General features: G+C 61.1%; 52 protein-coding genes and 1 pseudogene (2 of these 53 only partly in view). 22 read left to right on the top strand and 31 right to left on the bottom strand.

The features are described 5' to 3' along the window. Both BKX96_RS06110 and BKX96_RS06105 read right to left on the bottom strand, forming a co-directional pair. On the bottom strand, positions 1-329 hold the 5' portion of the coding sequence (locus tag BKX96_RS06110) for an aldehyde dehydrogenase family protein (protein ID WP_077183041.1). 1,162 nt of this gene lie to the left of the window's left edge; 329 of the gene's 1,491 nt are visible here — the first part of the coding sequence; it begins with the start codon at positions 327-329; the stop codon falls past the left edge of the window. 9 nt (positions 330-338) lie between these two features. After that, entirely contained in the window at positions 339-731 is a 393-nt protein-coding gene (locus BKX96_RS06105) for a c-type cytochrome (protein ID WP_046816395.1), read from the bottom strand. A gap of 258 nt (positions 732-989) precedes the next feature. Here BKX96_RS06105 and BKX96_RS06100 point away from each other — a divergent pair, with 258 nt between their 5' ends. The 7 genes and pseudogenes from BKX96_RS06100 (at position 990) to BKX96_RS06075 (ending at position 9,358) form a co-directional block, all read left to right on the top strand. Further along, positions 990-1,706 carry a glycosyltransferase family 25 protein gene (locus tag BKX96_RS06100; protein WP_046816394.1) on the top strand — a complete coding sequence of 239 codons (717 nt, stop codon included), beginning with the start codon at positions 990-992 and terminating at the stop codon, positions 1,704-1,706. A 174-nt stretch (positions 1,707-1,880) separates the two neighbouring features. Next, positions 1,881-3,203, top strand: a complete 1,323-nt coding sequence (locus tag BKX96_RS06095) for an alginate export family protein (RefSeq protein WP_077183040.1) — start codon at positions 1,881-1,883, stop codon at positions 3,201-3,203. 53 nt (positions 3,204-3,256) lie between these two features. Next, a pseudogene (locus tag BKX96_RS33485) lies at positions 3,257-4,528 on the top strand (HAMP domain-containing protein); the annotation flags it as partial. Between the two features lie 24 nt (positions 4,529-4,552). Beyond that, positions 4,553-5,383, top strand: a complete 831-nt coding sequence (locus BKX96_RS33480) for a methyl-accepting chemotaxis protein (protein WP_410454521.1) — start codon at positions 4,553-4,555, stop codon at positions 5,381-5,383. A 364-nt stretch (positions 5,384-5,747) separates the two neighbouring features. Then, positions 5,748-7,061, top strand: a complete 1,314-nt coding sequence (locus BKX96_RS06085) for an amino acid permease (protein WP_077183038.1) — start codon at positions 5,748-5,750, stop codon at positions 7,059-7,061. Continuing rightward, a complete protein-coding gene (locus BKX96_RS06080) occupies positions 7,054-8,334 on the top strand; it encodes an aspartate aminotransferase family protein (RefSeq protein WP_077183037.1) in 1,281 nt (426 codons plus the stop codon). The genes BKX96_RS06085 and BKX96_RS06080 overlap by 8 nt, the downstream gene beginning before the upstream one ends. Positions 8,335-8,344: 10 nt before the next feature. Next, the gene (locus BKX96_RS06075; RefSeq protein ID WP_077183036.1) at positions 8,345-9,358 is read left to right on the top strand and encodes a phosphotransferase enzyme family protein; all 1,014 of its coding nucleotides are present in this window, start codon (positions 8,345-8,347) and stop codon (positions 9,356-9,358) included. A gap of 220 nt (positions 9,359-9,578) precedes the next feature. Here the strand turns inward: BKX96_RS06075 and hpaC are convergent, their stop codons facing one another. Further along, the gene (hpaC, locus tag BKX96_RS06070) at positions 9,579-10,088 is read right to left on the bottom strand and encodes a 4-hydroxyphenylacetate 3-monooxygenase, reductase component (protein WP_046816388.1); all 510 of its coding nucleotides are present in this window, start codon (positions 10,086-10,088) and stop codon (positions 9,579-9,581) included. Positions 10,089-10,347: 259 nt separating this feature from the next. Here hpaC and BKX96_RS06065 point away from each other — a divergent pair, with 259 nt between their 5' ends. After that, the gene (locus BKX96_RS06065; protein ID WP_077183035.1) at positions 10,348-10,977 is read left to right on the top strand and encodes a response regulator transcription factor; all 630 of its coding nucleotides are present in this window, start codon (positions 10,348-10,350) and stop codon (positions 10,975-10,977) included. A gap of 123 nt (positions 10,978-11,100) precedes the next feature. Here the strand turns inward: BKX96_RS06065 and feaR are convergent, their stop codons facing one another. From feaR to BKX96_RS06020, 9 genes are all read right to left on the bottom strand, one after another. Further along, positions 11,101-12,021, bottom strand: coding sequence for a transcriptional regulator FeaR (feaR, locus tag BKX96_RS06060; protein WP_046816386.1), 921 nt, complete (start codon positions 12,019-12,021; stop codon positions 11,101-11,103). A 152-nt stretch (positions 12,022-12,173) separates the two neighbouring features. Further along, on the bottom strand, positions 12,174-13,124 hold the full coding sequence (locus BKX96_RS06055; protein ID WP_046816385.1) for a PDR/VanB family oxidoreductase: 951 nt from the start codon (positions 13,122-13,124) through the stop codon (positions 12,174-12,176). A gap of 144 nt (positions 13,125-13,268) precedes the next feature. Continuing rightward, positions 13,269-14,009, bottom strand: coding sequence for an SDR family NAD(P)-dependent oxidoreductase (locus tag BKX96_RS06050; RefSeq protein ID WP_077183034.1), 741 nt, complete (start codon positions 14,007-14,009; stop codon positions 13,269-13,271). 10 nt (positions 14,010-14,019) lie between these two features. Continuing rightward, positions 14,020-14,517 (bottom strand): aromatic-ring-hydroxylating dioxygenase subunit beta, encoded by a 498-nt coding sequence (locus BKX96_RS06045; protein WP_046816383.1) that lies wholly within the window; start codon positions 14,515-14,517, stop codon positions 14,020-14,022. After that, a complete protein-coding gene (locus tag BKX96_RS06040; protein ID WP_077183033.1) occupies positions 14,514-15,797 on the bottom strand; it encodes an aromatic ring-hydroxylating oxygenase subunit alpha in 1,284 nt (427 codons plus the stop codon). Before BKX96_RS06040 ends, BKX96_RS06045 begins: the two co-directional genes overlap by 4 nt. A gap of 23 nt (positions 15,798-15,820) precedes the next feature. Then, on the bottom strand, positions 15,821-16,945 hold the full coding sequence (locus BKX96_RS06035; protein WP_046816381.1) for an amidase: 1,125 nt from the start codon (positions 16,943-16,945) through the stop codon (positions 15,821-15,823). Further along, positions 16,942-17,412 (bottom strand): nuclear transport factor 2 family protein, encoded by a 471-nt coding sequence (locus tag BKX96_RS06030; protein WP_046816380.1) that lies wholly within the window; start codon positions 17,410-17,412, stop codon positions 16,942-16,944. Before BKX96_RS06030 ends, BKX96_RS06035 begins: the two co-directional genes overlap by 4 nt. Before the next feature lie 3 nt (positions 17,413-17,415). Beyond that, positions 17,416-17,787 carry a hypothetical protein gene (locus tag BKX96_RS06025; protein ID WP_077183032.1) on the bottom strand — a complete coding sequence of 124 codons (372 nt, stop codon included), beginning with the start codon at positions 17,785-17,787 and terminating at the stop codon, positions 17,416-17,418. Between the two features lie 28 nt (positions 17,788-17,815). After that, positions 17,816-18,979 carry an acyl-CoA dehydrogenase family protein gene (locus BKX96_RS06020; RefSeq protein ID WP_077183031.1) on the bottom strand — a complete coding sequence of 388 codons (1,164 nt, stop codon included), beginning with the start codon at positions 18,977-18,979 and terminating at the stop codon, positions 17,816-17,818. A gap of 330 nt (positions 18,980-19,309) precedes the next feature. Between BKX96_RS06020 and BKX96_RS06015 the strand changes: the two genes are divergently transcribed. From BKX96_RS06015 to BKX96_RS05985, 7 genes are all read left to right on the top strand, one after another. Further along, positions 19,310-20,791 carry a sensor histidine kinase gene (locus BKX96_RS06015; RefSeq protein ID WP_077183030.1) on the top strand — a complete coding sequence of 494 codons (1,482 nt, stop codon included), beginning with the start codon at positions 19,310-19,312 and terminating at the stop codon, positions 20,789-20,791. A 190-nt stretch (positions 20,792-20,981) separates the two neighbouring features. Next, positions 20,982-22,130: an amine dehydrogenase large subunit gene (locus BKX96_RS06010; RefSeq protein WP_077183029.1), complete on the top strand. Its 1,149-nt coding sequence runs from the start codon at positions 20,982-20,984 to the stop codon at positions 22,128-22,130. Positions 22,131-22,144: 14 nt separating this feature from the next. Beyond that, positions 22,145-22,684 (top strand): MauE/DoxX family redox-associated membrane protein, encoded by a 540-nt coding sequence (locus BKX96_RS06005; protein WP_077183028.1) that lies wholly within the window; start codon positions 22,145-22,147, stop codon positions 22,682-22,684. Between the two features lie 5 nt (positions 22,685-22,689). After that, positions 22,690-23,340 carry a methylamine dehydrogenase accessory protein MauD gene (gene mauD / locus BKX96_RS06000; protein ID WP_077183027.1) on the top strand — a complete coding sequence of 217 codons (651 nt, stop codon included), beginning with the start codon at positions 22,690-22,692 and terminating at the stop codon, positions 23,338-23,340. An 18-nt stretch (positions 23,341-23,358) separates the two neighbouring features. Next, the gene (locus BKX96_RS05995) at positions 23,359-23,880 is read left to right on the top strand and encodes a methylamine dehydrogenase light chain (RefSeq protein WP_027620621.1); all 522 of its coding nucleotides are present in this window, start codon (positions 23,359-23,361) and stop codon (positions 23,878-23,880) included. 93 nt (positions 23,881-23,973) lie between these two features. Beyond that, positions 23,974-24,495, top strand: coding sequence for a cytochrome C (locus tag BKX96_RS05990; protein WP_077183026.1), 522 nt, complete (start codon positions 23,974-23,976; stop codon positions 24,493-24,495). 336 nt (positions 24,496-24,831) lie between these two features. Further along, positions 24,832-26,256 carry an undecaprenyl-phosphate glucose phosphotransferase gene (locus BKX96_RS05985; RefSeq protein WP_046816372.1) on the top strand — a complete coding sequence of 475 codons (1,425 nt, stop codon included), beginning with the start codon at positions 24,832-24,834 and terminating at the stop codon, positions 26,254-26,256. Between the two features lie 87 nt (positions 26,257-26,343). Here the strand turns inward: BKX96_RS05985 and BKX96_RS05980 are convergent, their stop codons facing one another. The 12 genes from BKX96_RS05980 to BKX96_RS05920 form a co-directional block, all read right to left on the bottom strand. Further along, entirely contained in the window at positions 26,344-27,456 is a 1,113-nt protein-coding gene (locus BKX96_RS05980; RefSeq protein ID WP_077183025.1) for a glycosyltransferase 61 family protein, read from the bottom strand. Between the two features lie 63 nt (positions 27,457-27,519). Further along, positions 27,520-28,662 (bottom strand): hypothetical protein, encoded by a 1,143-nt coding sequence (locus BKX96_RS05975; protein WP_077183024.1) that lies wholly within the window; start codon positions 28,660-28,662, stop codon positions 27,520-27,522. Between the two features lie 239 nt (positions 28,663-28,901). Continuing rightward, positions 28,902-29,645, bottom strand: a complete 744-nt coding sequence (locus BKX96_RS05970) for a WecB/TagA/CpsF family glycosyltransferase (protein WP_077183023.1) — start codon at positions 29,643-29,645, stop codon at positions 28,902-28,904. Beyond that, positions 29,645-30,832: a glycosyltransferase family 2 protein gene (locus tag BKX96_RS05965; RefSeq protein WP_077183022.1), complete on the bottom strand. Its 1,188-nt coding sequence runs from the start codon at positions 30,830-30,832 to the stop codon at positions 29,645-29,647. The genes BKX96_RS05970 and BKX96_RS05965 overlap by 1 nt, the downstream gene beginning before the upstream one ends. Further along, on the bottom strand, positions 30,829-32,031 hold the full coding sequence (locus BKX96_RS05960) for a glycosyltransferase family 4 protein (RefSeq protein WP_046816367.1): 1,203 nt from the start codon (positions 32,029-32,031) through the stop codon (positions 30,829-30,831). The genes BKX96_RS05965 and BKX96_RS05960 overlap by 4 nt, the downstream gene beginning before the upstream one ends. Positions 32,032-32,100: 69 nt before the next feature. Continuing rightward, positions 32,101-33,024 (bottom strand): DUF535 family protein, encoded by a 924-nt coding sequence (locus BKX96_RS05955; protein WP_046816366.1) that lies wholly within the window; start codon positions 33,022-33,024, stop codon positions 32,101-32,103. Between the two features lie 7 nt (positions 33,025-33,031). Further along, positions 33,032-34,018: a glycosyltransferase family 2 protein gene (locus BKX96_RS05950; RefSeq protein WP_046816365.1), complete on the bottom strand. Its 987-nt coding sequence runs from the start codon at positions 34,016-34,018 to the stop codon at positions 33,032-33,034. Further along, complete coding sequence (locus BKX96_RS05945; RefSeq protein ID WP_077183021.1) at positions 34,015-34,539, bottom strand: serine O-acetyltransferase; 525 nt, start codon at positions 34,537-34,539, stop codon at positions 34,015-34,017. Before BKX96_RS05945 ends, BKX96_RS05950 begins: the two co-directional genes overlap by 4 nt. 8 nt (positions 34,540-34,547) lie before the next feature. After that, positions 34,548-35,504 carry a glycosyltransferase family 2 protein gene (locus BKX96_RS05940; protein ID WP_077183020.1) on the bottom strand — a complete coding sequence of 319 codons (957 nt, stop codon included), beginning with the start codon at positions 35,502-35,504 and terminating at the stop codon, positions 34,548-34,550. Next, positions 35,497-36,114: an acyltransferase gene (locus BKX96_RS05935; RefSeq protein WP_046816362.1), complete on the bottom strand. Its 618-nt coding sequence runs from the start codon at positions 36,112-36,114 to the stop codon at positions 35,497-35,499. The genes BKX96_RS05940 and BKX96_RS05935 overlap by 8 nt, the downstream gene beginning before the upstream one ends. Before the next feature lie 96 nt (positions 36,115-36,210). Next, on the bottom strand, positions 36,211-37,692 hold the full coding sequence (locus tag BKX96_RS05930; protein ID WP_077183019.1) for an FAD-dependent oxidoreductase: 1,482 nt from the start codon (positions 37,690-37,692) through the stop codon (positions 36,211-36,213). 270 nt (positions 37,693-37,962) lie between these two features. Continuing rightward, on the bottom strand, positions 37,963-39,345 hold the full coding sequence (locus tag BKX96_RS05920) for an oligosaccharide flippase family protein (RefSeq protein WP_077183017.1): 1,383 nt from the start codon (positions 39,343-39,345) through the stop codon (positions 37,963-37,965). A gap of 105 nt (positions 39,346-39,450) precedes the next feature. On the opposite strand from BKX96_RS05920, the gene BKX96_RS05915 reads away from it, so the two are divergent. The 3 genes from BKX96_RS05915 to galE all read left to right on the top strand — a co-directional run bounded on the left by BKX96_RS05915 (position 39,451) and on the right by galE (position 44,661). Beyond that, positions 39,451-40,977, top strand: coding sequence for an O-antigen ligase family protein (locus tag BKX96_RS05915; protein ID WP_077183016.1), 1,527 nt, complete (start codon positions 39,451-39,453; stop codon positions 40,975-40,977). Positions 40,978-40,982: 5 nt separating this feature from the next. Next, positions 40,983-43,613 (top strand): glycoside hydrolase family 5 protein, encoded by a 2,631-nt coding sequence (locus tag BKX96_RS05910; RefSeq protein ID WP_077183015.1) that lies wholly within the window; start codon positions 40,983-40,985, stop codon positions 43,611-43,613. Between the two features lie 70 nt (positions 43,614-43,683). Next, positions 43,684-44,661 (top strand): UDP-glucose 4-epimerase GalE, encoded by a 978-nt coding sequence (galE, locus tag BKX96_RS05905; protein ID WP_046816357.1) that lies wholly within the window; start codon positions 43,684-43,686, stop codon positions 44,659-44,661. A 1,335-nt stretch (positions 44,662-45,996) separates the two neighbouring features. Here galE and BKX96_RS05895 read toward each other — a convergent pair. From BKX96_RS05895 to BKX96_RS05865, 7 genes are all read right to left on the bottom strand, one after another. Further along, positions 45,997-46,785: a CpsD/CapB family tyrosine-protein kinase gene (locus BKX96_RS05895; protein WP_046816345.1), complete on the bottom strand. Its 789-nt coding sequence runs from the start codon at positions 46,783-46,785 to the stop codon at positions 45,997-45,999. A gap of 11 nt (positions 46,786-46,796) precedes the next feature. Further along, positions 46,797-48,359 carry a GumC family protein gene (locus tag BKX96_RS05890; RefSeq protein WP_077183014.1) on the bottom strand — a complete coding sequence of 521 codons (1,563 nt, stop codon included), beginning with the start codon at positions 48,357-48,359 and terminating at the stop codon, positions 46,797-46,799. A gap of 20 nt (positions 48,360-48,379) precedes the next feature. Then, entirely contained in the window at positions 48,380-49,501 is a 1,122-nt protein-coding gene (locus tag BKX96_RS05885; RefSeq protein ID WP_162837828.1) for a hypothetical protein, read from the bottom strand. A 26-nt stretch (positions 49,502-49,527) separates the two neighbouring features. After that, entirely contained in the window at positions 49,528-50,085 is a 558-nt protein-coding gene (locus BKX96_RS05880; RefSeq protein WP_046816342.1) for a polysaccharide biosynthesis/export family protein, read from the bottom strand. A 109-nt stretch (positions 50,086-50,194) separates the two neighbouring features. Beyond that, positions 50,195-50,674: a hypothetical protein gene (locus BKX96_RS05875; RefSeq protein ID WP_077183013.1), complete on the bottom strand. Its 480-nt coding sequence runs from the start codon at positions 50,672-50,674 to the stop codon at positions 50,195-50,197. A gap of 353 nt (positions 50,675-51,027) precedes the next feature. After that, positions 51,028-51,546 carry a G/U mismatch-specific DNA glycosylase gene (gene mug, locus BKX96_RS05870; RefSeq protein WP_077183012.1) on the bottom strand — a complete coding sequence of 173 codons (519 nt, stop codon included), beginning with the start codon at positions 51,544-51,546 and terminating at the stop codon, positions 51,028-51,030. Further along, entirely contained in the window at positions 51,539-52,165 is a 627-nt protein-coding gene (locus tag BKX96_RS05865; protein WP_077183011.1) for a TetR/AcrR family transcriptional regulator, read from the bottom strand. The genes mug and BKX96_RS05865 overlap by 8 nt, the downstream gene beginning before the upstream one ends. 250 nt (positions 52,166-52,415) lie before the next feature. On the opposite strand from BKX96_RS05865, the gene BKX96_RS05860 reads away from it, so the two are divergent. The 4 genes in view from BKX96_RS05860 to BKX96_RS05845 are tightly spaced (at most 31 nt apart) and all read left to right on the top strand, a layout consistent with a single transcriptional unit that may run on beyond the window. After that, on the top strand, positions 52,416-53,534 hold the full coding sequence (locus BKX96_RS05860; RefSeq protein ID WP_077183010.1) for an HlyD family secretion protein: 1,119 nt from the start codon (positions 52,416-52,418) through the stop codon (positions 53,532-53,534). After that, positions 53,534-55,033, top strand: a complete 1,500-nt coding sequence (locus tag BKX96_RS05855) for a DHA2 family efflux MFS transporter permease subunit (protein WP_077183009.1) — start codon at positions 53,534-53,536, stop codon at positions 55,031-55,033. The genes BKX96_RS05860 and BKX96_RS05855 overlap by 1 nt, the downstream gene beginning before the upstream one ends. 20 nt (positions 55,034-55,053) lie before the next feature. Beyond that, on the top strand, positions 55,054-56,514 hold the full coding sequence (locus BKX96_RS05850) for an efflux transporter outer membrane subunit (RefSeq protein WP_077183008.1): 1,461 nt from the start codon (positions 55,054-55,056) through the stop codon (positions 56,512-56,514). 31 nt (positions 56,515-56,545) lie between these two features. Next, positions 56,546-57,015 carry the 5' end (the start) of an aldo/keto reductase gene (locus BKX96_RS05845; RefSeq protein ID WP_077183007.1) on the top strand. 481 nt of this gene lie beyond the right edge of the window, so the window shows 470 of its 951 coding nt (coding positions 1-470); the start codon lies at positions 56,546-56,548; the stop codon falls past the right edge of the window.

Below are 57,015 nucleotides of genomic sequence, written 5' to 3'. Positions count from 1 at the left end.
ATCGACTTGCCCTGGCTCAGGGTTTCCAGCTGCGCCAGCTCTTCGGCATGCGCCTCCACCAGGCGGGTGAAGTTCAGCAGGATGCGCTCACGGTCCGCTGGGCGCAGGCCCGACCACACACCGGACTTGAAGGCCTTATGCGATGACTGCACGGCGCGCTCGACGACTTCCAGGGGTGCGTCGAGGGTTTCGCACAGGGTTTGCCCGGTGGCCGGGTTGACCACGGCAATGCCCGGGCCTTCGGCGAACACCCACTGGCCATCGATGAAGCAGCCGTGTTGGCGATCGAGGAATGCAGCCACCTGAGGCAGGATTTCAACGTTGCTCATGAATCACCTTCAATTCTGTTGTTCTTTGAGGAAGCACACGACCGCCTGGCGATCGTCTGCCGACGCCATGCCCATGTAAGGCATGTAGGTGCCAGGCACATAGGCCTGGGGTTGGGTGATGAGTTGCGCGATGTTCTCGGCCTGCCAGTCGATGTTCTTGTTGCGCATGGCCTGCGAGTAATTGAAGCCTTCCAACGAACCGGACTTGCGCCCGACCACACCCGCAAGGTTCGGCCCCATCATGCCGGTCGTGCCCTTGGTCACCGCATGGCAGACCCCGCATTCATTGGCGAACAGTTCGGCGCCCCGGCTCTTGACCGGAGCGCAATCGGCCGCCAGGGCGGCCTGGGCCAGGGTGAAGGTCAGCAAAGCAGCGAGGGGCAAACGCAGGGTGGCGAACATGAGAAACGACCTTGAAAATCCACGCGCTCGCCAAACAGGCGAACGCCAACACTGAAAGTGCCGAGGCGACGGGGCTTCGGCAGGTTGAGGGGGATTGTCGGTGGTCTGCGACTCGCAGGTTTTGCCCTGCGTGCCAGTTGTGTTGGCGGTTCTGCCAAACTGGCGCATGGGCGCGATCGGCGATAGCAAAGCCTCTTCCAGAGTTCTGCCTATACTGCAACCCAGCCGCCCTGATCACCTGCGCTGAGGAACTGCTGGATGAATGTGACCGACTATTTTGATCGAGCAAGGATCATCAATATTTCGTCGAGAAAGGATCGCCGGGTAGAAACCGTAGAAGAATTCGCGCGCAACGGTTTTCCCTTCGATCATGACAAAGTCAGTTTTTTCCAGGCGGTGACGCCCACCGAGGACGATGGCTTCCCGAGCGTCGGCGCCCGGGGCTGCTTCATGAGTCACCTGGGGATCCTGGAAGAGGCGATACGCCTGGATGTGAAGAACATCCTGATCCTGGAGGATGACATCCAGTTTTCCAGGCGCATTTCCCAATACGGCAAACAGGCCATCGAGTCCCTGCAGGGCATGGAGTGGGACATCGCCTACTTTGGCCATCCGTTTGAAGGCGACTCCAGCTCGCCCTCCTGGAAAGCGGTCGACCAACCCATACACCTGTCCCATTTTTATGCGGTCAACGGTAAATGCATCACCCGGTTGAGGGATTTCCTGCTGCAGATTCTCGAGCGCCCGCCGGGGCATCCTGACGGCGGTCCGATGCACTATGACGCCGCCCTCAATACGCTCATTCATTCGAACAAAGACGTCCAGGCCTACTACTTCACCTGGAACCTGGGCTATCAAAGACCCTCGCGCACCGACCTGCACGCACTGTCGCTCTTCGACAGGACGCCTGTCCTGCGCGACGTCATGGGTATGCTGCGCAAGTTGAAGGCGAGGAACCTGAGACGAATTCGCTAAATCGAAAAACGCCGCTCCCGATCAGTGCACGGACCTGTGCACTGTCACCCCGCCCTGCAATCTGGCAAGCACAACCAACTCTTTGGCACCGTGGCAACAAGGCGCAAAAAATCCCGGCATTAGTATCTGGAGGGACGCAAACCTGCGCTCAAGAACAAGAACGGATGCCACACCATGCTCAAGTCCCCCTTGCTTCGCCTCTCGACCCTGGCGCTGATGATAAGCGCTGGCCAGGCGAGCGCCTACGAACTCTACGCCACTGACGACAGTCATCTGAACGCCACCCTGGAAGCGGTATTCGGGGTTTTCCACAGCCAGGAAAACTACGCCCTGTCGGGTCGTCTCGACGAAGGTTCGTCGTCGTGGCGCGAAGGCTACATCAAGTACGGCCTGAGCTTCGACCAGGGCCTGGCGGGTGTCGGCACAGCTTACGGCGCGGCGAACATGCTCAGCTCCGGTACCTGGGGCGACGGAGATGCCGCGGGCTTCACCGACGGGTCGGAACGCACCACCAAGTTCGAGGACGCCTACCTCGGCTGGCGCTCCAGCGAACTGTTCCCGGCGCTGGGGGCTGACGGCATCGACCTGTCTTTCGGCCGCCAGAACATCGTAGTCGGCGACGGTTTCCTGATAGACGGCGATGCGCTGAACCTGGGCAAAGGCCTGGCCGACGGCGAGTTCAACCGCGGTGGCGCCTACTGGCTGGCCGCGCGCAAGGCTTTCGATGAAACCGCGGTGCTGCGCATCGGCGGCACGGAAGGCTGGCGCAGTGACCTGATGTGGCTCAAATCCAACAACCGCGCCCAAGCCATGACCGAAATGTACGTCGGCACCCTGGAGCACGTGTCCGAGGCCGGCACCGTCGGCCTGACCTACATCGACACCACGGACGTCGACGAGCAGTACGCCTCCCCCGCGCAACTCGAGCGCGACGGCATGAAGACCTACAGCCTGCGCGCCACCGGCAACGCCGGGGTCAAGGACCTGTTCCTCTCCGGCGAATACGCCAAGCAGGACAAACCCCATACGGCCACCGAGGACGCCTGGTACCTGGAAGCCGGCTGGACCTTTTCCGACGCCGCCTGGACGCCGTATGCCGGCTACCGCTACAGCCGTTTCTCGGAAGGCTACGACACGCTGTTCTACGGTTTCAGCCGCGGCTTCGGCACCTGGTTCCAGGGTGAAGTGGCGGGCAACTATGCCGGCCCGTTCAACAGCAACTCACGCATCCAGCAACTCAAGTTCACCGTCACGCCGCTGGAGAACCTGACCGTCGGCGCGATGTACTTCAACTTCGACACCATCGACCGCAACCTGGGCAACACCGATGGCCACGAAGTCGACCTGTACGCCGAATGGCACCTCAACGATCACCTCACGGTGATGCCGCTGATCGGTGTCTTCCAGCCGGACAAGAGCGCCGACCAGGGCGGTACGCAGCTGGGCAACAACGACCAGAACCTCTACAGCCAGGTGATATTCGCCACGACTTTCTAAGTCATGCCGGGGCAGTGGCGCATCCGCTGCCCCCGTGGAAAAAGGCTTTTCCCATGCACAGAAAATTTCTCACGATCCAGAGCAAGATCACCCTGCTCGCCGGCCTCTGCCTGGTGTTGGTCGTAGGCTTGCTGATGGGCCTGTCGCTCTACCAGACGCACCAAAGCAGCCAGCAAGTGGCCCGGGCCAGCAGCGACATGCTCGCCGATGCGGCCAAGGAACACATGCAGGCGCTGGGTAAAGTGCAAGCCATGCAAGTGCAGCGCACCTTCATGCAGACCCACGAATTCGGCCAGGGATTGTCGCGATACCTGCTGTACCTCAGGCAACTCCAACAACAGGGCACTCTGACCCGTCCACAACTGCGCCACGAGCTGAGCACCCAGCTGCAGCAGGCCCTGATCGACAAGCCCGACCTGCTCGGGCTTTACGTCATTTTCGAACCCGACGCGCTGGACGGTGCCGACGCCGGTTTCGCCGCCAAGCCGGACCTGGGCAGCAACGAAACCGGGCGCTTCTCCCTGTACTGGGTGCAGAGCAAACCCGGCGAGCTGCAAGCGGTGATCGGCGACGAAGGCCTGCTGGCCAACACTGAACCGGGCCCCAGCGGCGCACCCTACAACGCCTTCTATACCTGCGCCCGCGACACCCGCCAGGCCTGCGTGCTGGAGCCCTACTTCGACGAGGCTTCGGGCAGTCGCAAACTGGTGACCAGCGTCGCCTTCCCGCTGCTGGAGAACGGCAAAGTCATCGCCGTGGTCGGACTCGACATCAACCTCGCCGCGTTGCAAAAGAACAGCGAAGCCAGTGCGCTGCAGCTGTTCGACGGTCAGGGCCAGATCAGCATCGTCAGCCCCCGTGGGGTGATCTCCGCCAGCAGCCAGGACGCCGATCGCCTCGGGCACCCCATGGACAACGCCCAGGTGATGGACGCCCTGCGCCAGGGCCAGCCAAAGGTGTTCGTCGATCCGCAGCAGATCAAGGTCCTCGAACCGCTGCCACCGATTGCCGGCGCCGCACCCTGGGGTGTGCTGGTGGGCGTGCCGCAAGCGGTGTTGCTGGCACCGGTCGCCAGCCTGCAACAGCAACTCGATGCCCAAGGCATGCAAAGCACCGCGCTGGAACTGCTGCTCGGTGGCGGCTCGGCCCTGCTCGGCCTGCTGTTGATCGGCTACGCGGCTCGGCGCATCACCCGGCCGCTGCAAGTGCTGACCCGGGTCATGGAAGACATCTCCCTCGGCGAAGGCGACCTGACGCGGCGCCTGCAAGTGCAATCGCGGGATGAAATCGGTCAACTGGCGACGGCGTTCAACCGTTTTGTCGAGCGCATTCACCAGTCGATCCGCGAAGTGTCGTCGGCGGCCCTTGGCGTCAATGAAGGTGCCCGCCGTGTGCTGGACGCCTCCCATTCATCACTGAGCAATTTCGACGATCAAGCCAGCCGCACCAACAGCGTCGCCGCCGCGATCAACCAGTTGGGCGCCGCCGCCCAGGAGATTGCGCATAACGCTTGCGATGCCTCGCAACAGGCTTCTTGCGCCAGGCAACAGGCCGAAGACGGTCGCCAGGTGGTGCAGCGTACGATCGAGGTGATGAACGAGCTGTCGGGCAAGATCAGCGCGTCGTGCAGCAACATCGAAGTGCTCAACGACAAGACCGTGAACATCGGGCAGATCCTCGAAGTGATCAAGGGCATCTCCCAGCAGACCAACCTGCTGGCGCTCAACGCTGCCATCGAGGCGGCGCGTGCCGGTGAAGCCGGCCGCGGCTTTGCCGTGGTCGCCGACGAAGTGCGCAGCCTGGCGGGGCGCACCCAGGCCTCGGCGCTGCAGATCCAGCAAATGATCGAGGAGCTGCAAGTGGGCGCCCGCGACTCGGTCACCACCATGACCGAAAGCCAGCAGCACAGCGAAGAAAGCGTCACCATCGCCAACCTCGCCGGCACCCGCTTGAGCAGCGTCACCCAACGCATCGGCGAGATCGACAACGTCAACCAGTCCGTCGCCGCCGCCACCGAAGAACAGACCGCCGTGGTCGAAGCCTTGAACGTCGACATCACCCGGATCAACACGCTGAACCAGCAAGGGGTGGAGAATCTGCAGGCGACGTTGCGCGCTTGTACGGAGTTGGAGCAGCAGGCGGCGCGGTTGAATCAGTTGGTCGGGAGTTTTCGGATCTGAGACAGCTGTTGCCTGATCTACCGCCTTCGCGAGCAAGCCCGCTCCCACAATGGGATCTTGGCCATACACATATCTTGTGTTCACTGGAGATCCCCCGTGGGAGCGGGCTTGCTCGCGAAGAGGCGATCAAATCCAACATCCATGACAACTGACACTGCGCTTTCGCGGGCAAGCCCGCTCCCACAGGGATCTGCTGCGGACACAAAAGCCTCATCCAATCTGGCACCCACAACCAATCACCTGGCATGCGCACAAACATGCCGCGTCGCACCCCACGCGTAGTATCGAAGCGCGTAAAGCAACGCTGAACCCCTCCATTGCTCACTAAAACAAAAAATCGGCCCTCGGGTCGCGGGAGACGTTTGTGCTCAAGAAAAGTGCGTTGGGCTGGCCAAAGATTGCCGGCCTTGGAATTGCGTTGGTGGTGGCCGGTCAGTTTTCCGGCTGGAACTTTGGCCTGGCGGCCGGTGGCTGGCTGAACATGCTGGTGGCCACCTTGTTGATGGCGCTGCTGTGCGGCGGGCTGGCGTTGTGTGTGGCAGAACTGTCCACCGCGTTGCCCAGCGCCGGCGGTGTGTTCGTGTATGCGCAAAGTGCGTTCGGGCCGTTCGTGGGTTACCTGGTCGGGGTGGCTTGTGCGCTGGCCTTGACCATCGGCACCGGCGCGGCGGCGACGTTCATTTGCGCCTACACCGAGTCGATTTTCGGGCTTGGCGGCTGGCCGGTGAAGATCGCCCTGTTCGCGGTGATCATCGGCATTCACCTGCGCGGCGTGGGTGAGGCCATGGGCTTGACGTTCATTGCCGGGGTGATCGCCGTCGTCGCCTTGCTGACCTTCGGCGTGGCCATGGCGCCCCATGTCGAGCTGGCCAACCTGCTGGCGTTGCCGGCCAATGTCTCTACCCCGCTCAGCCTCGGCGGCGTCTTCGCCTGCGTACCGTTCGCGATCTGGCTGTTCATCACCGTCGAGCAGACCGGTTCGGCGGCGGAAGAAGCTGATAACCCCGGCCGGACGATGCCACGGGGCATTCTCGCCGCCATCGGCACCCTGTTGGTCACCGCACTGGTGGTGCTGGTGTGCGCACCGGGCGCTGGCGGTGTCGAGTTGGTGGGCTCGGCGGGCGATCCGCTGTACGCGGCGATGTCCAGCAACAGTGCGTTCGGCACGGACTCGTGGCTGGCCAAGGTGATTGGCTGCGGCGGTGTGTTCGGTTTGATCGCCACCTTCTTCTCTCTGGTTTATGCGGCCTCCCGGCAACTGTTCGCGATGGCGCGCGACGGCCTGTTCCCGCAGTGGCTGGGCAAAACCGGCAAGCGCGGCACGCCCTGGCCGGCGCTGCTGCTGATCGGCGCCATCGGCCTGCCGCTATCGGAAGTCGATCCGGCCACCGTGATGCTCGCCGTGGTCCTGCTGCTCAACGTCTGCTACCTGTTCATTTTCGGCGCGTACCTGCGCATCAAACGCAGCCAGACGAACCTGCCACGCCCGTTCACCCTGGCCGGTGGCAAGGTCGTGGCCTGGCTGGGCCTGGCGCTGACGCTGGTGGTGATCGCCGCCTGCTTCCAGCTCGACCTGCTGATGCTGATCGCCCTCGCGGTGACCTTCGCCCTGTGCATTTTCAACTTCCTGCTGCGCACCCGTCGCAGCCCTGCCATCGAGGTTCCAGACCATGCCTGACCAGACCCTTTTGCAACGCCGTCACCGCGTACTCGGCAGCGCCTCGCCGCTGTTCTACGACAAGCCCCTGCACCTGGTGCGTGGCGAAGGCGTCTGGCTGTTCGACGTCGAGGGTCGCCGTTACCTGGACGTGTACAACAATGTGCCCTGCGTCGGCCACTGCAACCCCCACGTCACCGACGCCATGCACCGCCAGGCCACCACGCTGAACATCCACACCCGCTACCTCGATGAGCAGGTGGTGCGTTATGCCGAGCGCTTGACCGCGACCTTCGGCCAACCGCTGGACACTGCGATGTTCACCTGCACCGGCACCGAGGCCAACGAACTGGCGCTGCGCCTGGCGCGCTACGCCAGCGGCGGCACCGGCATCATCGTCAGTGACTACAACTACCACGGTAACTCGGCGTCGCTGGCCGAAGTCACCACCGCCCTGCCCTCACCGGAACCCTTCGCCGCCCACGCCCGCGCCGTGCCGATTCCGTGCCTGTACCGCGCGCCGGCCGGCACCACGCAAACGCAAATGGCCGAGCAATACGCGGCCAACATCGCGGCGGCCATCGCCTCACTGCAGGCCCAGGGTATTCGCCCGGCCGCGTTGCTGATCGACACCCTGTTCGCCAACGAAGGCTTGCCCAGGGTTCCGGCCAGTTTCGTCGCCAAGGCCGCCGAGTTGATCCGCGCGGCTGGTGGCCTGTTGATCGCCGATGAAGTGCAATCGGGTTTCGGCCGTACCGGCGATCACCTCTGGGGGCACCAGGCCCACGGCGTCGTGCCGGACATCGTCACCCTCGGCAAACCCATGGGCAACGGCTACCCGCTGGCCGGGTTGATCACCCACAAGGCGCTGGTGGAATCGTTCGGGCGCAACGCCATGTACTTCAACACCTTCGGTGGCTCGCCCGTAGCGGCGGCGGTCGGCATGGCGGTGCTGGACGAGATTGAACAAAAGCAACTACTGCAAAACGCACAAAGCGTCGGCGCTTATGTGCAGCAGCGTTTGCAGGTACTGGCAGGCAAACACTCGATCATTGGCGATGTACGCGGCAAGGGCCTGTTCTTCGCCATGGAACTGGTACGCGACCACGCCAGCAAGGAACCCGCCGGGCTGGAAGCGCGCAAGGTGGTCAACGACATGCGCGAGAACGGCGTGCTGATCAGCAAGATCGGCGCCGGCGACAACATTCTCAAACTGCGCCCGCCACTGGTGTTCAGCCGCGAAAACGCCGATCTGTTCGTCGACACCCTGGACCACGCCCTGAGCGCAATTTGAGGCCTTTGTCATGACTGAATTCCATACCCTGAACCATGATCAACAAGTCGCCCGCCTGCACGACCTGGCGCGCCACGCCCTGCAGCACTGGGAGGGCGAGTTCGGCGACATCGAACTGGTGAAATACCGCGAGAATGCGGTGTTCTCCGCCCGCCGTCACGACGGCCAGCGCGTAGCCCTGCGTATCCATCGCAACGGTTATCACTGCGAAGCGGCGCTGCGCTCCGAGCTGCAATGGATGGAAGCGCTGGAAAGCGCCGGGATTACCGTGCCGCAAATCATCCGCGCACAGAATGAAAGCCATCTGATCGAAGTCAGCCATGCCGAGATCGGCCAGCGCCATGTCGACATGCTCGCCTGGTTGCCGGGGGCTACTGCCGGCACCTCGGAGGCTGGGGTGCAGGCCGATACCGAGATCGACTTTTTGTTTGCCGAGGCCGGCAAGATGGCGGCGCGCATCCATCTGCATTCGGCGGACTGGCAGCAGCCGGACGAGTTTGTCCGGCATGCCTGGGACGAGGAAGGCCTGATCGGGGCGAATCCGTTCTGGGGGCGGTTCTGGGAGCTGCAACCGCTGAGCGTAGAGCAACGAGAGCTGCTGCAACAGGCCCGGCGCTCGGCCCGCCGGGACTTGCGTCAATACGGCCGGCACTTGGGCAATTTCGGCATGATCCACGCCGACCTGGTCCCGGAAAACCTGCTGGTCGAAGGCCCGCGCCTGCGCCTGATCGACTTCGACGATGCCGGATTTGGCTGGCATATGTTCGAACTCGCCACCGCCCTGTACTTCTGCCTGGATGACCCGCGCTATGAGCAGATCAAGGCGGCGCTCCTGGAGGGTTACCACGCGGTCAAGCCGCTGACCGAGGCAGATCGCCAGACCCTGGCGCTGTTCCTGATGCTGCGCGGCACCACGTACCTGGGCTGGATTCACACCCGCCAGGGCACGCCGACGGCGATTGAAATGGCGCCTATGTTGATTGAGCGGGCCTGCAGGCTGGCTCGGGAATATCTGCAGGCCTGATCCACCGTTTTCGCCAGCAGGCTGGCTCCCACAGGATTTGCGCCGGACACACTACCTGTGTTCACAGGAGATCCCTGTAGGAGCGGGCTTGCCCGCGAAGGGGCCATCACTTCCAACATTTATGTTGACTGACACACCGCTTTCGCGGGCACGCCACGCTCCTGCAGGTTTGTGTCGCTCACAAATGGTGTGATCGACACAGACCCTAACGCGGTCTCGATCAAGCCGCGCTGGCATGCTCAAGGCGATGGAACAAGCGGTTGAAATACACCAGGCTGTCCCGCGGTTCACGCACGCCGACATTATCCAGCTCGACGAACATCACCGAGTGCGAACCCACTTCCTTGCACTCGCTGATCCGCCCCTGCAGTTGCACCAGGGCGTCGCGCAGCACCGGCACGTCCGCGGCGCCGTCGTCCCACAGGTCCCAGGCAAAACGTTCGGCCATGGGCACCTGGGTCATGCCGGCGAAGTGGCGGGCCAGTTCTTCCTGTTCGCCACACAGCACGTTGACGCACAGGCGACCGTTGGTGCGGAATACGTCGTGGGTGGCGCTGTTGCGGTTGACGCACACCAACACGGTGGGTGGCGAGTCGGTCACCGAACACACGGCGCTGGCGGTGATGCCGCAGCGCCCGCCCGGGCCATTGGTGGTGATGATGTTCACCGCCGCAGGCAGCTGCGCCATGGCGTTGCGAAAGTCGATTTGCTGCTGGCTCAGGTCGGCCATGTCGATGCCCCTTCCTTCAGGAGGACCGCGAGGAAAGCGGCCCGTAGGTGATGGAGCAAGACTAAGGCTGCGCGCGCGCTGCAACCATTCTGACGATCCCCATGGCGAGGTTGGGTTTCCGCTAGTCGACTAGGTGGTTTCTTTATCGCAAGGGCCGGCGACAGTGGGTATCCTGCTTACAGGCTGTAAAAACAACAGCCGATGCGTGCCGCGCGTTCGCGTGCGAAAACAATAATTAGAATTTTCGTGGCAGCCCCTGATGCAAACCCGCAAACCGATTGTTTACATCGTTGACGATGACAAGGACCTGCGCACCTCGCTGGCCTGGTTGCTGGAGTCGGTCAGCGTGCAGGCGCAGTGCTTCGCCGGCGCTGATGAGTTCCTCAGCCAGTACGACCCCCAGCAGCCCGCCTGCCTGGTGCTGGATGTGCGCATGCCGGAAACCAGCGGTTTCCAGCTGCAGGAGATCCTCAACCAGCGCGGCAGCACCTTGCCGACCATTTTCGTCTCGGCCCACGGCGACATTCCGATGTCGGTCACGGCGATGAAGAACGGCGCCCTGGACTTCGTCGAGAAGCCCTACAACCCGCAGCAGATGATCGATCGCATCCAGGCGGCGCTCAAGACCGCCGTGCACGCCCAGGCCGACCAGCAGCAGCGCCAGAACCTGCAGGGCAAGCTGGCGCTGCTGACCAGCCGCGAGCGCGAAGTGTTGATGTTGGTGATCGATGGCAAGGCCAGCAAGGTGATCGCCCGGGAGCTCAACATCAGCGTGAAGACCGTTGACGTGCACCGCACCAAGATCAAGGAAAAGATGGGCGTGAGCAGCATTGCCATGCTGGTGCGCGAAGTGCTGCATTTGCCGATGGATGAGCCGGCGCGGCATTGATCTACGAACACACACAGCACACTGTAGGAGCCGGCTTGCCGGCGAAGGCGTCAGGTCAGTCACCGAAGGTGTTGAATGACAGAGCGCTTTCGCTGGCAAGCCAGCGCCTACAGGGGATCGGTGTCAGTGCTGGCTGTAGCGCTTGCGATAAGCGCCCGGTGACACGCCAAAGCGCGATTTGAACGCCGACGAGAAGTAGCTCGAATCCGAGAAACCCCAGGCATAACACAGTGCCGAAAGCTTCTGCTCGACGTCGCTGCGGCGCAGGTTTTGCGCGCAGAAATCCAGGCGCCGGTGCTTGATGTATTGCGCCACCACCAGGCCGCGCTTGGAGAACATCCGGTACAGGCCGCGCACGGAAACACCCACCTCACGGGCGATCAGTTCGGGACAGAGTTCCTCGTCGCTCAGGTGCGCGTCGATGAAGGCGATGATCTTGCGAAACTGCCGCTCATGGGGATCGACAGCACTGTCACGGGCGCTGATACCCGGTAGCAACAGGCTGGCCAGGGCGTCGAGCACCGCTTCGCTTTCCTGCATGTCCAGCCCTTCCTGCTGGCGAGTCTCCAGGACCAGCTTGTTGGCCATCGCCGCCAGGGGGTTGTTGGCACCGATGCGCGTGGCGCAGTTGACCGCATTGAAGTGCGAACCACGCTCCACCACCTGACGCGGCAAAATCAGCGACAGTTGCCGGCAATCGTCGTTGTAGATCATGTCGCTCGGGCGGCTGGCGTCGATCAGGGCGATGTCGCCACAGCCCAGTTGCGCGCGGTTGTCGCCCTGCTCCAGGTGCGAACTGCCGCGCAGCTGGAACACCGCGTAGTAGTGGCCGTCGCTGCTGGTGCTGACGTCCTTGCTGGTGCGATACAGATGCACGTGCGCCATGTCGACCACACTGAGGTTGATCGCACCGCTGCGAAATTCCGTCAACTGGCCGTAGAAGTCGGTGTCCAGCGCCCTGGCGTCGAAACGCCCGCAGGCCTGGTTCACCTGGCTCAACCAACTTTCGAACGCCTCATTGCGCACCGTCGATGCTGTAGTCATGTCCGCAAAGCCTCAGGTTTTTTGTTGTTATTTCTCGACCGCTTCGTCGAGCGGTTCGGTCGTACGGTTAATTCTTTAGCCCTCACCTCCCTCGATGGCCGCCGGGCGCCATTCAACAGGCTCCGGCGTCAGCTTTCCAGTGAAGAAAGCGCTTAGATGTCCAATACCAGACGAGCGGAAAGTGCCCGGGAAACGCAGGCGCAGATCTGCTTGTTGGAGGCCTTTTCCTTGTTCGAAAGGCAGTTGTCGCGGTGCTCTGGCACGCCGTCGAGCACCTCGACGATGCAGGTGCCGCAGATGCCTTCGCGGCACTCGGTGTCGATGTCGCAACCGTGGGCCTGGAGTACGTCGACCAGGCTGGTGTTGGCCGGCACTTGCAGCACCACGCCGGAACTGGCCAGTTCGACTTCGAAGGTACCCGCCGGGGCGCTGTTGGCGGCCGGGTCGGCGGCGAAGTGTTCCAGGTGTATGGCGTCGTCGGAACGGGTGCGCGAGGCCACTTCCACCACTTTGTTCATGAAGGGTGCCGGGCCGCAGGTGTAGACGTGGGCCGCAGGATTGGCGCGTTCCAGGCAGGCGCTCAATGCGCTGTCCAGGTCCGCCGGTTCCACGCCGTAGTGGAACTCCACATGCTCGGCGAAATTCGTCGCCAGCAACTGGGTAAACGCCGCGTACTGCGCCGAACGGGCGAAATAATGCAGGCGATAGGGCTGGTCGCTCTGCGCCAGTCGATAGGCCATGCTCAGCAGCGGCGTGACGCCGATACCCGCGGCGAACAGCACATGTTCGCGGGCACTTTCATCGAGACGGAACAGGTTGCGTGGCGCCCCCATTTCCAGCTCCATGCCCTCTTCCACCTGCTCGTGCAGCGCCAATGAGCCCCCGCGCGACTGCGCTTCTTTCTTCACCGCCACCAGATAGGCGCGGCGATCCTCTGGCGGGCTGCACAGCGAATACTGGCGGGTCACTCCGGTCGGCCCGGTGAGGTCGACGTGGGCACCCGGTTCATAGGTGTCGAGCGGCTGGCCGTCACTGCGCACGAGGCGAAAGGAGCGGATATCCAGCGCTTCGTCGACGATCCTTTCGATCTTCACCTTCATCATTGCATCACCTGACTATTTTTTTGTTTAACACAGCATTTGCAGGAGCTGGCTTGCCGGCGATGGCGGCCTTCAGCCTTGCATCGCCTATGTTGATGCCTTCGCCGGCAAGCCGGCTCCTACAGGGGTTCTTTTGCGAGCATGAGATCAGCGCATGAACAGGCCGCCGTTGACGTCCAGGCACGCGCCATTTACGGACGTTGCGTTGTCGGCGATCAACAACAACACGCTGTCGGCGATGAACGCCGGGTCGCCGAGGGTGCCGGCCGGGATCATTTTCAGGATCTGCTCCAGTCGCTCCGGGGCCACGGTTTCGCGCACCACTGGCAAGTCCAGGGGACCTGGCGAGATGCTGTTGACCGTTACCCCTTGTGGCGCCAGTTCACGGGCAAAGACCTTGGTCAGCGTCGCCACGCCGCCCTTGGCCGCCGCGTAATGCGCACCGGTGGCGGTGCCGCCGTTCTGCCCGGCCAGGGAGGCGATGTTGACGATGCGGCCAAAACCCCGCTCGGCGAAATGCGCGCCGAACACCTGGCAGGCCACGAAGGTGCCGCGCAGGTTGATCGCCATCGACTCGTCGAACTCTTCGGACGTGATGTCCATCAGCGCCGCGACTTTCGACACCCCGGCATTGTTCACCAGGATGTCGGTGCCACCCCAGTGCGCGACGAGCAGGTCGCGGGCACGCTGGAAGTCAGCCTTGCTGCGCACGTCCAGCTCGATGGCCACGGCCGTGGCGCCGCTGCCATCCAGTTCGGCGGCCAGTTGCCGCACGCCATCGAGACGCACATCGGCCAGGCCGACGCGATAACCGGCGGCGTGCAGACGGCGGGCGATGCACTCGCCCAGTCCGCGGGAGGCACCCGTTACGAGGGCTACTCGACTCATGATGTTGCCCTCACAAAAGGAAGCCGAGCGCGCTCAGGCTGTCGGTGGAGTTGATCAGGCGCACCACTTTGCGCTCCAGGCTCGGCACGCCATCGGTGAAGCGGATACGGTGGTTCAGGTCGGCCACGAAGGGCGTGTGCACGCCACGCTTGTAGGCGTACAGCAACTGCGCCGAGTTGACTTCGACGATGTCGCCAGCCGCTTCCACCAGGCGGAAACGCGAGACCGTGCGAATGGTTTTCGCCGCGTCCACCGCCGATGGCGAGTAGCCGGCGGTCAGGCGTTCGATGCGCAGGTCACGCATGCGTGCGTCGTCGTAGGCGTAGTTCAGCGTTGCTTCGAAATCTTCGGTGTCCGGGTCGATCGGCACGATGTACTTGCCGCTTTCGCTCCACAGGGTCGCCCACTCGGCGTAATTCTTGTGGTCGAGCAGTTCGGCTTCGCGCCAGATGAACTCGATGGCCTGGGCCAAGGGACCGGTAAAACCGTGCATGTCGTGATTGCTCATTGGCTCATCATCCTTTTCCACATGTCGTAGGCACCGCGCATACCGCCTTCGTCGGTGGCGTGGCTGACCTTGTCGCCGTTTTCAGCGATGATTTCGCGGTTCAGGCCGCGATTGACCAGGATCGGCGCGTCGACGCCGGCGTACGAGCCGCGCTGCACGCGGTCCCACGCTTCGGCGTCGTCGGGGCTGCCGAAACCGAACGGGCCCTGGAAGTGTTCGTGAATGCGCATGCGTTCGCGGTTGGCGATTTCCGGGCCGCCGTCCATGCCGAGGGCAACGTGACGGATCTCGGTTTCAGTGACCGACACCGGGCGCAGCACACGGAAGAACGACATCGACATCGCCACGTTGGGGAACAGGTTCAGGTTGAAACCGGCGCCGTGCAGCGAGCGCACGATGCGGCGGACCTGATCGGCCGGCATCGTCTTCGCCAGTTCTTCGGTGACGTGGGCAAACCGTTCTTGCAGTTGCTCAGTGCCGTCGTCGTGATCCAGATCGACATGCTCCGGCACCATCACCATCACGCTGTGACCGTTGCCCAGGGAGTGGGTGACGGCTTGTTCGTCGGTCATGAACGAGAGCATTTCCGAGGTTTCTTCATCCACCGACGACATGAACGACTTGTGCACGATCGGGAAGTGGTAGCCGTCGGTGGTGTTTTCCAGCTGGATCTTCCAGTTGCCCTTGAAGCTGAACTTGTGTTCGCCCTGGGTCTTGATCGGGTAGCCGGCGCCCTGCTTCATGAACAGGTCCATCCAGTGCCTGGCGCCACCGAGGAAATCTTCCAGCGGTTCGATCTCGTCGTTGTAGCTGGCGAAGACCATGCCGGCGTAGCTTTCCACGCGCAGGCTGGTCAGCGGCAGTTCGGACTTTTCCAGGATGCCTTCATAGCCGTCCGGATACGGCAGCGCGCGCAGCTTGCCGTCCAGGCCATAGGACCAGCTGTGGTACGGGCAGGTAAAACCGGTGGCATTGCCCTTGTGCTTCTCGCACACGGTGGCGCCACGGTGACGGCAACGGTTTTCCAGCACGTTGATGTTGTTCTTCTTGTCGCGCACGACAATCACCGGGCGACGGCCGATGGTGGCGGTCTTGAAATCGCCGCTGTTGCGCACTTCGCTTTCGTGGGCAACCCACACCCAGGTGCGGTAGAAAATCTTCTCGAGCTCGGCTTCGAACAGCGCCGGGTCGTTGTACAGCGAGACGTCGACGCGGTCATGCTGGACCAGGTCTTCGGGGCTTTTCGACGTTGCGATCAGCCGGTATTCATGAGTGCTCATGCGGTTCTCCTCATGGCTTCTTTTTATGATTGATTGGTTGAGGCTTGCAGCTGCGCACCTAAGGCGCAGACCAGTTCGTCCTGACCTTTGCGACCGACGATCTGCAGACCGACTTTCAGCCCGCCGCAATCGAGTTCCACCGGCACGCTCAGCGCCGGGTGACCGCTGAGATTGAAAGGCCTTACCAGCGGAGTCATGCCGGCCACGGCCTTGCTGCCGCTACGCGCCTCGCTCAGCGTCGGTGGAAGGCTTGGCAGCGTTGGCAGCAGCAATACGGCGAAGTCTTCCAGCGCCGCGTCCACTTGTTGAGTGAACGCTGTGCGCACGGCTTCGGCCCGGGCCAGCTCTTCGCGGGTGGTGCGGCTGGCCGCCAGCAGGCGTGTTTCCACATCGGCGCCAATCAGGCCCTTGCCGGTCAGGTGGCCGAACGCCGCCCAGTTTTCGAAATTGATCACGGTCAGGCCGGCGGCAAAGGCTGCCTCGAATTCGCTCAGGTGCACGTTGCCACGTCGCCATCCGGCGCGGTCAGCGGCGGCTCCCAGGCTGGCTTGCAGGTGCGGGTCGCAGCTCACTTCAACGAACGCGACTCTGGAACCGGCGCCCGGCAGGCCCTGCACTTCAAAGCCCGGGCAAATCACCTGCATGGCAGCGATCAGGTCGTCCATGGATCTGGCGAACGGCCCGACGCAATCGAGGCTGGATTCCAGCGGATGGGCGCCAACGCGACTGACACGGCCGTAAGTCGGCTTGAGCCCGGCGATGCCGCAGCAGGCCGCCGGCACCCGCACAGATCCACCGGTGTCGGTGCCGATGGCGATGTCCGCAAGGCCCGCCGCGACCGCCGAAGCCGAACCGCTGGAGGAACCACCGGGCACACGGTCCGGTGCTTGCGGATTGATCGGCGTGCCGGTCCAGTCGTTGATGCCGGTGACGCCGAAAGCCAGCTCATGCAGGTTGGTCTTGCCGACGATCTGCCACCCGGCATTGAGAATCGCGTCCACCACTTCAGCGTTTTTAGTTGCTGCAGGAGCATCGGCAAAGGCGCGGCTGCCCGAACGGGTCGGATGGCCGGCGATGTCGATGGAGTCCTTGATGGCCACGCGCTTGCCGCTGCCACCGAGGAGGAATTCACTGATGAACGTACTCATGCATTGAGCTCCGTGTTGAACAGCCGTTGCGTACGGAAATGCGCGATCAGCCAGGTGCCGTCGACACAGCGAAAATCGATGTTCAGGCGCGTGCCGAACAACTCGCTGCGGCCATCGGCGTAGGTGGAAATCTGCTGCATGATCCACTGCCCTTGCGCCGTGCTGCCGTCGACCTGGATCGACTCGCTGGTGAGGTAATGCAGGTTCAGGCGGAAGTGGTCCGATGGCGGCAGGTAACCACCGACAAAGGCTGCCACCGCTTCACGTCCACGGTGTTGGCCAAACGTCTGTGCGGTGGTACTGCCAACGCCTTCCCATATCGCATCGACGGTGAACAGCCGGGCCAACTCACTGACTTCAACCAGCGCCCGCGGCACATCGCACAGGTCCATGTAGCGCGCCATCAAGCGACGCACAGCACTTTCCCCTTCGAGCGTCGCCAGACGCTGCAGCAAGGCCTCGTTCATGGCTTACACCCGGGCCGCATCAGGGATGGTCAGCGGGCGACCGATGCGCGCTTCGATCCTGGCATAGCGCCACAGGCTGTATTGGCCGACCGGCGTGGTGCGGAACAGGTTGCAGGCGTCGATCACCGACTGGTGGCAGTCGACGTCGGCCATGATGTACACGGTCCAGGGCGAAGTGGTCGAGGGGCCGACCATCAAGCGGTCGTCGTCCATGGCGCCGAGCACGGTGATGCCGGGCATCGCGCCGAGGTCGCCCATCATCTGGCTGAAGCCTTTCCACACGCTCAGGCCTTCGCCGGTGGGCAGGTCGAAAAAGTTCTGGGTGATGCCGATGCAGAAGACGACGCGCAACGGTTCTTGAGTGGTCTGGGTCATGAGTGTCGATCCTTTTGAAATAGAGAATTCAGATGTAGCCCGGGAACGGCGGTACGCCGAGGAACACCGAGCCGGCGCCGTCGTACAGCCCTTCGCTGAGGAAGGCGTGCTGGGTCACCACCATCGAGTCACGCAGGTAGCGCTGCAGCGGATGGCGCAGGTAAATGGCGGTGGTACCGGCCAGGCTGTAGGCGCTCTGCACCACGGCGGCACCGGCCTGGGACACGTGGATCGCGGACAGGCGCAGCAGGCTCGTTTGTTCCGGCGTGACCGGGTTGCCGGCCAGGATCGAGTTCCACACCTGTTCGGTGGCGTTGTAGAAGAACCCGCGGGCAGCGGCGAGCTTCGCTTCAGCCTTGGCAATCTCGATACGCACATAAGCGCGGTCGGCCATTTTCGGCGCACCCGTGATACCTCCCCCGCCGGCCATGCGGCTGACTTCGTCGATGGCAGCGCGGGCCAGACCGAGGTTGACCACCGCCAGCACTTGCGCGGCGTAGGCAATCGACGGGTAGCGGAACAGCGGCTCATCGATGGTTGCCGCCCCGCCGCGAATAAACGTCCAGCGCTCGTCGATGCGCTTGTTGGTGACGCGCAGGTCGTGGCTGCCGGTGCCCTTGAGGCCCACCACGTCCCAGTTTTCGACGATCTCGACCTGGTCCGGACGGAACACCGCTGTGCGCGGCTTGCCGCCGGCGGCACCAATGCCCACGCCCAGCAGGTCGGCGCCTTTGCAGCCGCTGGCAAATTTCCAGGTGCCGTTGACTTGATAGCCACCTTCGACCACCTCGGCGGGTTGCAGCGGAAACAGGCCGCCGGCGAAGACAAGGTCAGGGCTTTGCGAATAAAGTTCGGCCAGGGTTTCTGCCGGCAACGCGGCGAGATAGACACCGGCGCTGCCGAAGCTGGCAACCCAGCCGGCAGAGCCGTCGGCTTCGGAGATGCGCTCGATCATCTGCAGAAACTTTGCCGGGGCCAGGGCATCGCCGCCGTAGCATTTCGGCGTGGCGGCACGGTAGATGCCCACCTGCTTGAAGCGCTCGATCATGTCCCGCGGCACATGGGAGCCGGCGTCGAATTCGTTGCGGCGTTGGCGTACTTCTTCCAGTACCTGCGCAAAGGCCGGGCTGTCGACGACATTCTCGTCAACATCGATCGATGCGTCTTGTTGCGCGACCGCTGAACGCAGCATGGGCTTTCTCCGTTTTGCTTTTTGTGTAGGAGCAAGCTTGCTCGCGATGGACGACCCGACACCGTGGGCCATCGGACAGCCCGCGTCATCGTTGACGTTTTGCGCGAGCAAGCTCGCTCCTACAGGTAAAGGGTGTTGGTCACCCTTGCATTTCGGTCCAGTGTAAAAACCGCATGCCGGCGCAACTATTGGTGCGTGCAGCCCCCCGACTAAAGAAATCCCCTAGCGCCACGCCGGTTACCTCTGAGCGCATCCCCATGCGTGAGCAGGTATAAAAAGCCATACTTGCGATTCCACCGGTCGCAACCTTCTGCCGCCAAGGGCCGTGCGATGTACTTGCCAAAACCGAATGATTTTTTTGCGCTGATCGAAGCCATGCCGCTGTGCATCATTCTTCACGATGCGCAGACCAAGGAAATTCTCTGGGCTAACGCCGCCGCCCTGGCGGCGCTGGGTTTCACCCTGGAGGAATTGACGCCACTCAAGGCCCCGGACATGACCCGCGATGCGCCCAAGTACCGGCGCTCGGTGGGCCTGCGCTGGCTGGAAGGTGCCGCGCGCACCGGCCAGCGCGCCATCGAGTGGTGCTATCGCTCCAAGCAAGGCGTCGAGATTCTTTCCGAGGCGGTGGCGACCCTGGTGCATCTGGATGGGCGCGATGTGCTGATGGTGCAGTTTCGCGACATCTCCAAGGAGGACAAGGTCAAGCGTGACCTCAAGCGTTTCGAAAGCCGGCTCAAGGCCTTCATGCAGGATTTGGCCGAAGGCGTGGCGGTGCTGGGCCCCGAGGGTGACATCCGGTTTATCAGCGACTCCGGCGCGCACTTGCTCGGCAATGAAGTGCACCCACTGATGGGCAAGAACTTCCTGGCCGGGTGCGACGACGCTTCGCGCCAGCGCCTGCTGCAACGGTTCGCCCATGAATCCCCGGAGCACGCGCCGTTCAACGTGCATTACAAAGTGCAGCGACGGGACGGCGAATGGCGCTGGCATGACGCAACGTGCCGCTATATAGAGATCGAGGATGACCTGGTCGGCCATCTGCTGCTGTTTCGCGACGTCACCGAGCAGGTGCAAGCCGAAGAAGCCCGACGGGTCAGCGAGCAGAAACTCGAATACCTGGCGCGCTACAACGCCATGGGCGAGATGGCCGTGGCCATCGCCCATGAACTGAGCCAGCCGCTGGCCGCCACGCGCAATTTCATCGAAGGCGCGGTGATTCGCCTGGGCAATGCCGCCGACGCCGATCAAGGCGTCGCCTGGGGTCTGCACAATGCCGTGCGGCAGATCGAGCACGCCTCGGTGATCATCAAGAGCGTGCGCGATTACGTGGTGAAACTGGAGCAGAGCGAAGAGCTGGTCGACCTCAACGAGCTGCTGCGCGAAACCCGCTACTTCATCAGCCTGAGGGCCGACCCGAGCCTGGTGCGCGTGGAGGTCGTGACCTCGTCCGAGCCGCTGCGGGTGAGCTGCGAGAAGGTGTTGATCGGCCAGGTGATCCTCAACCTGGCTTTCAATGCGATCGAAGAAATGGCCGACCTGCCAATCGAACGCCGATTGTTGCGCATTCATGCCAGCGCCCAGGACGGCGTGGCGCTGGTACGCATCGAAGACAGAGGCCGCGGCATCCAGGCCCAGGCGCAGGAGAAGCTGTTCGATGGCTTCTTCTCCTCCAAGGTCAGCGGCAATGGCATCGGCCTGGCGCTGTGCAAGAACATCATCGGCCGTCATCGGGGCGATATCTGGGCGCAAAACCTGGAGCCTTGTGGTGCCGTGTTCAGTTTTTCCCTTCCCCTCGCAATTCCCGCCTGACACCCCCTTCTCCTGCTCGTTCCTACGCTCTGCGTAGGAACGAGCGATCCTCCCCCACGACTGGCACAGATACACAAACACTTGGCAGGCAGGGCAATTCCCCCGATCGCCGGGCGAGGCACTATTCGATGGTCAGAATCTGCCCACTCACCCGCGATCCGCGTTACCAACAATTCAGGAAGTTCCCCTTATGCGAACAAACAGGATCTCCGTACAGTCAGCGCTAGGCCTGAGCCTGCTTGTACTCGGTTTGAACAGTGCCCGTGCGGACCTGCCGGCCGACACCATCGGCCAGACCACCCTGGCCTTCCCCGCCGAGCCGCACCGTGCGTTCGTGGTCGATGTCGAGTTCGAGAGCTTCGTCGCCGGGCGTATCACCGTGGTCGATCCCGACCAGAAACGCGTGCTCGGCATGGTGCCGACCGGCTTTGCCGCCCCTTCGACCCTGAGCCACGACGGCAAGCTGATCTACAGTGCCGACATCTGGTACTCGCGTGGTACCCGCGGCACCCGCACCGACGTCCTGACCGCCTGGGACAGCTCGACCCTGTCGCCGGCCTGGGAAGTGCTGATCCCGAACAAGCGCGCCGAATCGCTGACCCAGCGCTACGGCCTGAAGACCAGCGGCGACGACCGTTTCGTCTACGTCTACAACTTCACCCCGTCGACCTCGGTAACCGTGGTCGACACCCAGAGCAAGGCCGTCGCCAGCGAAATCTCGATCCCTGGCTGCGTGCTCAATTACCCGGTGGGCAAACGTCGTTTCGCCTCGCTGTGCGGCGACGGCAGCCTGCAGGTGGTGACCCTCAACGACCAGGGCCAGGAAACTGCGCGCAACCGCACGCCGTTCTTCGACCCGAATGCGCAGAAGCTGGTGGAGCGCGCGGTCAACGTCGGCGACACCTACTACTTCACCACCACCACCGGCACCGTGCGCGCCGTGGACTTCTCCGGCGACACGCCAAAAATCCTGCCGAGCTGGTCGCTGGTCACCGAGGAAGAAAAGAAAGCCGGCTGGGCTCCGGGCGGCTGGCAACTGATGGCCGTCGCGCCGAAGCTCAACCGCCTGTACGTGCTGATGCATGACGCCCACGAACCGATGAAGTGGGAAGACCCGAGCACCGTCATCTGGGCCTTCGATCTCAAGACCCAGAAGAAAGTCGCCACCCTGGAAGCCCCGGCTCCGGTGTGGAGCATGCAGGCAACCGGCGACGACAAGCCGCTGTTGCTGGGCACCGACGTTGAGGGCGGCTTGCAGATCTTCGACCTCAAGACCAACCAGCACACCGGCAGCATGGCCAAGGTCGCCAAAACCGCGACCCAGGTCATGAGCTACTAAAAGAGATTCGGCCCATGCAATCAGATCCGATCTTCATTAATGCCTGCGCCCTCGCCATTTCGGCGTTGCTGGCCAGTGCCGCGACCCACAAGGTGCGGGCCCCGGGGCGCTTCGCCAGGCAGTTGGCGGATTATCAGCTGCTGCCTGCCGCCCTGGTTCGCCCGAGCGCCCGCTTGATCCCGCTGCTGGAACTGGCCATCGCTTTCGCGCTGCTGGTCCCGGTCAGCCGGGGCTGGGCGGCGTTGGGCGCGGCCAGCCTGCTGTCACTGTACGCCGCCGCCATCGGCATCAACCTGTGGCGCGGTCGTCGCGACATCGACTGCGGCTGTGCCGGCCCAGACCAGGCGCAACCGCTGCGCCCGGTGCTGCTGCTGCGCAACAGCGTGCTGGTGGCGCTGGCGTTGCTGGCCAGCGTGGCGCCGGTGGTGCGTGACATGACTGTGTTCGATGGCTTCGTGACCCTGGCTGCCGCCGCTGTCGCGCTGCTCATCTACGCCGCGGCCGATGGCTTGCTGGCGAACTCCCCTCTTCTGCTCAAATTGATTGGTAGGTAATCGAAATGGAAGGCTTGATCGTTTCCAATGTTCTGCTCTGGGTGCTGCTGGTGGCGGTGGCGTTTGTCGTCATGGGCCTGGTCCGTCAGATCGGCGTGCTGCACGGTCGCCTGGCGCCGGCCGGCGCACTGATGGTGGACAAAGGCGTGGCCGTCAACGAAGCCGCACCGCAAATCACCGCCGCCGATCGCAAGGGCCGCCCGGTGAACTTCGGCTACGCCGGTGAAAAATCGCAACTGCTGTTTTTCCTCTCGCCGACCTGCCCGATCTGCAAATCCCTGCTGCCGGCGATCAAATCCATCGCCAAGGAACAGGCCGGTACGCTCGACGTGGTGTTCGTCAGCGATGGCGACATGGATGCCCAGCAAGCGCTGATCCGCGAACACAAGCTCGAAGACGCCACCTACGTGGTCGGCCCGGAAGTGGGCATGACCTACCAGATCGGCAAGCTGCCGTACGCCGCGCTGATCGACAAGTCCGGCACCCTGCGCGCCAAGGGCTTGGTGAACTCTCGCGAGCACCTGGACAGCCTGTTCGAAGTCGAGCACCTCAAGCACGCGACGCTGCAGCAGTACCTCAATGCGCAGCCCCACGACCTTTCTCACAATCATGCTCACGACCATAGCCACGGCCATAGCCACGGCCATAGCCACTGATAAGGCAGGGAGACCTTCATGAAACTGCTGGATCTGTTATTCGAGCGCTCCACGCGCCGTGTTGCCGACACTACTTCGCGCCGCAAACTGTTGTCGCGCATGGGTTCGCTGATGGTGGCCGGTGCCGCCCTGCCCCTGCTGCTGCCCCTGGACCGAACCAGCAAGGCGCTGGCCGCCACCGACCCGAAGGCCGGTGACCCGGGTGATCCGAACAGTTGCGACTACTGGCGCTACTGTTCCATCGACGGCTTCCTGTGCAGCTGCTGCGGTGGCTCGGTGACGTCCTGCCCGCCGGGCACCGAAGCGTCGCAAGTGACCTGGATCGGTACCTGCCGCAACCCGGCCGACGGCAAGGACTACATCATTTCGTACAACGACTGCTGCGGTAAGCAAAGCTGCGCCCAGTGCGCCTGCACCCGTAACGACAGTGAAGAACCGGCCTACCGCCCGTTCAACAACAACGATGTGAACTGGTGCCTGGCCGCCAAGTCGCACATCTATCACTGCACCGTTTCGATCATCCGTGGCGTGGCGGTCTGACACGCGCTTTACCGCCGGTTGCCTGGGCAATCGGCGCTGTCCCTTGCAGGCGCTGGCTTGCCAGCGCCTGCAGGTCCTCTAAGGAGACATTTCATGCGCAAGCTGCTCATCCTCGGTCTCGTCGGCGTCCTGAGCGCCCCGCTCGTCCAGGCCCGGGCCATCCCGGACCCGACGCAGCGTCACGCCCCCGGCAACGAGGAACTGCAAAAGCCCATCGCCCAGGCCGGCTACAGCGTGGGCGTGAACTATCAGCTGCAATGCGCCGGTTGCCATCTTGGCAACGGCATGGGTTCGGCGGCCAATGACACGCCGAGAATGACGGGATTTGTCGGTAACTTCCTGAAAGTCCCCGGCGGTCGTGAATTCCTGGTACGCGTGCCAGGCATGTCGCAATCGGCGCTGAACAACGCGCAACTGGCTGACCTGCTCAACTGGCTGATGCGCGAGGACGGCATGGCCGGCAAAAGCAGGCCCGCCGACTACCAGCCCTACAACGCAGACGAAGTCGCGGCACTGCGTGCCAAGACCATGCTCAACCTGCCGGGCACCCGTGCCGAACTGATCAACAAGATGCGCGCCCAAGGCATCGCCATCGAAGACGGGATGAGCAACTGAGAAGTTTTTCCTGAAACAACCGGGGCCCAGGCCTTCGCGCCTGCCCGGATAATTCCCTTGCGACCGATGGTCGTCCAGACACCCTAAAAGCAAACCGACCGACGCCTGCGTCACGGCTCCCGACTAAACTTCGTCCATAACGTGAATGAATCCACAGTGCTGCTAAAGTGATAGCACGGGACCCGCATTCTCCCCTGCTCTGCGAATTTCGGTGGAGGGTGGATTTCTCGACTATAAGTAGCTTGCCGTTGAGGCTAAAGCTCTGAAACGAGGGTAGTTTTGACCTGGATCGCGTTCTTGTTGGGCGTGAGGGGGTAGCAAAAATGGGATCTGATCATGATTTTTGAGCCGAGCAGTAGCCGTTCCGTACTCCAGCGAAGAAGCAGTACCAGTATCTTTATCCAGGCCGGCCTCGATAGTCTTGCTGTAACCGGAGTCGCTTGGTACCTGATTGACTACCACATCGGCTACATCACCCAGGCCTATGTGATCATGGTCCTGCTGTTGCTGGGGGCATTGGCCGTCGTCTACGACCATTACGCCATTTATCGAAGCAATGTCGTGTTCGCCGTCAAGGCCTTCAAACTGTTCAAGGCATGGACCGCCGCCTTTTGTTTTCTCGTCGCCATGGCCTTTCTTACGAAACAGAGCGAACAGTACTCACGCCTGTTGGTCGGTGAGTTGTTCGTCATTGGCTATTTTGCCCAGCTGCTGTTGCACCTGGGGAGCCGTGAACTGCAAAAGAAGTTCCTGGCGCATCCCACCCAACGGGACAACGCGCTGATCATTGGCTCGGGAGAACTGGCGGACTTCCTCCACCAGAAAATCAGCAACAACCCGTGGCTGGGTGAACGGGTCGTCGGTTCCGTGCTGATCGGAGCGGCGGATGACCATGGCAAGGATGGTTCGGAAAACCCCAACCGCCTGGCGATCCTGGGAAACTTGTCCGACCTTGATGACCTGGTCGCGCAACACTCCATTCGCACCGTCTACTTCGTCACGCCCCTGGACGGATCGCAGGTGATCAAGGATGTGTATTTGAAGTTGTTCGACAAACACATCTCGGTCAACTGGGTGCCGGACATCTTCTCCCTGCGCCTGATCAATCACAGCGTTCGCGAGATTGCCGGCATTCCCGTGCTGACTTTGTCCGAAACCCCACTGATGGGCATGCGCCTGCTGCTCAAGAACCTTGAAGACCGCGTGCTGGCGTTTCTCATTTTGCTTTTCGCCGCTCCAGTGTTGGCCATCGTGGCCATTGCCATCAAGCTCGATAGCCCCGGGCCGGTGTTCTTTCGCCAGCAACGGATGGGCTGGAGTGGCGGACCTTTTCGCATCTGGAAGTTCAGGAGCATGGTTGTCCACCAGCCGGAAGACGGCTTGGTCAAGCAAGCGCAAAAGAACGATCCGCGCATGACCCGGGTCGGCGCCTTCATTCGCAAGACCAGCCTGGATGAACTGCCGCAGCTGTTCAATGTGCTGATGGGCGAAATGTCCCTGGTGGGACCTCGTCCCCATGCCATCCAGCACGATGCGCAGTATTCGCCTGACATCGCCGACTACTTTGCGCGCCACAACATCAAGCCAGGCATCACCGGCCTGGCCCAGGTGCGTGGGTATCGGGGCGAAACCAAAGATATCGAACAGATGATTCGTCGGGTCGATTCGGACATCGAATACATCAACAACTGGTCGCTGTGGCTCGACTTCGTCATTCTTGCCCGGACGGTGACGGCGTTCTCCGGCAAGCATGCCTACTAGGGGTGCCTTGCGTGCGCGAGTCGCCCGGTGGCGCTGGCAATCAGCGCTACCGGGTTGCGAAAAGGCAGGTAAAAGCCTGGAAACCCGTCAGGCCGGGAACAGATCGAGCGTGCGTTCAACCTCGTCCGGGTCGATCCTGAAACCTTCGCCGTCCGGGGTACCCACCACAAAACCGAAGTTTTGCTGATCGCGATCCGTCAGGTACTTGAAGAAGCAGACGAAACGATCGGGCGGTTGCAGGATCAGCAACGAACCGCCGGGCTGCAGCAGATTGACGCCGTGAATGAGCTGGCTGCCTTCGATGCCGATCACTGTCCTGGCCCCGGCACAGGCCGCGACGATGGTTGGCACATCGCACTTCGACGGGTCAATGATGCGAAAACCCCGGCGCTCGCGCAGCCGTTCAGCCAACTCCAGTTCATTGCGCAACAAGCGCAACTCGCCCTTGTTGCCCCGCAGAACGAATACGCCGGGGTGAGAATTGACATTGACATGCGACAGCAACTTTTCAGACATTCCGCGAAAGCGCAGGTGCTTATGGCGGTTGTGACTGATGTCGTCAAAGATCACCAGCTCTCGAAAAAACGCATTGCGCACACGAACCGGATTCATCCCCAGCCAGTCTTCATAACCTGGCGCGTGAAGAATCCCGTGCCTGGCAACGGAAACGGCGTCTTCGCGGAGCACCGTCGTCACCGGGACGCCCTCCTGGCTGGCCATGGGATAGGTGATGCAATCATCGACCATCCATGAGCCAAACCACTTGTTCCCGCCCATGGTGCAATACATCGCCCCGCGATCGATTTCTCTTTCTATGCGGATCTTCGGCAACCATTCAATCCTGGGCGACAACCATGACTTGGCATCACCTTTGTAAATCGCACCGTCGATCAACCAGGCGTCCTTGATCAGAAAGGCGCGTGTCGGGCGGTGCTGGACGAGACCATTGCCCTCCATGGTGCGTCGGGGATGTTCGAAGGGATAAAACTGCCATCCCGTCACGCGCTCAAGCTGGTTGGGCAGATAAAAAGCAGGCGGCGCAATGGATGCATCCGCCGGAGCAACTTCCCAGGTCTTCACCGCGACGCTCTGCAATTCCTGCGACGGTTTTCTGGCAAGTTTCTCCTTTAACAAGTGTTTATACGCAGCAAAACTCCATTTCGCCCCAGCGCCGCTCACCAACATATTCGATTGCGACATAAGGATTACCACTCTACGTTTAAATACCAATAACGCTTGTCATCTGCTTGCTCGACATCAACATCAGTTGCAAATCAGGCTTTCCATGGCAGGGGGCGATTTCAGATGACTATAGCGACCGCGTAAGGTCTCCAGCAGTGTTTCCTGCGGCGCCTTGGCGCAGTGAAGATAGACCTTGGAGAGCCCTCCAAAACCCATTTCACGATAGCGTTCGGCAATTTCCTCATCACTTGGCCCGTCCGGCAGTCCAAGATGAAGGGTCAGTTTTTTACCCTCTACAGCAAACAGCGGTGTTTCCCAGAGAAATTGTGCGACGCCGACCCTGGGCAATCGGACAAACAGATAGCCATGGTTATTGAGCGTATCGACATCGCCGCCACGCCTTCTTTTCCATTCCAGCAGGCCATCGTCCGGACGCGCCAGGCATGTGCCGATATCGTAATAGTCGAAGCCGTTTTCCAGCGCCCATTCCAGCGCCATGAAGGTGGTGATCGAGTTGATTTCGCGCAGCTTTTTCGCATCCGAGTACACCGTTTCCGGGTAGCCGAAACGGATCGTGCTCCAGTAGCGCTTGCCCCCGCGGGTGATCACGCAACCGAGGTGGCAGGCGACGACTTCGTCCTCCAGCAGCACCAGGTCCAGTCGCCCGGCGGTTTTCGCCACCCTGCGCACCTCCTGCTGTTCGATTTGCGAAGCGGATGTGCCGTGCCTTGCGCTGGCATAAGGTTGCAGCATGCCCTGGTCGGCGCTTTCGATTTCGTCATCGTTCAACGCCTGTTTCAGGCGATAACGCAGGCGGTTCTTGCGCAGATTGCGGCGCAACTCGGAGTTGTATCTGGCGGTTATATCCTCGATCGATCTGCCCAAAGGAACAACCGCGCTAAGATATTGCGGCACGCACAATGCGCCCGGCGTCGGTATTTCGCTGACAAATACCGTACGACCTGATTTATCCGGTTTAACTGGCTGATTGGCAACCTGGGGTTCGGCGCCCATCAGCACTTTGACAAATTCACGCTGGGCTTTGCGACCCACATAGAGAATGTCGTAAGCGCTCGCTTCGCGCAGCTTGAACCTGACGACTTCCCAGCGCCAGAAACACGCTCGACCGGCAATGTCGCGCAGCCAGGCGTGGGTTTTCCTCAGTTCAAAGCGTACTGACGGCGTTATCAACTGACGCAACAGTGCCTTTACATATTCTTTCATTTCGTATTAACACTAATTAATTAAGAAAAGATTATTCGAAAGTTCGAATCGAGGAATAAGACACTGAAAACCAGGCTTCGATACGGTGGCGGTTGACGTCAAACTTTCGTCGTTTTTTACATTAATTACGACGCAAGTCTCGACCGCGCCAGCAAGTCGTCGCTTAATGAGCAGTAAAGATGCTGCGCCTGAGTTTTGCAAGATATTACGACGCTAAGCCTGTATATAACGCCCGCGTTTCACCCGCCCGTCGGCGCCGAGCAGGCAAGCGTCCTCAATATGAACATCGGGTTACCGACCACATACCGACTGAACAGGCGCCTGGGCTCACTGACCAGCCTGAACACCCATTCGCAGCCCAGGCCACGCATCCATTGCGGAGCGCGACTCACCTTGCCGCCGAGAAAGTCCAGGATCGCCCCGCCACATACGATCAGGCACGGCACACCGCTGGCCGCCAGCCTGGCAGCAACGACTTCCTGCTTGGGCATGCCCATGCCCAACACCACCAGTTCCGGCTGATATTGCCGGGCAAGATCCAGGTAGGTCTGCACTTCGGCGAAACCATGGTGGGCAGACACCACATTGACCGCCCATGCCGCTTCGCAGTGCCTCGCCGCATTGGCCAGGAATGGCTCTTGCGTGCCCCACAAAGCCACGCGTCGGCCTTTGTACGCCGACAGCAGCTTGGGGATCAGGTCCGTGCCGTTCATGTTCAGCCCCGGTGCACGACCCAGTCGGCGAAACAGCATGGACATGCCGGAGCCATCGCGCAGCAACACATCCGCGGCCGACAGCGCCTGGTAGTAGTCATTGTCCCTGGCGATCAGGTTCATCGCATGGGCATTGACGAACCCAAGTACCGTCACCGCCTGCGGCCTGGACAAAGCCTCGATCAAGCGCTGCTCCTGATCGACGTCCGCCACGACCTTGAGCGACTGAATGATCGTTTGCCAGTTGTGCTGCCAGGCCAATACGCGCATCAGGAGTCGTCTCGCTTGGAACGTACCCATTCAACCTGGCGTTTAATCAGGAAGCCCAGGTACAGGGGGATTTTCTTCAGCGCGTAGAACGGCGCATAAAGCAACGCAGAAAAGGCGATGATGCCGCGACCAAAGCGGCTCCAGGCCAGCAGGATGGTCACCATCAACATGGCCACCGCGAGCGAAGCGATCAACGCCGGCAGCCATGCGCCGAACAGCAGGAGCACCAGCCAGGAGAGGATAAACGCCGCGCCCAACAACAAGGTCAGCAAGGCCAGCGGCGGCACCAGCAGATCCAGGGTCATGGCCAGCAGGTTGAGGTTGCGCCGGGCAATCGACTCGCCAAGCAATTTTGGCGCGTCCCCCAGGATCACGCCCAAGTGACCATGTTCCCAGCGCGTGCGCTGGGTAGTGAGGCCTTCGTCACTGCGCGGAAAATAGCTGGTGACCAAGGCCTCGGGGCAAAACAACGGCGGCTTGCCGCTACGACAGAAATCCAGGCCCATCTTCAGGTCTTCGACAATGTGACCACTGGCCAGCGTGATCAAGGGCAGGTCGCGCCAGACGAACGCCATGCCGGTGCCCATCAGCTGGCAGGGCAAACCCAATCGGGCCCAGCCTAGCGGGCGCGCCTTGTTCTTCACGCACCAGGCAAACTCGGCGATCTGCACCTTCAGCCCGGAACCCGCCGGTGCGCGCATCAGATCAAGGGCCTGGGTTGGCCGTCCCGAATCGATGCACCGGGTGGCCAGGCACTCGATGAAGCCTTCGCTCACCTGGCAATCGGCATCGACAATGATCAGTACGTCCGGCGCATCGCTGGCCAGATGACGCGCGCCAAAATCCAGCGCATAGCCCTTGCCACGCTGCTGGTCGTTACTGCGCTCGACCACCTCGGCACCCGCTGCGCGAGCTGTTGCCGCAGTGTCATCAGAGCAGTTGTCCGCCACCACCAGCAGGCGGTCGCCCGCCAGCAGTTGCGGGCGCAGGGAATCGAGTGTGGCCTTGATGATCGAGGACTCATTGTGAGCCGGCACCAGCACCGCCACCCGCGGTCGCGAGCGTTGTGCCAGCGCAGGCGCCCGCACTGGCATGCCCGCCAGCAGCACCTGCACGAACAGCACCAACACCGGCAGGAGGAGGATTGCCAGCGGTACGCCAAGAAGCCAATTGAGGAATGTGATCATGCTTGCGCCTTGAACAGATGAGCCAACTTGGTCGCTTCGGTATCGATATCGTGGCGCTCGAGCACGCGCTGATAAGCCGCCTCGCCCATGCGCTGCAACACCTCGACAGGTTGCGCGAGGCAGTCCGCCAGCGCCGCGGTCAACTCGTCCACCGCGCCGGCGGGAAACAGCCAGCCGTTCTCGCCCTGGCGTACCAGTTCGGGAATGCCTGCGACATAGGTCGTCAGCACCGGCCGACGCAACGCCATGGCTTCCATGATCACCACCGGCAGGCCTTCGGCGAAGCTCGGCAGGACCAGGGCCCGCGCGGCGAGAATTTCCGTGCGCACCTGTTCGCTGCTGATCCAGCCGGTGATTCGCACCTGCGATTGCAAGCCATGCCGGGTGATCAGTGCTTCGATCTGCGGACGCATTTCGCCGTCGCCGGCCAGGACCATCTCGAACGCCACACCTTGCTCGGCCAACCGGCGCGCGGCCTCAAGCAACAGCAACTGGCCCTTCTGCTCACACAAGCGCCCTACGCAGACCAACCGCGGCGCGGCCGGCACCGGCACCGCCGGCACATCGTGAAAAGCCCGCTCCAGGCCACAATGCACAACCTTGACCCGTGCCCAATGCGCGTGGTCGACCCAGCGATACAGCTGGCTGCGCCCATAGGCGCTGATGGCCGCGACAAACGCCGAGCGCCGGACTTTCTCGCCCAGATGAATGAACTGCGGCTTGTCGAACTCTTCCGGGCCATGCACGGTGAAACTGTACGCCGGCCCGCCCAGGGCGTTGGCCAGCATCACCACTTCGGTCGAGTTGGTGCCGAAATGGGCATGCACGTGCCGGGCGCCGAAAGCCTGCGTCCAGGACAGCACGCGGCACGCCTCGAGCAAATAGATCAGGTGGTACGGCCAGGAACGATCGGCGCGCTGGCCCATGCGCAAGGCCAGCCACAGTGTCGAAAAAAACCGTCGCGGCTGGGCGCGCAGCACCTGCAGCGCAGGTTTCAACAGCGCCTTGACGCCGCCCTCCAGCACATACTGGGTCTTGCTGCGCTCGGACTCGTCCTCGGCGTCCACCAACTCGGCATCCCAGCCTCGCAGCGCGATGCGTTGTACCTCAAAGCCCTGGCGTTCCAGCGCCAGGATCTCGCGACGAATGAAGCTATGGCTGACCTTCGGGTATTGATTGATGAAGTAAGCGATACGCATGGGCACCCGGCTTTTGTCGTCGAAATTGTTACTGCAGGTACCCCCACAGTAGTCCAGTCACCGGTCACGTCAATTCACGGCGTAGCTGCCTGCCAGCACCTTGTCGATCTGGGCAAAGGCGTCGTCCAGCAGTTCATAGCGCCGGCGATACATGGCGCGTTTTTTTGAAGCAATGGTTTCAAGGGGCTTCCTGGACGACGCCATGGGAATTTCAAAGAAGTCTTCGCGCTCCGAGGGGGTCGCCCCGTGCTCCAGCCAGATCGAATCGTAATTGGCGGCCAGCTCCTGGGCCTTGTGCGCACCAAAATACGGGTGGCGATGGTGACGGTAGACATCCCCTACCGCGTAGATTTTTCCGACACCGATATTGCCGGCAATGTACTTGATCACTTCAATCAGCAAGCTTCTGGGGCGCAGGCCTTCGAAGTCCTTGGTGACGTCCCGGTAGATGGCCAGCGACCTGTCGCTCTCGATGCCTTTATGAATGCCCTGGACGGCACCTATGAAAATGCACAGTTCACCTTCCGTTAAACACAAGGTGAAGGCTATCGAGGCGATGCGCAGGTCGCCCTGGAACAGGTTCAGCACCAGCTCGCCTTCTCGCATGAACCAGAACGGACGATCCAGCACCAGGGTGCAACCTGGCGACCAGGCCGTCAGATCGCTCAGGACCAGGCTGTCGTCGCGCCCGAACAACAGCAATTGCGGACAGCTTTTGCTGACCACTTCGTAGTGCGAGGCCATGACCCCGAGTTTGTCCTGGGCGCCCCAGCTTTTGCTGATGTAGGGCCAGTGAACGACGCCCAGGCAATCACCGCCGAGCTTCTCGATACCGGTGCTGCCCAGGGCGTTGGACATGCGCCCGAAAAACAGATTCAGCTCGGCCCGGTTCCTGGCCACCAACAGCAGGAACTTGAGTTTGTTCTTCAATGCCCTCAGGGAGTAACCAGCGTGTACGGAGAAGACGCTTTTGACGATCAACCAATAGTCCATCGAAGTCTCACTTGTATTCGATCAGTGCGGATTTTCCGGCACCGAACCTGTTCAAAAGAAACTTGACCTGCCCGACCATCTCGGGAAATTTGCCCAGCACGAGGAAGAACGCCAGCAGCCAGTTTTGCCGCGCGGGACCGGCACCCCGCCGAGCCAGGCGCGCAACCTGCAGGGGATAGACCAGCAGCACCAGCAGCCCGGGCCAACCCAGCATCAGCGTGGCAACGAGCGTTGCCAGCGGCACGCCCAGGCCCCAGAACCAGGCACGGCGCGACTCGCGGCGCCAATGGCGCTCGGGCGCGGCGCCATGTAAAAACGCGCCCTCGGCAAAGGCATAACCACCGCGCAGGGTTCGTCGCCACCATTGGCCGAAGCGAGTCATGCTCGCATCGTGCAAGGTCATTTCCTCGGCCAGCCGCCAGATCTTCCAGCCCTTGGCTCGCAGACGCACACAGAGTTCCGGCTCTTCCCCGGCAATCAGGTCCGGCCGGTACCCGCCAGCCGTGGCGAAGGCGTCCGCGCGCATCAGGGCATCACCCCCACAGGCGCTGGTCGCACCGGTTGGCGTATCCCATTCGAGATCGCACATCAGGTTATAAATGGACCGCTGCGGAAAACGTTCGCGGCGCCGTCCGCAAACCACGGCCACCTCGGGTTGCGCATCAAGAAAGGCCTGGGCATGGGGCAACCAACTGGCGACCACCTCGCAATCGCCATCGACGAACTGCACGTGACGCATCGACGGCAACAAGCGTTGCAAACGGGCGAACCCTTCGTTGCGCGCGCGCGCAGCGGTGAAGGCAATGCGCATGTCCAGCTCGACCACCTCGACGCCAAGCCTTTGCGCCATCTGTACCGAACCATCGGTTGACCCGGAGTCGACATAGACAATCTGCTGGGCCGTACCGACCAGTGAAGCCAGGCAGCGCTCAAGTCGCTGGCCTTCGTTGCGACCGATGACAACGACGCCCACACCTGTCGTCGCCGTGCTCATGAGTATTGCCCGGCATCGACGACTTTGCGCTGCTTGATGGTCGCCGGCACGCCGACGGCCACCGAGTTGTCCGGTACGTCGGTCAACACCACGGCATTGGCGCCGATCACCACATTGTTGCCAATGCGGATATTGCCCAGCACCTTGGCGCCGGTGCCGATATCGACGTTGTTGCCCATTATCGGAGCGATCGGCTCGTTCACGTTCTTGAGGCCCACGACCACGCCATTGCGGATCCGGCAGTCATCACCGAACTGCGCATAGCCACTGATCACGATGCCGCCGAAGTGATCGATGACGAAGTTGCGCCCGACCACCACCTCGCATGGCAGCTCGATGCCCGTCACGATCTGCACCAGCTTGAAGAGCACTTTGTAGATAAAGGACAGCAATTTACGCAACGGTGCCGGGCGCACGCCATAGCGCCAGCGCCCGAAGCGATACACCAGCATCACCCAGAAACCCTGGGCGCCCCAGTCACCCTCGTATGCCCGCAAGTCCGCACGTATGTTATCGAACATGGACTGACCTACCGTGTGGGTTGGCTACCGAGTTTGGTTTTGCGCAGCAGTGCCCAGGTCACCCGTGTATGTTGCCAACACGCCTTGATGGCGGCCCGACCGCGACCTTTCAACACAGCCTTGAGCCCCAGGATCAGGTCACACAGGCAGACCAGTAGCATGTGCAAGGCCAACCCCGACAGACCGTGGTGCTTGCGGAAGTACAACAGCTCGCTTTCGATTTGCAGCGTCTGCAGCTGTCGACCGTCCATGTTGAGTTTGTCGACCGACTTGGCACTCTCGCCACCGATATGCACCACCGTGGTGTGGGGGTAGTAGACCACCTTCCACCCCGCCTGCTTGACGCGCCGGCAGTGATCGACCTCCTCGTAGTAAAGGAAATAGCGCGGGTCGAACAAGCCGACCTTGTCGATCACTTCACGGCGAATCAGGTAATAGCAGCCTGGCACCCAGTCGCACTCGCGCACCGAGGCATGATCCCAGTCCAGGTCGTCGACCAGTTTCACCCAGGGAAAAAAACGCTCGAGCCCGGCAGTGACGAGGAACACATTCAGCGGTGTCGGAAAATAGCGACAGGAGGGTTGCAGCTCTCCGTCCCGACCGACCAGGCGTACACCGAGGATCCCGCAATCGGGATGAGCCTCCATGTACTCCAGGGTCTTGGCCAGCGTGTCGTCGGACACAAATGCATCGGTGTTGAGCAGCAACGCGTACTTGCCCTGCAGGTGTTCAACCAATTGATTGTTGGCCCGGCCAAAGCCGACATTGTCTTTATTGGCCAGCAGCACGGCCTCTGGGCAAATACTGCCCAGGCAATCCAGCGAGTTGTCCGCCGAGGCATTGTCCACCACCAGGTAGCGCGCCCTATCGGTGCGCTTGGACTGGCGCAGCGCATTGAACATGGGCTGCAACAGCCCCGCCGTGTTGTAGTTGACGACCAGCACGTCCAGGGGCGCACTACTCATTGGCTTTCTCGCCAAAGAAGTACTGCGCTCTCATGGCCTTGAGCTTGGGCTCGTAATCGGGGTCGAAGTGAGTGCCGCGCTGGCGGATGAGTTCCATCCACGGATAGGCTTCGCAACGCTCTTCGATTTTCTTGATCAGTTCTTCAACGGTGCAGAGCACCTTCGCCGGATTCCCCCCCACCACCACACCGGGTGGCACATCCCGGGTGACGACGGCACCGGCGGCGACGATTGAATTCGGACCGATTTTGCGACCCGGCATGATGATCGACTGATAACCGATAAAACAGTTGTCGAATATATCGACCGCACCGACGGAGTCGAGCTGTTTACCCGCACTGAGCTCGAATACGCCAATGAGTCCGTCGTGCCCGAATATCGTGCAATCGGACAAGCCGACGTTGTTGCCAATACGCAACAGCGAAGGGTCGGGGATGTTGCAGCCGGGGTTGATCCACACGCCCTTGCCGACCGAATATATGCCTCCCCAACGCGCAAGGTAATCGGCCCATTCATAGCCGGTGGGGTGGCAAAACTTCTTGTACAAGCCCTTCGCCTTACCCGTTTTGGTGACGTAGTAACGTAATGCACGCTTTGCTAGCCCAATCATCCTGTTAGCCTCACAAATTTCAGCGTTTCACATCGGTACCAAGACCAGATGCACCATGGTTGTTGTTTTTGTGGCACCCCGATTTGGCTGCTCTCCCTAAGACTGTTCTACCCAAGAATACCTGCCTGTTGCAGGCCCCATTTGATGATTGAGGTAGTCCGCCAATCGCAGCGCCAGCTGCAACAGCGGCATGGTTGGATTGCTCGCACCGGCCGTCGAAAACACACTGCTGCCAGCGACGTACAGGTTATTGGTCCCGAACACTTTGCAGTTCTCGTCGACCACCCCGAACTCGGGGGAGGTCGCCATCCGGGTCGTACCCATGTGATGGGCATGCGGACCGACCCTCAGCGGCTTGGAAACGTCATAAACCGCTTCGTCCAACTTGACATAGCCAAGCCCCTCTTCGGCAAAACACTTGGCCACCTCCAGGCCGATGCTTTTTATGGTTTCCCGGTCCTCAGGCGCGAGCTCCCAATTGAGGTTGACCATTCTCATGCCCAGTTCATCGCGCTCTTGCGTCAACGAGACGCGACTCTTGCGATTGGGAAACTGCTCGATCATCGTGGTGAGTTCCCCGTCACCGGGGCAGTTGAACTTGCTTATGAACTCGATCTTGTGTGCCACGCCAGCTTTGCAGGCCAGGTTTTCGAAAAAGCCCTTGATGGCCGCCATGCGCCCGTAGGTTTCCACGCTCGACACCAGCGAAGCGGTAACATTGCCTTTACCTGAATGATGCTCGACCACAAAGGCATCCTTGGTGAAGAACTGCCTGGCCTCCCGGCTTTCACCGTCGTTGAGGATGAAGGTACCAAGGGCGATGTTCAGGTGTTCCATGAAGCATCGACCCACCAGGCTATCTTCGGTGACCACGCCGGCAGCGGCCAATGACTGGCTATTGAGCAACTGCCTGGCATTCTCGATCGCGCCGGTGGCCAGAATGAATTGCTTGGCCGAGATGCGCTCTTTATTGCCCTCGTAATCGGACACTACAACGGCGATGACACGGCCGCTGCCCTTGTCGAAGTCCAGGTCGACACAGTTGCAATTGATGAAGACATCCAGGCCCTCGGTCTCGTTGAGCTCCTTGGCATATTTTTGTGCAAAGCGAGTTGGCGGACTGAGCAGGAAACGGTCGGCTTCGAATTCGTCGCTGTTAAAGGCCGCGTTGACGGTCTTGAATCCCGAGTCCAGCGGCAGGTCCAGGATAGCCATGGCCGCTGGCAGGTTGCGCTCCATCTCGGAAAACGCGATGGGCCAGCCGGGCAGATTCGACTGCGGGGCCAAGGCAAAGTCGGACGGTTCGAAGGGCCGGCAACGACCGGCCCAGTGGTTGGAGGTCCCCCCAAGGTAGCGCAGGCGGGTTTCTTCGGTGTAGGCCTCCAGTCCCGAGGACGCCGTCTTGTAGAGATTTTGTGAATAGGGAGCATATTCACGCCCCCCACCCTCTATAAGCACTACGCGCCAACCATTGCCAGCCAAACGCAAAGCCAGCGTGATGCCGGCCGGGCCTGCGCCAACGATGCAGAAATCATAGTGATCGCGCAGGTCTTTCTGCGTTTGGTAATCTTTGATCATATTTGCAGTTACCGGAAATGCGCGGCAGGTAACACCCACCCGTTGATAACGACAAACTCCGATTTTCCTGCAGGAGGCCGGGCCCCAACCCCGGAAAATTTCACTACAAGCCCCCCCAGGCTTAACAGGGCAAATGCCCGAATGAGTCCTCTGCGACTGATGACAGAGGTATTCGACACGCGTTCACTCATCACTCATGGCTCCATGGGATCGAGATAGCTTCCGAGATTTCAAGGGCGCAACAACATCAGGAAAACCTGGCCAGCCGGCTCAACCGAAAAGCCAGCTGAAAGCGACCAGTACCAACTCGCCACACAAGGCCCCTACCACCAGCATAGGCAACACGATCAGCTCGCGCTTGATATCGAGGATACCCACGCGACGATTGACATACACGACCAGTATCAAGGTCGGCAACGTATGCAGTGCGACGCCCCAGAGCGCGTACTCGACCCCACCCAAAGCCAGTAACAGCGGCACCAGCACCCATAGCGAAACGACACGAATGATGTTGTCGATGGCCTGGTACTTGGTAAGCCCCAGGGCAATCCAGATCTGATTGGCCACGATATAGCGCATCATGAAAAAAGAGGTCGACAGGATGGCCATCATCTTGCCAGCTTCGTGGTAACGCTCATCGTACAAGATGCTTATGATCAGTGGACTGGTGACCCAGAACAGCCCGCACAGAAACAGCAGCGCAACGTCGACCAGCATCTTGAACTTGAAGTACAACTGGCGCAGACGATCGAAATCATTGGTTCTCGCGGCCTCGCCGAAGGCCGGCAGGGCCACGGCCCCGACCACTTTCAGCACACCGGTCTGGACCGCGCCAAGGATCAGCACGGCAATGGAATACACGCCCATTTCGGTGACTGTCATGCTGCCACCGAAAATGATCCGGTCGCCTTGCATGGAGAGCACGCCCACGGCGGAAGACAGGAGGATCCAGCGACCGAAGACCACCAGTTCATCGAGCGCGGCGCGTTCCCAGCGCAGGCTGTTGGACGGCCCCTCGAACCAGTAGTGCCCAAGCAGCGTGCTGACCAGCGCCGTGATCAGCCCGGCAGCCACCAGCGACCAGATGGAATGGGTGAAATAACCGATGACCAGCATCGCCAGCAGGCCGACGACCTGGGAAGCGAACTCGGCGATCACCACTTTCTTTTGCTGGAAAGCGCGAACGGCCAGGTCGACTTTTGTCGACTGGAACCCGTAGATGATCGCGGTAAGGCCAGTCCAGGCCAACACTGCCGGCAATTGCGGTGAGGCGTAGGTGGAGTTGTGCGACCAGAAATCGATGGCTTGCGAATACCAGGCCGCGGCGGCGAGAAACAGCGTCAGGGCGAACAGCACAAAACCGCGCACGATCTGCACGGTCCACAGGGTATTGAGAAACTCCGGATCGTCGCCCCGTGGGCTCTGCAGGATGTTCTGCCGCAACCCCACGTCGGAAAGCAGGTGCAGGACGAACAAAACAGTGGTGGCGATGGCGATGATGCCGAACATTTCCGGCATCAGCAGACGGGTCATTACCAGGTTGCCACCCAGGCGGATCAACTGCGAAGTGACCAGTGCTCCCAGGTTCCATGCCCCAGCAGATATCGCTTTGCGACGAAGGCCAAACGATGGCGATATGTGAACTGAAGGCATAACATCAAATCCCCGGTATTGGATGACTCGAAAGGTACTATAGTCGCTATTAGGCAAAGCACTAGCCATTAGCCATCGCTCACTCATCAAATAAATCGGTAGCCCATGCCTGAGCACTTTCGCGCGTTAGTCGTCATCCTGGTCCTTGCCGGTATCGTCTTCGCTTTTGCACGGCGACCGGCGGCAGACCTGATCCCTCACAGTGATTTCACCCGTCGACGCAATCTCTGGTTTGCACTGACGCTGCTGGCATTTTTTTCCCACAGCTTCTGGGTGTACGCGGCCGTTACCGCCGTCATCCTGACGCTCACGCGGCAGCGTGAGCGCAATCCCCTGGCGTTGTTTTTCTTCCTGCTGTTTCTCATTCCTCCCGCCACGGCGCAGATTCCCGGTTTCGGCGTGGTCAACTATCTGTTTGACCTGAACCATGTGCGGCTATTGATCCTGTGTGTGTTGCTCCCGGCTTTTCTCGCGTTGCGCAGGCGGTCGGACACACTGCCCTTCGGGCGCACCCTGGCGGACAAACTCCTGTTGGCCTATCTGCTTCTGACGGCTGCGCTGTTCCTGCGCCAGACCACGCCCACAGATACCTTGCGTCAGTCGCTCTACCTGTTCGTCGACGTTTTCCTGCCTTACTACGTCGCCAGTCGGGCCCTGAAGAATGTCAGCGAGTTCAAGGACGCGATGTTGGGCTTTCTGCTCGCCGCCATGGTGATGTCGCTGATCGGTCTCTTCGAATTTACCCGCCGATGGCTGCTGTACAACGCGCTGACCGACGCCATGGGCATGCAATGGGAAATCTCCAGCTATCTCAGCCGTGGCGGCTCGCTGCGCGCCAGCGTCACCACGGGCCAGGCCATTGCGCTGGGCTATGTCATTGCCGTGGCCATCGGCTTTTACCTGTTCCTGCAGGAAGGCGTGCGCAGCAAAATGCAGCGCCGGCTCGGCGCCCTCCTGCTCGCCGGGGGCCTGTTTGCCCCGCTGTCGCGCGGGCCGTGGATCGGTGCCGCGGTCATGATCATCATGTTCATCGGCACCGGCCGGTATGCGGTCAAGCGCCTGATGCTGCTCGGGATCGCCGCCGTGCTCGCCCTGCCGTTGCTGGCCATCCTGCCCGGCGGGCAGAAAGTCCTCGATCTGCTGCCCTTCATCGGTTCGGTGGAAACAGAGAACATCACGTACCGCCACCGCCTGATCGAAAACTCGATGATCGTCATCCAGCGCAACCTGTGGCTGGGTTCCTTCGATTACCGCAGCACCCCTGAGATGCAGGCACTGACCCAAGGCCAGGGCATCATCGACATCGTCAACACCTATGTCGCCATCGCCCTGCAAATGGGCGTGATCGGGCTGACGCTGTTCGTGGGTTTTTTCGCCACCATTGCGCTCGGTATCCGCAAGGCGATGCGTTCGTACCCTAACAAGGACGATGAGGCGCGCCGACTGGGCCGTGCACTGCTGGCGACCCTGGCCGGGATCCTGATAACCATCATCACCGTCAGCAGTATCACGGTAATCCCCGTGGTGTATTGGTCGGTAGCCGGACTGGGTGTGTCCTATGCTCAGATGGCGCGCAAGCTCAAGCGCGCCGAGATTGCAAGCAACAAGAGTACCCTCCTACAGACCTGGTAACGCTCATGACGTGTTTTTTTCACCGCATGCCTCTGCTGTCAGTGTTGTTCTTGTTGGTTGTGATCTGGCCCTTCAGCACCCGGGCGGCGGAGTGGGCCGTCAGCGTGGATGAACGCAGCGGCCTGCCCCAGGTCACGCGCGGCGGCAGTCCTGCCGTCGCCTCCCAATTCGTCTTTTGGGGAGGCAACTGGGACTGGGCGGATTTCACCCCTTCGCTCAAGGTGATCTCGCCCTATGTCTATGCCATGGAAGGCAAGAGCCAGAGGCTGGATTTCGACGCGACCGGGCAAATCCGCAAGGAAGACGAGCAGACGCTGAGCATCGACCTGGTCCTCAATGCCCACAGCATGAAGTCGAACGTCATGGGCGGCGGCATCGTCTTCAACTTCGACCCGGCCCTTGCCGAAGAAATGGGCGTGCCGGTGTTGCTGCCTGACAACCGTGGCTGGACCTGGGGCAATGCCCAGGGGCGGCGTATCGAGATGCGCTTCGAGCCGGCGCTGGCGAAAGTGTATTTCGAACCGGGCGATCGCGCCCAGGTACGGGCGTTCCTCTACAAGGATCGGATCAAACCGGGTCGGGAAAGCTTCAAGGCCACGTTCAGCGTGTCCGGCGATGTGGCGCTGGTGCCAACTGCCGCCGAGCGCTTCGGTATCGCAGACCCGAAGACCTGGCCGAGCGACAGGCTGCAATGGAAAACCGCACCGGTCGACCTGTCCTTTCTCAACGCCCAGGAAAAGCCCGCAGGCAAGCGCGGCTTCGTCAAGGCTGTGGGCGAGCAACTGCTGTTTGCCGACAACACCCCGGCACGCTTCTGGGGCACCAACCTGTCGGCCTACACGCTGTTCCGCACGGAGGATGATGCGATCAAGCTGCAGGCCAAGCGCCTCTCGGCCCTGGGTTTCAACCTGGTGCGACTGCATCACCATGACTCGCCGTGGGTCCTCCCCAACATCTTCGGAGACGGCAGGCAAGTGCATGATACCCAGCACCTGAACGCAGAATCGCTGAAGAAGCTCGATTTGTGGATCAAGAGCCTGAAGGACGAAGGCATCTATGTCTGGCTCGACATGCACGTCGAACGAGCCCTCTGGCCGAATGACAACATCTTTGCCTTCGATGAATTGCCCAAGAGCCAGTATGGCATCGCCGACCTCAAGGGCTATGCCTACGTAAACGTCACGATCCAGCAGGCCATGAAACGCTTTGCCAAGGATTACCTGAGCCATGTGAACAGCTATACCGGGCTTGCCTACAAAGACGATCCGGCGATTGCCGCCGTCCTGATCACCAACGAAAACGACATCACCCAACACTATGGCAACGCCCTGTTGCCCGACAAACCAGTGCGCCGGCACACCGAGCTGTACTTGAAAGCGGCCAAGGCCTTTGCCAAACAGTACAACCTGTCGGAAGACAAGACCTGGCGATCCTGGGAGCCAGGCCCCGCCAAGCTGTTCCTCAACGACCTGGAACGGCGTTTCAACGTAGACATGATCGATTCCCTGCGCGAGATCGGCGTCAAAGTGCCGATTGCCACCACCAGCACCTGGGGCGGCAACGGCCTGAGCGCCCTGCCCGCCCTGACCGCCGGAGACGTGGTCGACGTGCATATCTACGGTGGGCCAGGGTCGCTGGAGAAAAACCCGCTGACCAGCGCCAACCTGGTGGACTGGATGGGTGCAGGCCAGGTCGTCGGCAAACCCCTGACCGTGACGGAATGGAACAACGAACCCTTCCCGATCGCCGACCGCCACTCGCTGCCACTCTATGTAGCCGGCACGGCCAGTCATCAGGGCTGGGACGCGCTGATGCAATATGCCTATAGCCAGGAGCAACTCACCGAGCAAGGGATGTCGGCGGGCAACTGGCACGCCTACAACGACCCGGCCATGCTGGCTACCCTGCCCGCCGCGGCCTTGCTTTATCGTCGTGCTGACGTTCACGAAGCGAAGACCACCTATGTCTTCGCGCCGACGCCAGAGACTTTGTTCAACCAGCGCATCACACCGGACAACTCGGCGCTGCTACGTACCGCCATGGAAAAAGGCAAGCTGCAGATCGCCATGCCGCAGACGCCGCAACTGCCCTGGTTGCAACCGGGGAACATCGCCAGTAACGCGCAGGTGTTTCATGACCCGGCGAAGTCACTACTGGACGCCACGGCCACCGAGGCCACCACGGACACCGGCGAGCTAAAGCGCAATTGGAAACAAGGCATCTACACCATCGATACGCCCCGCACCCAGGCGGCAACCGGCTGGATTGGCGGCAGATCGATCAAGCTGGGCAATATCCAGGTGCAGATCAAAACCCCCTACGCCAGCGTGGTGGTGCAAAGCCTGAACGACGCACCCGTCGGCAAGTCTGCGGACCTGCTGATTTCTCTAGGCTCCCGGGCCATCCCCAAGGCCGACGACAGGACGCCTTTTTACGTCGAGCCCCTCGAGGGCACGCTGACCCTCCAGGCCCCAGCGGGCCTGACCCTGTACACCCAGGGCGGGCCCGGAGGACAACCTGGAAAACTCCCCGCCACTTACCTGGATGGCCGCTACACGATCAAGTTCGACGGCCTGCAGGCGTCCAATTGGTTGTTCCTGAAAAAAGCATCGCAAGCGAGTGACAGTCTCAAGTGACAGCAGAGGACTTTTAAAGGACGGGTCAGGCCCCCACCGCTGACACCGCGACGATATCAAGGAGAGCTGCATGAAATTCCTGGTAATTGGCGGCGCAGGCTACATTGGTTCGCACATGGTCAAGCAGCTCCTGGGCGCGGGGCATGAACTGGTGGTGGCGGACAACTTTTCAACGGGGTATCGCAGCGCGGTGTTGGGCGGGACCTTGATCGAACTCGACATCGCCGACGCCCAGGCGCTGGACGCCCTGTTCGGCACCCACCGCTTCGATGCCGTGTTCCACTTCGCGTCGTTCATCCAGGTGGGCGAATCCGTCACTGAACCGGCCAAGTATTACCAGAACAACCTGGCGGCCACCCTGACGCTGCTCAAGGCCATGGTCCGCGCCGGGGTCAAGCACTTCATCTTTTCCTCGACCGCCGCCGTCTATGGCGACCCGAAATATGTGCCGATCGATGAAGCGCACCCCAAGGCCGCGATCAACCCCTACGGTCGCAGCAAGTGGATGGTGGAACAGGTGCTGGAAGATTTCGACCGCGCCTACGGGCTCAAGTCGGTTTGCCTGCGCTACTTCAACGCCGCCGGTGCAGACCCCGAGGGGCAGTTGGGCGAACGCCATGAACCTGAGACCCATCTGCTGCCGCTGATCCTGCAGGCGGCCTCCGGCCGGCGCAAAACCATCACCGTCTATGGCTTTGACTACGACACGCCGGACGGCACCTGTATTCGCGATTACGTCCACGTTAGCGACCTGGTGGCCGCTCACGCGCTGGCCGTGGACTATTTATTGGCGGGGGGAACCAGCACAGCCTTCAACCTCGGCAATGGCCAAGGCTTCTCGGTGCAGCAAGTGATCGACACGGCCCGCCGCGTGACCGGCCGGGACATCTACATCAGCGAAGCGCCACGCCGCGCAGGCGACCCGCCAAGGCTGGTGGCGGATGCCCGAAGGGCCAACAGCCTGCTGGGCTGGCAACCGCAGTACAACACACTGGAACAGATCGTGACGCACGCGTGGGAGTGGGAGAAGAAGTACCCCTGGCACTGAATGCAAACCTGCAAACCTGCAAACCTGTAAACACCCGGCTTTAACCACTCATCAGGCCGAGCGTTAGCTCGCCTGCAGCGCTTGATCTTGATCTTGATCTACCCGCCCCTTCGGAAGGCTGAGTGGAGGCGTTCATCCGGGGGTGGGCGCGTAGCGCCGTGCGGCGAAGCCGCACACATCGAGAGGAGGTCGAAGCGAAGCCGACCGGAGGCGATGCCCCCGGATGAATGCCGGAGCGAAGGAACGCCGAGCCCTAGCGAGGGGCCGGACGCTGGGGCGAGCCTTTTTTTGCTTACTTTTTTTGGCGTTTGAAAAAAAAGTGAGTCGCCGTAAGGGCGAAACCCTAAGTGGCCGTTACCGCAGCAATGGATATGTACCCGGTCCACCACATCCAGGTCGGCTGTCAGGCCGCCTTCGCTGGCAAGCCAGCTCCTACAGTGGATCGGGTATGGCAGTGGGAGATGGGTGGGCTTTGAGGACGCCTTCGCTGGCAAGCCAGCTCCTACAGTGGATCGGGTATGGCCGTGGGAGATGGGTCGGCTTTGAGGACGCTTTCGCTGGCAAGCCAGCTCCTACAGTGGATCGGGTATGGCCGTGGGAGATGGGTCGGCTTTGAGGACGCTTTCGCTGGCAAGCCAGCTCCTACAGTGGATCGGGTATGGCCGTGGGAGATGGGTCGGCTTTGAGGACGCTTTCGCTGGCAAGCCAGCTCCTACAGTGGATCGGGTATGGCCGTGGGAGATGGGTCGGCTTTGAGGACGCTTTCGCTGGCAAGCCAGYTCCTACAGTGGATCGGGTATGGCCGTGGGAGATGGGTCGGCTTTGAGGACGCTTTCGCTGGCAAGCCAGCTCCTACAGTGGATCGGGTATGGCCGTGCTCGCCTGCAGCGCTTGATCTTGATCTTGATCTTGATCTACCCGCCCCTTCGGGAGGCTGAGTGGAGGCGTTCATCCGGGGTGGGCGCGTAGCGCCGTGCGGCGAAGCCGCACACATCGAGAGGAGGTCGAAGCGAAGCCGACCGGAGGCGATGCCCCCGGATGAATGCCGAAGCGAAGGAACGCCGAGCCCTAGCGAGGGGCCGGACGCTGGGGCGAGCCTTTTTTTGCTTACTTTTTTTTGGCGTTTGAAAAAAAAGTGAGTCGCCGTAAGGGCGAAACCCTAAGTGGCCGTTACCGCAGCAATGGATATGCACTCGGCCCACCACATCCAGGTCGGCTGTCAGGCCGCCTTCGCTGGCAAGCCAGCTCCTACAGTGGATCGGGTGCAGCCGTGGGAGATGGGTCGGCTGTCAGGCCGCCTTCAGCGGCGGTCCGACAACCCAGACCAACAGAGCATCAGTAAGGACGTTTCGCCGGCCCGGACTTGTTCAACACCGTGCCGATCAGGTTGGCCCTGCCCAGGTGATGCAGGCTTTCCTCGATCTCTTTCTTGGTGTTCATGCCGTTGGCGACCACCAGCAACACGCAGTCGAACTTGGGCAGGATGGTAATCACATCGTCCGAACTCAACACTGGCGGCAAGTCAAAGATCACGATGCGAGAGCTGTAGCGATCGCGCAAATCCATGATCAACTCCCCCACCGCCGGCGACGACAGCACCTCGGTGGACAGCGGGACCGGTTCGCGCGTCGGCAGGACCACAAAGCGCGGCAAGGTCGGATTGACCAGCACCTCCTGCAGCTCCGCTTCGTTGTTCAGCAATTCATTGAGGGATTTGTCCATCGGCAGCCCCAGGTAGCTACCCACCTTGGGACAACGTAAATCGAAATCCACCAGCAACGCCGTCTTGGTCGTGTGATGCGCGATACTCATGGCCAGGTTGATCGCCAGCACCGACTTGCCCGCCTCCGGCGTCGGCGAGGTAATGGCGAGCGTGCGCCAGCCATTTTCCTCCATGGCCTTGAGGACCTGGGTACGCAACAGGTCGAACGCCCAGCCCATGTTCGAGTTCTTGTTGTAGGCGACAATGCGATGGCGCTCCAGGTGCTCTGCTCGCAACGGCACAACCTTGGTTTGTACGTAACTGAGCGCATTGAGCGGTGCAGGCTGTCCGGATGATGAGATCACCAGGCCTGACGAGGGTGGCTGTTCGCCTTTTCCCAGAGGTGGCTTAATAATTTCCATCGCAATATTCCTTATTCGAACCGCGCCAGAGCCTTGAACATCAGCAGATCCAATGGCATGTAGAAGAAGTGCAGGAGCACCAGCGAGACCACGATCATCACGACGCAACAGAGCACCAGTATCGTTCGCCACTGTTTGCGACGAGCCAGTTCCGCCTGGGTATGAATGTAGGGAATGGCAACCAGTACGCGTCTACCCAGCACACTGGTCAGCGCGTCGACACCGCGTACCCGCTGGCTCAGCATCTCCAGCAGCATCACCAGCGCACCCGCCCCTACCGGCGCGAGGACAAAGCCCAGGGCCACGACTTTCTTGCGGTTCGGCCGCACTGGTTTTTCCGGCATCAGCGGCGCTTCGAGCAGCACAAAACGTTCTGCCTTGTTTTCCTGCTCCAGGCTTTCGGTAATCTTCGCACTCATTTCCTTGGTGCGAATTTCCTCGTATTTCTTGCGTGCGTTTTCATGGTCGCGCATCAGCGTGACCAGGCCACGCTCCACTTGCGGCGCCTCAAGAATCTGGCTCTCCAGGGTCGCGATCTTGTTGAGCAATTCCTGCTTCTGCGTGGCCAGCGAACGCATGCGCTGTTCCGAGGCGGCGATGCGCGCCTGGACCCTGGCCACGTCCAGGCTGACCGGCGTGACGGAACTGCCGCGGCCCTGGGTTGCCTGCATGGCGGCAATCTTGCGTTTAACCGCCCGTACATCCGGATGAGCTTCGGTATACATCGTCTGCAGCCGGGCGTACTCGGCCTTGAGGCTGGCCAGGTCCTGCACCGGTTCTGCGACCGCACCCGCCGTGCCCGCCTTGATTGGCAGACCGGCATGGGCCGCCGACAGCTCCAGGTCCTGGAAGCGCAACTCCTCATTGGCTGCCTTGTAGTCGCGGTCAATGTCCTTGAGTTCGAGTTCAGAGCGCGACAACATGTTCATGCGCAGTTCCTGATGCTCGGGCAGCGCGTTGCCGTGCGCCTGCTTGAAGTCCGCCAGCTTGTTCTCCAGCACTTCCAGCTCGGTGCGCAGCTTGTTCGCTTCCTGGGTCAGGAACTCGGTGGTTTCACTGGCGCGCTCGGTGCGCTGCTTGATGTTCTCGTTGAGGAACAGCGTCACCAGTTCCTTGGCCACTTCATTCGCGACTTGCGGTTCGCGATGTTCGAAGGCAAGGCGGAAGGCAATCGTCACTTCGCCTCGCCCCTTGACCGCCGCACTGACCAGGGCGACCGAAATCGCATTGCGCATTTCTTCGATCTTTTCGGTCAGGGTCAGCCGCCGGCTGCCCGTTTCGAAAAGATTGTACTTGTTGATGATCGCTTCCAGATGCTCGCGGGTCATCACGCGCTGGCGGATGACCTCGATGCGCTCGTCAGCAAAGGTATTGTTGTTCCCCGCCACCAGGTCCGGCGATATCTGCTGCGACTCGACCAGGATAGTCCCGGACGACTGATAGATCGGTGGCATGGACGTCGCCACCAATATAGCCGCCCCGATTATCACGACCACCGTCACAATCAACAGCAAGGCCCGGTGCTTGATTACTGCAATGTAGTCGTTGACCGACATTTCGTATTCAGAGGACATAAATACCACGCTGCTGAAGGTCAGAAGTCGGGGTGACTATAGATCAAGGTCATCCCTATGATGTTGGCATCGGCATCCGGCAAGCCGTCTCGCTCGCGCTCTTTGTAGGTGAAGGATAGGCGTGCAAGCCAAAAAGGCGAGAGTTCCCGACTCACATAGGCGCCGTATGTGCGAAAGGTACTGGCCGCCTCCCCTTTGGTTTTTTGCCAGGAGCCATCAACACCGACACGACTGGTCTCGTCGAGCAAATAACTCAAGTTACCCCGTAGCTCATCGGATTCGACCAAGCCGTTCTCGCCGTTGGCGATCGTGCTGCGACTGGCTTCGACGTTGGACTCGACACGTTCGCCGGCGTAACGCAGGCTCATACCACCCTGGCCGGTGGGGCCACTGTTGCTGTTGGAAACCTCGTTGACGCCGCCGTACACCGATCCCGTAAACCGCTCGGAGATCTGGTAGTTCACGCCGACCACCGGGGTGTAGCTGTTCGAGGAGCCAATGGTGGTGTTGTCGTCCTTAGGCTCATAGCGCGTCGCTTCGAAACGGGTGAACAGTTCAGTTCGCTCATTCCATTGATAAAGCCAGCTGAAACGGTTGGTGAGCTCATCGTAGTTGGTCAGCGTGTCGGTGTCGTATTCGACATGGGTGAGGTCGATCTCGTTGACCAGGGTGCTGCGCTCGGTCACCGCGCTTCGCCAGTTACCGCCGATGTTCGAGAGCTTTTGCGTGCCATCGGTCGAGTCTGTTACACCGGTCTCCTGGACTTCAGTGGAGAGCGTCGAGCTCTCGATGTACCTCGCCGTGAGCCCGTAACTACCCTGTTCAGTCTCGCGCTGCCAGCCAAACGACAGCCTCGGATCTTCTCGATTGGACACGACGTCGGTATCGGACGAGCGCTCGACATTGACACCGAGGCCGAACGTCCACTGATCCCGATCAAAATTACCCAGCAGCGTGTAATCGGGGGCAATGATCGTTCGAGTCACCGCTTTTTCGTCAGCCGTCAAGAGCAATGGATTGCTGTCGTGCTCGACTGTCATGGGCAGCGCAACTGCCGACTGCCAGGTGCCGGCGTAGGTCATGCCGGAACATGGCAAAGTCAATATTGCCATCACCACTCCGGTTGTTTGCAATGAACGCAAGTTAATCCTTAATGCATCGCGCAATGTCAGGGAACGACCAGCGTATCGCCGGCCTTAAGTTCGTAGTTAGTGGACAAGTCACGTCCGGAAATCAGAGCACTGTAATCGACGGGCATGACTTTCTGTCTTTTCCCTTCGCGGCGCAAGACCTTGATATCGTCCTTGTCCGCGAACTTGTCGAGCGGACCGGTCTCACTCAATAGTTGCAGTACATTGGTATCACCGGTCAGCTGCACCTTGCCAGGCTTGAGTACTTTGCCCTGGACATAGACGACATTGCCCTTGGCTTCGGTGACAACAACGCTGACTACTGGGTCAGGATAATATTTTATGAGTTTTTTAGTGATTATTGTTTCCGCTTGAGCCGTATCAAGCCCTTTGACCTTGACCGGCCCTGCCAACTTCAGCGTTATGTAGCCATTGGGCAGCACATCTACGCGCTCTATTTTCTCCGTTGGCTCGCCCCAAATGGACACTTCAACCTTGTCTCCAGAGTTCAGGAGATAGAGATCTTCTTCGGCGGCACGGGCCACGCTGGGCAAAATAGCCAGCGCACACAGTGCAGGTAGCAGTAAACGCAGCATCTGGATTCCTCCGCCTGGTTAGCACATCTAATGAGGATCAACCGTTACAATCAGCGTCCTCTTTAAAGCTGTAACACTTGCAAGAAAAAACTGTCTCGAAAAGTCATTCCTAGATCTTGCGTCGATTGGCTACGACGATGAAGCCCAATAGTGCGGAAGAGAATAACCATACAACCGCAGACACCGGCAGGGCATTGGGTTGAGTGTCGTGGAACGCCGATTCTCCAGTCAGTCCCTTGTCCTGGACTGGCCCGATGACGAACTGCGCCTTGGCAACTTCCGTCATTAAACCGTCGCACGCTGAAGTATTGACGGAAGCATTCGCTCCCGACTTGGATCCATTATTAGAGCTGGGAAGTTGGGCAATTGTGGCCTCGAGCGAAGAGCCACCATGGTCTTTGCCAGTATTCGTCTTCGCGGCGGTGCCGCCCGTGGTCGAAGCGTCGACCGCCAGAGCTCGTGCACCCTCGCAAGCGGTACTTATGCGACTAATTTCCAAAGGCAAATTGGTCGCATGCGCGCTGGCAATGGCTACCCCATTTACGGTTGCAAATAACACCATCAACTTAATGAAAACTGTCGTCCGCATATAACCGCCTCCCTGCGCTGAGGGTTTGCAATTGGTCGGTTGAAGAATCTGAATCAGGCTAAATGGAGCCTATAAGCAGATAGCCAGTACGTCAATAGCACGTCACAATAATAAATAGAAATATAAAACTCGGCCGAATAACGTCAAATAAACGACGCATCAAGTCGAAGTCACTGGCCAGACACAGCAAGTGACTATGCGTGCTGTCAGCTCGCGAAAAAACACTGTCAAACACGCGTCGTACAATTAAAAGAATGCAATGACGATGCCGTCGAGCGTTACGTTGGTCGCTTCAACGTGGAGGTTACTTGATGCTCCTGACTGCACCCGCGTTCTTCTCTGGCGCCCCCGCGCTAGAGCGGGCGCGCGCCCGCTGCCACGCATAATTGGCGGTACGCCTCTACCAGTTGCTCAAGGCTGAAGGCGCGATTTCGCCCGCTGGGGTTGGGCAGGACCCAGACCGCGGCATTGCCGAAGGTTTTCGACTGAGGGCCCCAGGCAACGTCGCGCTGAGCGGATAAGGCGCAGTACGCCGCCTTGCCGAGAAATGCCACGAAACGTGGCGCATAGCTGCCGATCTTGCGTTCGAATGCCGCTGCGGCCGCGGCAAACTCATGGGCTGACAACTGATCTGCCCGCGCCGTCGGCCGCTCGACCACGGCCGTCAAGCCGCACCCATAGTCGAGGATTGACCTGTCTCGTTCCGGCAACAGTTGCTGTGACGTAAAACCGGCGAGGTGCAGGGTGCGCCAGAAGCGATTGCCGCGACCGGCAAAATGGTGCCCTTGGGCCGCGGCCGTCACGCCTGGGTTGATGCCGCAAAAAACCACGTCCAGTTGCTGCGCCAATATGTCGTCGAGCCCCTCACCCACCGCAGATCACACCGACCGCATTTTCAGCGAGCGTCGTCAGCTCTGCACGTGACTTGCCCGCCCGTGCCCGGATCGAAATGCTGTGCAACAGGGACGACGCGAGTACGGCCAGCGCCCCGGCATCGACATCGCTTTTCAATTCGCCAGCTTCCATGGCAGCGCGCAGACGCGCCTCCAGATCGGCATCCAGGCGGCTCAAGCGATCGCCCAGCACCTCACGAATCTGCGGATCCTCGACGGCCTCGGTCGTTGCCGTGCCAATCGCGAAACAGCCGCGTGGCTGGCCGTCGCCCGAGAAGTAGATCGACAACTGCCCTTCATAAAAGCGCATCAGGGCCTGGCGCAAGGTCAGGTCGCTAGCGGTCAGCGCCGCGTGCATGTCGGCAGCGGCAAACTCCCAGTACTGTTCGAGCGCCTTGATGTACAGGGCGTGTTTGTCACCGAAGGCCGCATAGAGACTGGGGCGATTCATTCCGGCCGCCGTGGCGATGCTGTCCAGGGAGGCGCCGGAATAGCCGGTGCTCCAGAACACACCAAGCGCTTGTTGCAATGCTGTCTGCGGGTCGTATGCACGGGGCCGGCCGCGACCTTTACCCTCTGTCACTTTATTTTGTGCCATGTCGTACAAAATCCTTGCAGGAAGGTGGATGAGGGGATATTTTTACACCATCGCACAAAAATAAGGAACCACAAATTCCTTGATCCATGTTTGTTCAAGCGAAGCTCGAACCGGGTGTTGCAGCGACGAAACAGAGGCGCCGGAGCGATCCTCCCAACCGCCTGCGGGTTTGCTTTTCCACAACATTCATTGACGTCGGCGCCAGGCGAAAACTGCAGGCCCGCCTTCCCGGTTAAAGGTGCATTCGATCATGACTCAACCCATCGACATCACGGCTGCGCAGGCCCATGAGGCCCAATCTCCGATCAAAAAAAACCTGAAGGAAAAACTGCGGCCCTGGCTGATGGTGGGGCTGCCTGCCCTCTTCGCCGCCGCAGGTTATGCGTACTACGTGGCGGGCGAGCCCTTCGTCACCACCGACAATGCCTACGCCCGGGTGGCCAAGGCCTCGGTCAATGCGCGGATTTCCGGGCAGGTCGTAGAGATTGCGGTCGAGGACAATCAAAAGGTCAGCAAGGGCCAGGTGCTGTTTCGCCTCGACCCCAAGCCCTTGCAGATTGCAATCGAGCGTGCCGAGGCGCAGCTGAATGTTGCGCGGCTGCGTATCGATGGGCTCAAGGCCAGCTACCGTCAGCAGCAGGCTGAACTGCAATCGGCGAAAGCGTCGGCGGACTTCGACCAGAAGGAATTTGCCCGCAAGAAAGCCCTGGTCGCCACCGAGTTCGTGTCCCGGGCCCTTTATGAGCGCGCGGAAACCGACCTGAAGATCTCCCGGCAACGCATCGCCTCCATCGAACAACAGATCGCCAGCACCGTCGTGGCCTTGGACGGCAACCCGAACATCGAGGCCGACAGTCACCCTGCGGTGCGCGAGGCCAGGGCGCAGCTCGACGAAGCGCAGCTGTACTTGTCCTACGCCACGGTCTATGCGCCCGCCGACGGCATTGTCGCCAAGGTCGACGATCTGCAGGTGGGCAACTACCTCAACAACGGCGCGCCGGCCTTTGCGTTGATTTCCGATCACGAGACCTGGGTCGAGGCCAACTTCCGGGAAACCCAGGTCACGCATATGCGTGCGGGCCAGGAAGCGACCATCAGCATCGACACCTACCCAGGTCGCGTGTTCAAGGCCCACGTGACCAGCATGAGCCCCGGCGCCGGGTCGGACTTTGCCCTGCTGCCACCGGAAAACGCCACCGGCAATTGGGTGAAGGTGGTGCAGCGGGTACCGGTTCGCCTCGAACTGGATGACGCGGACCCTGCCCTGCCGCTGTTTTCCGGCACCAGCGCCACGGTCAAGGTCGATACCGGGCATCGCACGCCATGGTGGCACCCGCTCAAGTCGCTGCTGACCGCAGGTAACTTCTGATGAGCGCCCATGCACAGTTAACCCCGGACCCGGGTGGTGCGCGCTCGCTCAGGTTGGCGGTGCTGCTCGCGACTTACATGCAGTCGGCCAACCTGCCGCTGCCGAACGCGGTACTGCGGCTGATTCAAGGCAGCCTGTCGATGACCGACGACCAGGCCGGCTGGATTTTCACCGCGTACCTCGCGGCCAGCGCCATTACCATGCCCATAGCCCAGTGGCTCGCCGCACGCTTTGGCTTAAAGTGCATCTATCAGGCCGCGCTGGCCTTTTTCGTCCTCGGCTTGTTGCTCGCGACAGTGGCCACGACGCCGCTTCAGTTCATCGGCGCACGGATCATCCAGGGCCTGGCCAGTGGCATGCTGGCGCCCCTGTCGATGGCGATTGCCATGGACACGCTGGCACCCGAGAAGCGCCTGAAATTCGGCGCGAGCTGGACCGCCATCGTGCTCCTGGGCATCGTCAGCGGCCCGAGCATCGGCGGCTGGATCGCCGAGCACTTCGACTGGCGACCGATCTTCTACATCAGCCTGCCGTTATCGGCGTACATCTTCCTGGTCGTGGCCCTTTTGCTGGCCGAGAAAAAAGCCGCTAAGGCGCCGTCTTTCGACTTCTTCGGCTTCGGCAGCTTCACCCTGGGCTTGATCAGCCTGCAGATGCTGCTAGACCGTGGTGAACGCCTGGACTGGTTCGACTCGCCGGAAATCTGGGTCGAGGCACTGGCCTGCGGTCTGGGCTTGTATGTGTTCATGGTGCACCGGTTGACCACCCAGGTGCATTTCCTCAACAAGCGCTTGTTCAGCGATCGCAATTTCGTGCTGTCGACCCTCATCTTTTTCGCCGTGGGATTCGTGCTGCTGTCGACCATGGCGCTGACCTCGCCGATGCTCGATGAGATTCTCGGTTACCCGCCTGACACCACAGGCGCCCTGACCATTCCACGGGGCATTGGCCTGGTCGGCGCGTTCCTGCTGATGGGGCGTGTTCCAGAGCGTTTCGACCGTCGACTGTTCGTGGCGGCAGGCGTGGCGCTGGTGATCTATGCCAACTGGCTGATGCTCGGGTTCTCCCCATTGATGGACTGGTCGCCGGTAGCCGTTGCCGGCGCCATCCAGGGCATCGGCATCGGCCTGTTGATGCCGGCGCTCACCAAGGTGGCGTTCAGCACCCTGGACCCCGCGCTGCGCCCGGAAGGTACCGGCCTGTTCAACCTGTCGCGTGTCTACGGCAGCACCCTCGGCGTGGCGATCGTGCAGATTTTCTTTTTCAACAATACCCAGGCGATGCACCTGGCGCTGGCCAGCAACGTGACGCCGTATCGCGCCGCCGCCCATTTCGGCACGGCGTCGATGCCCTTGCCGGCACTTGAAGGGCTGAACCACATGATCACCCACCAGGCCGCATTCATCGCTGTCGTCGACCAGTTCAAGCTCTTGCTGGTGGCGATGCTGGTGGTCAGCCCGCTGGTGGTCTTTCTTCGCAAACCCGTAACCGCCAACTAAGTTTTCGTGGAGTCTGCATCATGAAATCCAGTCATCTGTTGCCAACGAAACTCACGACACTGGCGGCGCTGGTCTTGCTTTCGGCCTGCACTGTCGGCCCCGACTTCGAGACCCCGACGGCGAGCCCGTCACAGCATTACGATCAACAGGCCGAACAGCGTCTTGGCCAGGGCGGTTCGCAGCGTATTGCCCTGGGCAACAAAGTCCGCGGGCAATGGTGGTCCGCCCTTGGCTCGCCCAAGCTTGATCAGGTGATGCGCCGTGCCATCGACGGCAACCTGGAATTGGTCGCCGCCGACGCGACGATCCGCCAGGCGGCGCAATCGGTGGCCGCGGCGCAAGGTGCGCTGTATCCGCAGGTCGACTTCGGTGCTACAGCAGGTCGCCAACGCGTGCACAACGCCAAGGAACCCTCGATCACCAACTTCTATGCGATCGGGCCACGGGTCGGTTTCGACCTGGATGTCTTCGGTGGCAACAAACGGCTGATCGAACAGCAGCAAGCCTTTACCGATCTGCAAACCCATCGTTACGAAGCGGCCTACCTGACCCTTACCGGCGAGGTGGCCAGCCAGGCATTGCTGGTGGCGTCTGCCAATGCCCAGATGCAGGCCGTGGAGACCTTGCTGGACAACGACGTCCGCAACCTCGAACTGGTGCGCGCGGCCCATGTCAACGGCACCACCACGCAGATCGACGTGTCGCTGGCCGAAACCCGGCTGGCCCAGGACCGCACGCTGCTACCGCCCTTGGCGCAGCAACGGGATGCGGCTCGCCATGCGCTGTCGATCCTGACCGGCAAAGGCCCGGCTGACTGGATCGCGCCGGACTTTCACCTTGATGAATTTGCCTTGCCGTCGAACGTGCCGGTCAGCCTGCCTTCGGAAATGGCCCACGACCGGCCGGACGTACGCCAGGCCGAAGCTGAGTTGCACATCGCCAGCGCCGCCGTCGGCGTGGCGACCGCCAATCTCTATCCTCGGGTGACCTTGTCCGCCAACCTGGTGCAGGCCGCGTCGGGCAATGGTGGCGCGGCGCTCTGGGGCTTCGCGGCGGGGATCGCCGGGCCGATCTTCAACGGCGGAACCCTCAAGGCTGAACGCCAGGCCGCCGTCGAGGGTTACAACGCGACACTCGCGGGCTATCAGCAGACTGTCATCAGTTCGTTCGGCCAGGTCGCCGACACCCTGCAAGCGATCAACCATGACGCGCAGGCGTATCGCGCCCAGGAGGATGCCCTGCAAGCGGCCGACAGCAGTTTGCGCCTGAACCGGCAAGCCTTCGCCCAAGGCGAGAACGGCATCCTCCAGGTGCTGGAAGCCGAGCGCGCCTACCAACAGGCGCTGCTGGGCCAGGTCCGCGTCAAGACGGCGCAGTACCTCGACACCGTGCAACTGTTTGTAGCCCTCGGCGGCAACTCCGTCGGCGTGTTCGAGCAACAGGTTGCCAGCCGCGAAACAGCACGACGTTCGTATCAGTAGAGGCTGCGGCCTCGGTTATTGGAGTAGTGACATGTCTTACGAAGCCTTTCACGATGAACTTCGCGATACCCGATTTGCCCTCAATCACGGTACGGGGAAGATGCCCGCCGTGGGCTTCGGAACCCTGTTCAAAGACCTGAGCGTCACCACCCAGGCAATCACCCACGCCCTGGAAACCGGGTTCCGCCATTTCGATTGTGCCGAGCGTTATCGCAACGAGGAGAGCGTCGGCGTTGCCCTGCAAGCCTTCATGGACGCGGGTAAGGCACGGCGCGAAGAGCTGTTCATCACCACCAAACTGTGGAACACCAACCACCGTCCCGAGCGAGTGCGGCCGGCCTTTGAAGCCAGTTGCCGACGGCTGCAGGTGGAGTACATCGATTGCTACCTGATCCACACGCCCTTCGCTTTTCAGGCCGGGGACGACCAGGACCCGAGGGACGCGTTCGGTCACGTCATCTACGACTCCGGCGTGACCTTGATCGACACCTGGCGGGCCCT

The organism is Pseudomonas putida (assembly GCF_001976065.1).
Classification (GTDB): domain Bacteria; phylum Pseudomonadota; class Gammaproteobacteria; order Pseudomonadales; family Pseudomonadaceae; genus Aquipseudomonas; species Aquipseudomonas serbica.
This window is presented reverse-complemented; position numbering and strand designations above follow the sequence as displayed.

What these genes read in the sequence shown, in the direction of transcription:
- BKX96_RS06105 (WP_046816395.1), bottom strand. Translation starts at nt 731, where the DNA reads ATGTTCGCCACCCTGCGTTTGCCCCTCGCTGCTTTGCTGACCTTCACC.
- BKX96_RS06100 (WP_046816394.1), top strand. Translation starts at nt 990, where the DNA reads ATGAATGTGACCGACTATTTTGATCGAGCAAGGATCATCAATATTTCG.
- BKX96_RS06095 (WP_077183040.1), top strand. Translation starts at nt 1,881, where the DNA reads ATGCTCAAGTCCCCCTTGCTTCGCCTCTCGACCCTGGCGCTGATGATA.
- BKX96_RS06080 (WP_077183037.1), top strand. Translation starts at nt 7,054, where the DNA reads ATGCCTGACCAGACCCTTTTGCAACGCCGTCACCGCGTACTCGGCAGC.
- BKX96_RS06075 (WP_077183036.1), top strand. Translation starts at nt 8,345, where the DNA reads ATGACTGAATTCCATACCCTGAACCATGATCAACAAGTCGCCCGCCTG.
- hpaC (WP_046816388.1), bottom strand. Translation starts at nt 10,088, where the DNA reads ATGGCCGACCTGAGCCAGCAGCAAATCGACTTTCGCAACGCCATGGCG.
- BKX96_RS06065 (WP_077183035.1), top strand. Translation starts at nt 10,348, where the DNA reads ATGCAAACCCGCAAACCGATTGTTTACATCGTTGACGATGACAAGGAC.
- feaR (WP_046816386.1), bottom strand. Translation starts at nt 12,021, where the DNA reads ATGACTACAGCATCGACGGTGCGCAATGAGGCGTTCGAAAGTTGGTTG.
- BKX96_RS06055 (WP_046816385.1), bottom strand. Translation starts at nt 13,124, where the DNA reads ATGATGAAGGTGAAGATCGAAAGGATCGTCGACGAAGCGCTGGATATC.
- BKX96_RS06050 (WP_077183034.1), bottom strand. Translation starts at nt 14,009, where the DNA reads ATGAGTCGAGTAGCCCTCGTAACGGGTGCCTCCCGCGGACTGGGCGAG.
- BKX96_RS06045 (WP_046816383.1), bottom strand. Translation starts at nt 14,517, where the DNA reads ATGAGCAATCACGACATGCACGGTTTTACCGGTCCCTTGGCCCAGGCC.
- BKX96_RS06040 (WP_077183033.1), bottom strand. Translation starts at nt 15,797, where the DNA reads ATGAGCACTCATGAATACCGGCTGATCGCAACGTCGAAAAGCCCCGAA.
- BKX96_RS06035 (WP_046816381.1), bottom strand. Translation starts at nt 16,945, where the DNA reads ATGAGTACGTTCATCAGTGAATTCCTCCTCGGTGGCAGCGGCAAGCGC.
- BKX96_RS06030 (WP_046816380.1), bottom strand. Translation starts at nt 17,412, where the DNA reads ATGAACGAGGCCTTGCTGCAGCGTCTGGCGACGCTCGAAGGGGAAAGT.
- BKX96_RS06025 (WP_077183032.1), bottom strand. Translation starts at nt 17,787, where the DNA reads ATGACCCAGACCACTCAAGAACCGTTGCGCGTCGTCTTCTGCATCGGC.
- BKX96_RS06020 (WP_077183031.1), bottom strand. Translation starts at nt 18,979, where the DNA reads ATGCTGCGTTCAGCGGTCGCGCAACAAGACGCATCGATCGATGTTGAC.
- BKX96_RS06015 (WP_077183030.1), top strand. Translation starts at nt 19,310, where the DNA reads ATGTACTTGCCAAAACCGAATGATTTTTTTGCGCTGATCGAAGCCATG.
- BKX96_RS06010 (WP_077183029.1), top strand. Translation starts at nt 20,982, where the DNA reads ATGCGAACAAACAGGATCTCCGTACAGTCAGCGCTAGGCCTGAGCCTG.
- BKX96_RS06005 (WP_077183028.1), top strand. Translation starts at nt 22,145, where the DNA reads ATGCAATCAGATCCGATCTTCATTAATGCCTGCGCCCTCGCCATTTCG.
- mauD (WP_077183027.1), top strand. Translation starts at nt 22,690, where the DNA reads ATGGAAGGCTTGATCGTTTCCAATGTTCTGCTCTGGGTGCTGCTGGTG.
- BKX96_RS05995 (WP_027620621.1), top strand. Translation starts at nt 23,359, where the DNA reads ATGAAACTGCTGGATCTGTTATTCGAGCGCTCCACGCGCCGTGTTGCC.
- BKX96_RS05990 (WP_077183026.1), top strand. Translation starts at nt 23,974, where the DNA reads ATGCGCAAGCTGCTCATCCTCGGTCTCGTCGGCGTCCTGAGCGCCCCG.
- BKX96_RS05985 (WP_046816372.1), top strand. Translation starts at nt 24,832, where the DNA reads ATGATTTTTGAGCCGAGCAGTAGCCGTTCCGTACTCCAGCGAAGAAGC.
- BKX96_RS05980 (WP_077183025.1), bottom strand. Translation starts at nt 27,456, where the DNA reads ATGTCGCAATCGAATATGTTGGTGAGCGGCGCTGGGGCGAAATGGAGT.
- BKX96_RS05975 (WP_077183024.1), bottom strand. Translation starts at nt 28,662, where the DNA reads ATGAAAGAATATGTAAAGGCACTGTTGCGTCAGTTGATAACGCCGTCA.
- BKX96_RS05970 (WP_077183023.1), bottom strand. Translation starts at nt 29,645, where the DNA reads ATGCGCGTATTGGCCTGGCAGCACAACTGGCAAACGATCATTCAGTCG.
- BKX96_RS05965 (WP_077183022.1), bottom strand. Translation starts at nt 30,832, where the DNA reads ATGATCACATTCCTCAATTGGCTTCTTGGCGTACCGCTGGCAATCCTC.
- BKX96_RS05960 (WP_046816367.1), bottom strand. Translation starts at nt 32,031, where the DNA reads ATGCGTATCGCTTACTTCATCAATCAATACCCGAAGGTCAGCCATAGC.
- BKX96_RS05955 (WP_046816366.1), bottom strand. Translation starts at nt 33,024, where the DNA reads ATGGACTATTGGTTGATCGTCAAAAGCGTCTTCTCCGTACACGCTGGT.
- BKX96_RS05950 (WP_046816365.1), bottom strand. Translation starts at nt 34,018, where the DNA reads ATGAGCACGGCGACGACAGGTGTGGGCGTCGTTGTCATCGGTCGCAAC.
- BKX96_RS05945 (WP_077183021.1), bottom strand. Translation starts at nt 34,539, where the DNA reads ATGTTCGATAACATACGTGCGGACTTGCGGGCATACGAGGGTGACTGG.
- BKX96_RS05940 (WP_077183020.1), bottom strand. Translation starts at nt 35,504, where the DNA reads ATGAGTAGTGCGCCCCTGGACGTGCTGGTCGTCAACTACAACACGGCG.
- BKX96_RS05935 (WP_046816362.1), bottom strand. Translation starts at nt 36,114, where the DNA reads ATGATTGGGCTAGCAAAGCGTGCATTACGTTACTACGTCACCAAAACG.
- BKX96_RS05930 (WP_077183019.1), bottom strand. Translation starts at nt 37,692, where the DNA reads ATGATCAAAGATTACCAAACGCAGAAAGACCTGCGCGATCACTATGAT.
- BKX96_RS05920 (WP_077183017.1), bottom strand. Translation starts at nt 39,345, where the DNA reads ATGCCTTCAGTTCACATATCGCCATCGTTTGGCCTTCGTCGCAAAGCG.
- BKX96_RS05915 (WP_077183016.1), top strand. Translation starts at nt 39,451, where the DNA reads ATGCCTGAGCACTTTCGCGCGTTAGTCGTCATCCTGGTCCTTGCCGGT.
- BKX96_RS05910 (WP_077183015.1), top strand. Translation starts at nt 40,983, where the DNA reads ATGACGTGTTTTTTTCACCGCATGCCTCTGCTGTCAGTGTTGTTCTTG.
- galE (WP_046816357.1), top strand. Translation starts at nt 43,684, where the DNA reads ATGAAATTCCTGGTAATTGGCGGCGCAGGCTACATTGGTTCGCACATG.
- BKX96_RS05895 (WP_046816345.1), bottom strand. Translation starts at nt 46,785, where the DNA reads ATGGAAATTATTAAGCCACCTCTGGGAAAAGGCGAACAGCCACCCTCG.
- BKX96_RS05890 (WP_077183014.1), bottom strand. Translation starts at nt 48,359, where the DNA reads ATGTCCTCTGAATACGAAATGTCGGTCAACGACTACATTGCAGTAATC.
- BKX96_RS05880 (WP_046816342.1), bottom strand. Translation starts at nt 50,085, where the DNA reads ATGCTGCGTTTACTGCTACCTGCACTGTGTGCGCTGGCTATTTTGCCC.
- BKX96_RS05875 (WP_077183013.1), bottom strand. Translation starts at nt 50,674, where the DNA reads ATGCGGACGACAGTTTTCATTAAGTTGATGGTGTTATTTGCAACCGTA.
- BKX96_RS05865 (WP_077183011.1), bottom strand. Translation starts at nt 52,165, where the DNA reads ATGGCACAAAATAAAGTGACAGAGGGTAAAGGTCGCGGCCGGCCCCGT.
- BKX96_RS05860 (WP_077183010.1), top strand. Translation starts at nt 52,416, where the DNA reads ATGACTCAACCCATCGACATCACGGCTGCGCAGGCCCATGAGGCCCAA.
- BKX96_RS05855 (WP_077183009.1), top strand. Translation starts at nt 53,534, where the DNA reads ATGAGCGCCCATGCACAGTTAACCCCGGACCCGGGTGGTGCGCGCTCG.
- BKX96_RS05850 (WP_077183008.1), top strand. Translation starts at nt 55,054, where the DNA reads ATGAAATCCAGTCATCTGTTGCCAACGAAACTCACGACACTGGCGGCG.